Raw genomic sequence first — 44,169 nt, 5'->3', positions numbered from 1 at the left:
CTATCTACTAATTTAAAAAGTTGATCCGCTTCTCGTTCTTCTAATATTTTTAATTTTAAGTGGTCATTAATTTGATATCCAAACATAATTAAAACCTCCTATATTTTCAAAATATTCGATAAATTATAAGTATAATAACATAATTACATACATTAAAAACATAAACTTATTAAATATTTGTAAAATTTTAAACTTATTCATTATTCTTTTAACGATATATGTTAAGCTTTTATACATCTGTTTTATTAAATTTGAAAGGAGTTAAATACATGGAAAACAAATCTAAACAGTTTTCAAATGTATTTATTTTTGCTTCAGTTATTGTAGGGTTACTGGTAATTATTGGAGCCATCTTCCCTAATCAATTTGGTTCAATTTCTGGAGCAATCGGAAGTTTTATTACAGAAACGTTTGGTTGGTACTATATGCTACTTATTAGCATTATTCTGATATTTTGTATCACACTTATTTTTCATCCAATTGGAAAGCTTAAGTTAGGAAAACCTGATGATAAACCAGAATTTAATACCATTTCATGGTTAACAATGCTATTTAGTGCAGGTATGGGTATTGGACTTGTATTCTATGGATCTTCTGAGCCCATTTCACATTATCTATCGCCACCAACAGCGAGTAAAGAAACAGAAGCTGCTCTAGCTGAAGCCATGCGTTCAAGTTTCTTACATTATGGACTACATCCTTGGGCAGTTTACGGTATTGTTGCATTAGCTCTTGCATATACACAGTTTAGAAAAAATGACTTAGGACTCATTTCTCGTACATTACGTCCTATTTTCGGAAATAAAGTAGAAGGTCCATTAGGTACTGTTGTAGATGTTTTAGCCGTTTTTGCTACTATTATTGGGGTTGCAGTGTCACTTGGTGTTGGCGCCATGCAAATTAACGGTGGTTTAAATTATTTATTTGGAGTGCCAAACAATAAACTTATTCAAGGCATTATTATTCTTATTGTTACAGTTTTATTCTTAATTAGTGCTTGGAGTGGTTTAAGCAAAGGTATTCAGTATTTAAGTAATTTAAATATGCTTTTAGCTGCGATGTTACTTATTATTATTCTAATTGTAGGTCCTACAATTTTAATTATGAATATGTTTACATCCTCAATTGGTGAATATTTGAATACACTTATTTTTAATAGCTTTGATGTTGCTCCACTTAACTCACAAAAACATGAATGGTTACAGTCATGGACTATTTATTATTGGGGCTGGTGGATGAGTTGGTCACCATTTGTAGGTATCTTCATTGCCCGTATTTCAAAAGGTCGTTCGATTCGTGAATTCGTTATCGCAGTATTAGGCGTTCCTACAATTATTAGTATGCTATGGTTTACAGCCTTCGGTATTACTGGTATTGAAATTGGTAAGCAATCTAAACATATCTTTAGTATGCCACCTGAAACACAATTATTTGGTATTTTCAATGAGATGCCTATGGGTGCAATTTTATCGTTTATCGCTATTATCTTAGTAGGCTCATTCTTTATTACATCCGCAGACTCAGCTACATTTGTATTAGGTATGCAAACATCATTTGGTCGTTTAAATCCATCCGGTTTTGTTAAGATTGTTTGGGGCGTCATGTTATCAGCGATTGCCTACGTACTTTTACTATCTGGTGGATCGACAGGTCTAGATGCTCTGCAATCAGCTGCTATTATTTCAGCATTACCATTTAGTTTTGTTGTTATTTTAATGATGATTTCATTTTTCAAAGATGCAAATCAAGAAAGAAAACTCTTAGGTTTAACCTTACAACCTGATCATCAACGTAAAAAGGACTATATTAAACATAACACAAACCAACAATCTAAAATGAAATAAGACAGAACCGGAGACATCATTAAATGTCTCCGGTTTTATATATATTAGTAGTCGATGATTGAATTGAAAAATGCATTTGTCACAAGCTTTTTTCAAGCTTAGTCCTCTTTTTGGAGACGACAAATTCAAAATAAATTCTAACTACTCTTGTAGTTTGTATAGGATAAAAACTCTACTATAAAATAAAAGGTCACAGCGAATTGAAGACATTCGTTGTGACTTTATTTTTAAAATGTTCCTGGATTGAAGTTAGTTTTCCATTCATTAAATGGCCAATATCTCCAAACGACTTTACCTACAAGTTGTTTTTTATCTACTAGACCTACAACATCAAATCGGCTATCTATACTATTTTGTCTATTATCTCCTAAAACTAAATATTTATCTTTAGGAAGTTTCATTTCACCATTTGAACCTTTAATTTGACTTGATTTAAATGAGCCTGTTAAATATTGACCTTGTTTATGTTTCTTATTGTAATCTAAATACGGTTCAGACACTTTTTTATTATTTACATATAATTGGTCTCCCTTATATTCTACTGTATCCCCTGGTGTGCCAATCACACGTTTAATAAAATCACGTTTTGAATCTTCATGAAATACAACGACATCACCATTATCAATGTGATTCATAGATTTAGAAATTTTACTTACAATCACTTTATTGCGATCTTGAAACGTTGGATGCATTGAAGATCCAGATACTGTATAAGATTCGCCAATAAACTTTGTTACTACAATAACAACCAGTAGCCCCACTACAATGGATATAACCCACTCCATGATTTCTCGTTTCACATTTCATCCCGCCTATCATCTTTTCTTATTCTCGATTACTTCTACTCTATCATACATACTTTTCAAACACGTTTCATTCTTCTTACGACTGATTTTTATTTAAATCTTTCACATTCGTAAGATACACCTCTTACTTTGTAAGGTTAGATAAAGGCACCGCTTCATTCACCCTTTTAAAATAAGAAGTGTAATAGAGATAAGGAGTGATGAGATTGAAATTATTATTAAGAATCATATTAACTATTCTTGTCATTATTGTAGTCATTATAGGTGGTTTATTTGGATTAAACGCATATTCAGACCAACATCCTAACAATCGTTCTATCAATGATTGGAATAAACTAAATCCCTTAGCACCAACGCATGAGTATTATGTTAAGACTCAAAAACCATCAAAAGTGGAAGTCGTTGATAAGGAAAAAGACTTCTATATCTACCATTACAATCAAACAGGTTACACCAAAGATGGTAAAGCTAAAAACATTGATTATACAGCGTCTAAAAAATTAAAACAACATCATTACTTAGTTGTAAGCGAAAAATCTCACACAATTACATCATATAAAGAAGTAAAACAATCAGACATTCCAACTAAAGCGAAAGAAAAATTATAAAACTTACAAGGAGTATGATAATCATGCCTATTTTAAACGTTAATCATGTATCAAAAATTTATGGAACGAAACAAAAATTTAAAGCACTACACGATATTAACTTTTCAGTCGATAAAGGAGAATTCGTTGCAATTATGGGACCATCTGGTTCAGGTAAGACAACCCTCCTTAATGTTATCAGTTCAATTGATAGCATTTCAGGCGGTACTGTAGAAATCAGTGGCAATGAGATAAACCAGTTATCTAATAAAAAATTAGCACAATTTCGTAAGAAAGAACTTGGTTTTATTTTCCAAGATTATAGCGTTTTACCTACATTAACAGTTAAAGAAAATATTATGTTGCCATTATCTGTCCAAAAAATGAAAAAAGATGAAATGGAAAAAAACTATCAAGACGTCACAGAGGCACTTGGTATTTATGATTTAAGTGATAAATATCCTAGTGAAATTTCTGGAGGTCAACAACAACGTACAGCTGCTGCACGTGCTTTTGTACATCAACCATCCATCATTTTTGCAGACGAACCAACAGGTGCACTTGATTCAAAAAGTGCACAAGATTTACTTCATCGCTTAGAAGATATGAACAAACAATTTAATAGTACGATTATTATGGTTACCCATGATCCTTCAGCAGCAAGTTTTGCACAACGTGTCATTATGTTAAAAGATGGCGATATTCATTCAGACATTCATCAACAAAGTAAAACAAAATCTAAATTTTATAATGAAATCATTCAATTACAATCAGCCCTAGGTGGTGTGGCAAATGACGTTTAATCAAATTACATTAAAGAATTTAAAAGGTAATATCAAACATTATATATTATATCTTTTTTCATTAATCTTAAGTATCATCTTATATTTTAGTTTTGTCACATTACAATACACACATAGCTTAAATAATGGTTCATCAAAAATAATCAATCAAGGTGCAAAAGTTGGTTCAGTTTTTTTATTCATTACGATTATCATTTTCTTAATGTATGCGAACCATCTATTTATTAAACGTCGCACACGCGAATTTGCATTATTCGAACTCATTGGACTAACACGTGGTAACATTCTTAGAATGCTTGCTATCGAACAAATCACTTTATTTATTAGTACAGGCATTATTGGCGTTATTATTGGTATTTTAGGTTCAAAATTATTGCTTTCAATATTAATAAAACTGATGCATTTACACATTCATGCATCTATAGGATTTGAAGTAGCTGCTTTAATTCAAACAATAATCATGCTAATGTTAGCGTTTATTTTAATTATGTTAGAAGATGCTATCTTTTTAAAACGAAGAACCATACTTTCTATGATGAAAGACAGTATGAAAACAGAGGCAGTAAAAGCGAAAATCACCATGCCAGAATGTATTGCTGGTATTCTTGGACTCATAATGATGATGTTAGGTTATTATATGTCTACAGAAATGTTTGGTAAATTTCAAGAATTAACGATGGCCTTATTAACGCCGTTTATTATTTTATTCTTAACTGTAGCAGGCGCATATTTATTTTTCAGAAGTTCAGTTTCAATTATTTTTAAATCTTTAAAAAAATCAAAACAGGGTCGTGTCTCTATCACTGATGTCGTCTTTACATCTTCGATTATGTATAGAATGAAGAAAAATGCGATGTCTTTAACTATTATTACAGTCATTTCAGCAGTTACAGTAACAATCTTGTGTTTCGGAGCAATTAGTAAAGCAAATGCTGACTTTAATATTCAATCATCGTCACCTCAAGATATTAACTTTACTAAAGTAAAGATGGCCCAACAATTTGAACATCAACTTAACCAACACGGTATACCATATACAAAAAAAACGTATGAAAATGCCAATACCCATATTATTGAAAATGATGTAATTAAAAGTAAAACGGGTAACGCAATGCAAAATGAAAGTATATCGATTATGGCTGATCCTCATATCAAAGGTAATCACGCTACAATTACAAATTTACAAGGTCCACTTTCAATGATGTTTAATGTTCAAATCCATAAAGATTTAAAACTAAAAGGGCAACAAGTAAAGACATTTTATGTAGATAAAAAAGATTTAAATGAAATCATTCCAATGGATGCTTCATTGGGTGGACCAGTACTTAAAATCAGCGCAGATAACTATAATGCTTTAAAAACAAAAAATCAACTTACACATCATTATGGTTTTAATATTAAGCATCATAGCGATCTTTCAAAAGCTGAAACATTAGCTAAAAAAGGAAAACAAAATGTAGTTTTAAAAAGTGAAAACAAAAAAGCAATTGATGAAAGTAATGGCATTCTTATATTTGTCACTTCTTTCTTAGGTCTTGCATTTTTAGTGGCAGCTGGTTGCATTATTTATATTAAACAAATGGATGAAACTGAAGATGAAATAAACCATTATCGTATTCTGCGACGTATTGGTTTTACGAATACAGATATGATAAAAGGACTAGCTTTAAAGATTATATTCAATTTCGGTTTACCATTAGTGGTTTCTTTACTCCATGCCTTTTTTGCAGCAAACGCATTTATGATGTTAATAGGTAATTATACATTGACACCTATCTTCATTGTCATGGTTATCTATTCACTTGTATATCTGATATTTGCAGTTATTTCGTTCATTCATTCAGAACGCATCATTAAAGATGCCATTTAAATAATAGATGGAAAGGAAATGTTAAAATGACTATTAAAGAAATGATTCAACACGCATATTACGACTTATTAAGTTTAAAAGTAAATTGGTTTAATGGTATCATGTTAGCTCTGATAGTATTAGTTGCTAGTAGTATTACAACGCCATTTATTGGTGTGCCGGTAGGCTTACTTGGCGGTGGCTATATTTTGAAAAGATACGAAGAAAACAAACATTAGAATTAAAAAAAGAAGCTCAAAATGAATTGAGCTTCTTTTTCATTAATATTTCAAAAATATCTCTGTTAAATATATACTCAAATAACACATACATAAAAATAAACCCACTATAAAAATAAAAGATAATATACTAGTAAATATATTCCTTTTTTCACTAGATTTTACTTCGTTTGGATCTTTACCATTCATAAAAGCTACTATTCTATCGTAGTTATCTAAATTATATTTATATTTAATTTTATCTATTTGAGTACCACTATAAAAGCTAATTAAAAAAAGAATAGCAATTATTATAAATCCCCATGAATTAAAATAATATAAGAGAGGACCTATAAGTATAGAAGACAAAGTAAATCCAATAATCATAACTAACGACCAAATGTTCATTTTTCTTTTTATAGATTCTTGTTTATTTGAATTTAAATCTCCTCTAACTAAATCATCTAGTGAGATATCAAACAACTCACACATTACTAGTAAATTATGAATATCTGGATAACTCTTTTCATTTTCCCAATTTGATATTGTCTGTCTAGAAACATATAATTTTTCCGCTAAGTATTCTTGAGAATATTCATCTCTTTCTCGATATTTTCTTATTTGTTGACCGATATCCATTCATTCACCTCGTTATAAATTAAACTATTTTTATTTAATTTTTAAAATCATAATACTATATTTATAAAAACGTTTTTTCTAATAAAAATCTATCAATTTTCTTTTACATTATCTTAGTTTTAGTGTAAAAAATGTTTTACATTTTAGTGTATTGCAATATTTTAGGATCTTTAGAACAAATATAAGCAAAGTATTGGTAATGAAACTCCTAAAGGGGTAGGACAAATTAAAGATTGAGACCTTAATCATAAATAAACATGAAAAGACTTTGAGTTGACATAAACTGAAACTATCCCCTAGGAAAGCGAAATCGTATAATACTGATTATTAATAAAAAACCCATAGATTAAAATCATCTACGGGTTATATAAGAATAAGAATTATACTCTAATTTCTTATAGTTTCAATATTTTTACTATTCAACATTATATGCATCTAAAATTACTTTTAATAACTTTTTAATATAAGCTTCATTAAGGACGTTAGGTTTAATCAATATATTAAAATAAATCGGTGAAAAAATTAAATCAATAAATAAATCTTGGTCCGCTTCGTCAATATATTTAGAAATAATAGTCTTCAATATTTTACGATTGCTATCAAAATAACCTTTCATAAATATGTCACGTGCTTCAGATTGTTGATAACTAATTAATATTTCAATCACAGCACGACCTAAATGAGTTTGATAAATATTCATAACTCTTATTAGAAAATGATACAATTCATCGTACATCGTTTTATAATCATTTTCAAAAACGTGGATTCGACTGACAAACATATCGACAATAATAGATGATTTATCTTTCCAACGTCTATAAATCGTCGCTTTAGAAACACCTGTATTTTCAGAAATTTGATCTATTGTCATATCTCTAAAATAAGTAGTTTCTAATAACTGATCAATTTCTTTAAATATTTTTTCATTGATTGTTGGATCTTTCGGTCTTCCAGCCATCTTTTCTCCTTCTTAAACGTGAAATAAATTCTACAATTTCAAAGATAATTACTGCACTAATAAACCATACAACAAAACCAACCAAAATACTAAGTAACCACTCATGTGTAGAATATAACATTGCCCATGTTGCTAAGATACTACATAATACACCTGTCATACCAAAAACTGCACCTCTACTAACATGTTTGGCAACGACATCCCCATGTTGCATACCAGTAATAAATAAAGAAACAAGAAATACTGCAGGTAATGTTGCAAAAACGCCACCTAATTCTTTCCAAGGTAGCATAACTGAAATAATATAACTTAACATAACAGCTAAACCACCCACGAGAAATTTGATAAAAGTTAATTTCATTAAAAAATCCTCCAAATATTAAGAAATGTGTCGTACCGCAAAAATAGCAATTGAAATGACTAACCAACAAATAAATGCAAACGCTGTACCTTTTTTATAATCTCGTTTACTTATATAAATCGACGTAATAAATACTGTAATAATGCAAGAAATAATACCTATTATAGCTCCTGAACTAAGATGTATCGACATTTGAATCAGCCGTTCTCCTCGATGATCTATGGCTAAAGCAATAATAGCTGCTAGGTAGACTGCCGGCATAGTCGCAATAATGCCACCCATTTTCCCTCCTACTTTCTCAGCCATAATCGATGCAAAGGCAACAGCGATACCTCCAATCACAAAATGAAGTATCGCACTTGAAATTGATATTCCGAACACATGAAACCCTTCTCACCTTAATTATTAAACGATACGTTTCGTTTAGTAATATTGTAATTCAATTTTTAAACTATGTAAATATGAAATAAAGAATCCATTATTATAAAATAGGTGACAAAAAAAGAACAGGATACTGAATGCAACATTCATTCTACCTGTTCTTTTAGTCATTAACGTTTATATAGTTTTATTTTAATTTCATAATAATCCTCGTGATCTTTATCACGATGCTCAACATGAATACCCGAGTCTTCAATGGCTTGAATACTCTTACCAACTTCATCACGTGCTTGTGTCAAATCTTTAGAAAATTGGAATGTTTTTGCTTTTACTTTTTCAGGGCCTAATTTTTGTTTCACACGAGCTTCTGTCTGTTTGACATTCAATTTCTGAGCAATAACTTGTTCAATCAATTGTTCTTGATCCGCTTCTTTTAAGGATAATACTGCGCGTGCATGGCGTTCTGTAATTTTACCTTCACGTAATCGTACAATTACTTTTGGTGCTAATTTAAGTAAGCGTAATTTATTAGCTATAAAACTTTGGCTTTTTCCAAGACTTTGCGCTAACTCACTTTGAGTGGTTTGTCCAATTTCAAGTAACTTTTTATACGCTTCGGCTTCTTCTATTGCAGATAAATTTTCACGTTGGATATTCTCAATAAGGGCCACTACAGCAGTTTCTTCATCATTCATATGACGAATAATGACGTCTGCTTTAGATTGATGCAAGGATTGTAATGCTCTAAATCGTCGTTCACCTGCAATAATTTCATACATATTCTCTTCTATAGGTCGAACGACAATGGGTTGTAATAACCCATGTTCTTCTATCGACTCAGCAAGTTCTGTAATTTTACTTGAATCAAACACTTGGCGCGGTTGATAACGGTTAGGTACGATACGCTCTATTTGAATGGATTCCACACTTGAATGACGATTTTCTTCAATATAATCAACGATGTCTTCTTTATTTTTTAAACCAAATAGTTTAGAAAAAGGTTTTTTCATTGTCCATTCACTCCTCTTAAAATCAATTTTAACATGAGTAACCGAAAAATTGATTAATTTTCTAATAAAGGAGCTTTATTAGGTGTACCAGGTTTTCTAGGATATTTTTTAGGTGTTTGACGGCGCTTATCAACTATAATCATTTGTCTTTCACCTGCATCTTCTGGTAAATCAAATGTGTAAGAATCACTATACTCTCCACCTAAGATGCTTATACCAAATTGTGCTTCTGCTAATTCTTCTTCACCTTTTGCAGACTTTAATGCAATAAACTGCCCGCCTTTTTTAACTAACGGCAAGCATAACTCACTTAGAACAGTAAGTCTTGCCACTGCACGTGCTGTTACCACATCATATGTTTCTCTATTGACACCTTTACCAAATGTTTCTGCTCGATCATGAACAAAACTTACTTGTGTTAATCCAAGTTCAACTGCTAAATGATTTAAAAACTGAATACGTTTATTTAATGAATCGACAATGGTTACTTTCAATTCTGGAAAAACAATTTTTAAAGGAATACTTGGAAATCCAGCACCAGCCCCTACATCACAAAGTGTTAGTGGTTGATTAAAATCATAGTAAAATCCAGCTGTAATAGAATCATAGAAATGTTTCAAGTAAACTTCATGCTCATCAGTAATACTTGTTAAATTCATTTTTTCATTCCATTCAACAAGCAAACGATAATAGGTTTGAAATTGTTGTTGTTGTTGTTCTGTTAATTCAATCCCTTGCTCACTTAACGCTTTTGTTAACCATTCGATGCCACTCATTAATTTTTCACCCTTTGTAATTTACCTTGTTCTAAATATACAAGTAAGATAGAAATATCTGCAGGATTAACACCTGAAATACGTGATGCTTGCGCAATATTTAATGGTTTAACCTCTGCTAATTTTTCTCGTGCTTCAGTGGCTAAACTATCCACTTTACTATAATCTAAGTCTTCTGGAATTTTCTTTTCTTCCATACGTTTAACTTTTTCAACTTGTTGTAATGATTTATTGATGTAACCTTCATATTTCGTTTGAATTTCAACTTGTTCTTCTACCGCTTTTGGTAACTGATGTGTTTCTTCTAATATCTCTAAAATTGTATCATACGTCATTTCAGGACGACGCAATAAATCAATGGCTAAGATACCATCTTTTAAGCGTGAACCACCATGAGCTTCAATCACAGATTGCGTATGTTCATTTGGTTTAATACGGATATTTGATAAACGGTCAATTTCATCTTGAATTTGTTGACGTTTATCATTAAAACGTGCATAACGTTCTTCAGAAATCATGCCTAAGTCATAACCAATATCAGTTAAACGTAAGTCGGCATTATCATGACGTAATAATAAGCGATATTCAGCACGAGAAGTCAATAAACGATAAGGCTCATTCGTTCCTTTTGTTACTAAATCATCAATTAAGACACCAATATAAGCATCTGAACGACTTAGAATTTTTTCGCCTGTACCTAATACGTTACCTGCAGCATTAATACCTGCCATAATGCCTTGGCCTGCTGCTTCTTCATAACCAGATGTACCATTAATTTGCCCTGCAGTGTATAAGTTTTTAATCATTTTAGTTTCTAATGTTGGCCATAATTGTGTTGGCACAATCGCATCATATTCAATCGCGTAACCTGCACGCATCATATCTGCTTTTTCAAGACCTGGAATAGTAGCCAACATTTGACGTTGAACATGTTCAGGAAGACTGGTTGATAAGCCTTGCACATAAACTTCATTCGTATTACGTCCTTCAGGTTCTAAGAAAAGTTGATGACGTGGTTTGTCGTTGAAACGTACAAATTTATCTTCAATAGATGGACAATAACGTGGACCTGTACCTTTAATCATACCTGAATACATGGCTGATAAATGTAAATTATCATCAATAACTTTATGTGTACGATCATTTGTATACGTGAGCCAACAAGGTAGTTGGTCTAAAATGTATTCGGTAGTTTCAAAACTAAACGCACGACCAACGTCATCGCCAGGTTGAATCTCAGTTTTAGAATAGTCGATGGTTTTAGAATTCACACGTGGCGGTGTACCTGTTTTAAAACGCACAACTTCAAACCCAAGTTCTCTTAAGTTATCAGCTAATGAAATAGATGGAAGTTGATGGTTTGGACCACTTGAATATTTCATTTTACCTAAAATGATTTCTCCACGTAAAAATGTACCTGTCGTGATAACTACAGCTTTCGCATGATACTCTGTACCTATATTCGTACGTACACCTTTAACTTCATCATTTTCAATCAATAATTCGTCTACCATGCCTTGCATGATATCTAAGTTATCTTCATCTTCAATGACACGTTTCATTTCTTGTTGATAAAGCACTTTATCAGCTTGAGCACGTAATGCACGAACTGCTGGACCTTTACCAGTATTAAGCATACGCATTTGAATGTGTGTTTTATCAATGGCTTTAGCCATTTGGCCACCTAATGCGTCGATTTCACGTACTACTATTCCTTTTGCTGGGCCACCGACTGATGGGTTACATGGCATAAAGGCGATATTATCTAAGTTAATGGTTAACATTAACGTTTTAGCACCACGTCTTGCTGAAGCTAATCCCGCTTCAATTCCAGCGTGACCGGCACCAATAACAATTACGTCATATTCTTGAACCATTGAATTGACCTCCCTATTTTTTCCTTAATTATTATTATTCATTTTAGACTACTGACCGTCTTAATTTTTATTATTTACCTAAACAGAATTGACTAAATAGCTGATTAATTAATTCATCACTTGCTGATTCTCCAATAATTTCTCCTAATATTTCCCATGTACGAGTTAAATCAATTTGAACCATATCCATAGGAATACCAGCTTCAGCTGCATCAATGGCATCTTGAATTGTTTGTCTTGCTTGTTTTAAAAGTGAGATATGTCTAGAGTTTGAAACATACGTCATATCTTGATTTTGTACTTCTCCACCAAAGAATAAATCTCTGATTTGTAATTCTAATTCGTCGATACCTTCTTGTTTTAACATTGATGTTTGAATAAGTGATGTGTCCCCTATCATAGTTTTAACTTCTTCAATATCTAATCGACGTTCTAAATCTGTTTTATTAACGATAACAATAGCATCTTCATTTTTTATGACTTCATATAATGTACGATCTTCTTCAGTTAAAGGCTCGTTATTATTTAATACAAAAAGAATTAAATCCGCTTCACTTAATGCTTTACGTGAGCGCTCTACGCCTATTTTTTCTACAATATCTTCAGTATCACGAATACCTGCTGTATCAACAAGTCTTAATGGGACACCACGTACATTAACGTATTCTTCTAATACATCTCGAGTTGTTCCAGCTACTTCAGTGACAATGGCTTTATTATCTTGAATAAGATTATTTAGCATTGAAGATTTACCTACATTCGGTTTACCGACAATCACTGTAGATAATCCTTCTCTCATAATCTTACCTTGAGTTCCCGTTTCTAATAATTGATCAATTTCATTTTTAATTTTTTTAGACTGCGCAAGTAAAAATTCCGTTGTTGCATCTTCAACATCATCATATTCTGGATAATCAATGTTCACTTCAACTTGGGCAAGAATTTCCAATATCGATTGACGTTGTCGTTTAATTAAATCACTCAAACGACCTTCAATTTGATTCATTGCAACTTTAGAGGCTCTATCCGTTTTAGAACGAATGAAGTCCATGACTGCTTCTGCTTGAGATAAGTCAATTCGACCATTTAAAAACGCACGCTTAGTATATTCGCCGGGTTCCGCCATTCTAGCGCCATGTGTCATGGTAAGTTCTAGTATGCGATTAATTGTCAAAATACCCCCATGACAATTAATTTCAATAATATCTTCACGTGTAAAGGTTTTTGGTGCACGTAAAACTGAAATCATCACTTCTTCTACAACTTCATCTGTCTCAGGATCTATAATATGGCCGTAATTAATAGTGTGTGATGGAACATCTTTTAATTTTTTCTTTCCTTTATATAACTTATCGCCTATTTCAACCGCTTCTGGACCAGACAACCGTACAATACCAATTGCACCTTCTCCCATTGGAGTTGAAATACTTGTAATTGTATCAAAATCCATTATCCATTCTCGCCTCCCTAGTTAAGTAAAATTTCAATATAATATTGTAATAAGTTTCTAATTAAATTGCGAATATATTGTTTTATAACCTACTGGTTAGTATTCGGTTTGTCTAACATTAGACTTCCGTTAGTCTAACTTTACTTAATTCTCTTATTAAATACCTTTGCTATTTTCAATACATGTTCTAAACTGCCTTGAATCTCTAAAGTTGACATATTTTTAGCAGGTTGTCTCGCTATTACAATAATATCTTTTGAAATCATATCTTGCTTATGCACTTTAAAATTTTCTCTAATGGCACGCTTAATACGATTTCGAGTTACAGCATTTCCGATTTTCTTAGAAACGCTAATGCCTAAGCGAAAATGTTCATACTCATTGTTTAATGTATACACAACAAATTGTCTATTGGCTACAGATTTTCCCTTTTTATAAATTTTTTGGAACTCACTATTCCTTTTTATACGATAAGCTTTCTCCACGCTTAAATCACTCGCTTACATTGTTCTTTATGTTACATTCATCTATTAAAATGTGTGGGTTTAAAACGAAAAAAAAGACCACTGAGAAGTCAGTGATCTTATGCTGATAAAACTTTACGGCCTTTACGACGACGACGCGCTAAAACTTTACGGCCATTTTTAGTGCTCATACGTTTTCTGAAACCATGAACTTTACTATGTTTACGTTTATTTGGTTGATAAGTACGTTTTACCATGCAAAACACCTCCATCTACATATTATATCTCGTTCACTAAATCTACTTCTAATGAACCTGACTATTTTAATAGATAAATGATAATTGTTAATATCAAATAATTTTGATTTAATTCGATTTTATCTAGTCATAATTCAAGCAACTACTACAATATAACAAATTACCATTTATAAAGCAAGCAGCTTTTGAAACCAATTAATGAATTTCAAGACGCTCTTTTAGTTATATCACTTTTATTTTTTAATATTTATACATTTCATTGATTTAGTAGTTTCTCAATTTTATACATATTTAATACACGTTTATAAATTATTTCCCAAACCTGTTATAGTACATTAAATTATGGTATCATTTTTTATCCACTTATTCACATATAGTATTTAATTTTTTGTGGATAATCAATAGCATATTCACAGATTTATACCAAATTTACAAACATATTCACAGCCATTTGACATCTATTGCAGTTAAAAAGTATAATTGTGTGGATAAGTCGTCTGAATCATTTATCTTATAGGATTTTTTTATAAATTCTATACGTGTTTTTACTGTGTATAAATCATAGCATATATAAAGTTATCCACCGAATGTGATTAACTTGTGGATAATTATTAACATGCTGTGATTATTTTTATCCACGCTTATAAAAACTGTGTATAAGTCTTAAATTTATAGAAAGATGGAGTTTATATATGTCGGAACAAGAAATTTGGAAAAAGGTATTAGAAGTAGCTGAGTCAGAGATTTCGAAAACAACGTTTAATACGTTTTTAAAAGACACTGAACTTAAAGAAATTCGCGACAATGTTGCTTACATCTTTGTTATTCATGAGTTTTATGCTGATTGGTTAAACTCAAATTATAAAGATGTAATTCAAACAATTATGAAAGACATCATTGGTTATGAAGTTGATCCAAAATTTTACACTGCTGAACAACTCGCTGAACTTGATGAAACGAGTCGTAAACAATCAAATACTGTAAACAAAACGTCTGCCATTGATGATAGCCATGATGATATCGATCAATTTAATACGCATAATACGTTTGATACATTTGTGATTGGTCCTGGCAACCGCTTCCCACATGCAGCAAGCTTAGCTGTAGCTGAAGCACCTGCACAAGCTTATAATCCATTATTTATCTATGGAGGCGTAGGATTAGGGAAAACGCATTTAATGCATGCCATTGGTCATCACGTACTAAGTAATAAACCGAATGCCAAAGTGCTTTATACTTCAAGCGAAAAGTTTACAAATGATTTTATTAAATCCATTCGTAACAATGAACCTGAAGCATTTAGAGAAAAATATAGAAATATCGATGTATTATTAATTGATGATATTCAATTCATTCAAAATAAAGAACAAACACAAGAAGAATTTTTCCACACATTTAATGAATTACATCAAAATAAAAAACAAATTGTTATTTCAAGTGATCGTCCACCTAAAGAAATAGCAAAACTTGAAGATCGCTTACGTTCTCGATTTGAATGGGGTCTCATTGTTGATATCACGCCACCAGATTATGAAACACGTATGGCCATCTTGCAGAAAAAAATCGAAGAAGAGAACTTAGAAATTCCAGCAGAAGCATTGAATTATATTGCAAATCAAATTCAATCAAATATTCGTGAACTTGAAGGAGCTTTAACGCGTTTACTTGCCTATTCAAAATTACAAGGTAAACCGATTACAACAGAACTTGCTGCTGAAGCATTAAAAGATATTATTCAAGTTCCCAAATCTAAAAAAATCTCGATTCAAGATATTCAAAAAGTAGTTGGGCATTATTACAATGTACGCATCGAAGATTTTAGTGCTAAGAAAAGAACAAAGTCGATTGCATATCCACGACAAATCGCAATGTATCTATCTAGAGAATTAACTGATTTTTCATTACCAAAAATTGGTGAGGAATTTGGAGGACGCGATCATACTACAGTTATTCACGCACACGAAAAAATTTCGAATGATATTAAGGCGGATCCAATTTTCAAACAAGAAGTCGAAGATTTAGAAAAAGAAATACGTAAACAGTAATAGGAAATATGAATCTGTTATATAACAGCATTGCTAAAATATGACATTCAATATCAAAGATGATTGTGCTTCTAAATAATTTTATAAATATAGCAAGAATCTAGAAAAGGTTAAATTGTGGATAATGTGAAGAAGTAATACACATCATTAACAACTTATCCACATGTGTATAACTTTGATATAAAAGGCGTTTCATGAGATATCCACTAATCCACAAGCCCTACTACTATTACTATGATTTTAAAACCTATATAATTTAAGTATAAACGACTGGAAGGAGTTTAAATTAATAATGGAATTTACAATAAAAAGAGATTACTTTATCACACAATTGAATGATACATTAAAGGCAATCTCACCAAGAACAACTTTACCAATTTTAACAGGTATCAAAATTGATGCTAAAGATAATAACGTTATCTTAACTGGTTCTGACTCAGAAATTTCAATTGAAATCACGATTCCTAAACAAGTAGATGGAGAAGATATTGTTGATATTACTGAAACTGGATCAGTGGTTCTTCCTGGTCGTTTCTTTGTTGACATCATTAAAAAATTACCAGGCAAAGATGTTAAATTATCAACAAATGAACAGTTTCAAACCCTTATCACATCAGGACATTCAGAATTTAATTTAAGTGGTTTAGATCCTGAACAATATCCATTATTACCGCAAGTATCACGTGATGATGCAATTCAATTATCTGTAAAAGTACTTAAAAACATTATTGCGCAAACAAACTTTGCAGTGTCCACCTCAGAAACACGCCCAGTTTTAACTGGTGTGAACTGGCTTATACAAGATAATGAATTAATATGCACTGCTACGGATTCACACCGCTTGGCTGTAAGAAAATTAAAGCTTGAAGATGAATCGGAAAATAAAAATGTTATTATTCCAGGTAAAGCATTATCTGAATTAAATAAAATTATGAGTGATAATGATGAAGACATCGATATCTTCTTTGCATCTAATCAAGTATTGTTCAAGGTCGGTAACGTAAACTTTATTTCACGTTTATTAGAAGGTCATTATCCTGATACAACACGTCTTTTCCCTGAAAACTATGAAATCAAATTAGGATTAGATAACGGAGAATTCTATCATGCGATAGATCGTGCGTCATTACTTGCACGTGAAGGCGGAAATAACGTAATTAAATTAAGTACTGGAAATGAGGTTGTAGAATTATCATCTACATCACCAGAAATCGGTACAGTAAAAGAAGAAGTTACAGCAACTGATGTTGAAGGTGGCAATTTGAAAATTTCATTCAACTCAAAATATATGATGGACGCATTAAAAGCAATTGATAATGATGAAGTTGAAGTAGAATTCTTTGGTACGATGAAACCATTTATCTTAAAACCAAAAGCAGATGATTCAGTCACTCAACTCATTTTACCAATCAGAACATACTAGTCATTAAAGATTAATTAAAAAGTTAAAGTAGAACAGAGTTCTTATTGAATTACTGTTCTACTTTTTTATTGATTAAAACAGTAATTTTAAACTATCTCAGAGGTTCATAGTGAAGCTAAATTTAGTAAAACGTGGTTTTTATCTACAACTCATTATATTCGCTGAAATAGGCCTTAAAATTAAAAATTGAGATATTGTCTCTGATTATTTTTGTCATAATTTCAAAAAATCATCTATTTTTTACATAACAATTTAAAATAACAAAAACTTATTTAAAAGTAAACGGTTTCACACTTCATTTTAAATGAAATTTATTCCTAAAAAAGGTATAATATAGTAATGATATATAAAGAAATGGAGTGATTATTTTGGTTCAAGAAGTAATAGTTGAAGGCGAGATTACGTTAGGTCAATTTCTTAAAACAGAAGGTATCATCGAATCAGGTGGACAAGCAAAATGGTTCTTACAAGATTACGATGTTTTATTAAATGGCGAACGTGAAACACGTCGTGGAAAAAAGCTAGCTGACCAAGATCGTATCGACTTCCCTGATATTCCAGATATCGATTCATTTATTATTATTCATCAAGGTGAGCAATGAAGCTTAAAACACTCCAATTAGAAAACTATCGTAACTATGAAGCGGTTACGTTAAATTGTCATCCTGAAGTGAATATTCTTATTGGAGAAAATGCACAGGGAAAGACAAATTTACTTGAATCAATTTACGTCCTTGCTTTAGCTAAAAGTCACCGAACCTCCAATGACAAGGAACTTATACGGTTTAACTCTGAGTATGCTAAAATAGAGGGTGAGCTAAGTTATAGACACGGAACCATGCCATTAACGATGTATATAACTAAAAAAGGTAAACAAGTTAAAGTGAACCACTTGGAACAAAGTCGACTAACACAGTATGTTGGACATCTAAATGTGGTTCTTTTTGCACCTGAAGACTTAAATATTGTTAAAGGTTCTCCTCAAATTAGAAGACGATTTATAGATATGGAATTAGGGCAAATTTCTGCAGTATATCTCAACGATTTAGCTCAATATCAACGTATTCTCAAACAAAAAAATAATTATCTGAAGCAGTTACAACTTGGTCAAAAAACAGATAAAACGATGCTAGAGGTTTTAAATCAACAATTTGCACAATATGCGCTTAATGTCACTTTAAGACGTGAGCAATTTATTGAAGAATTAGAGGCTTTAGCACAGCCTATCCACGCTGGTATTACGAACCAACGTGAAACATTATCTCTAAAATATTTACCAAGTATTAAACTTAGCGATACAAGTAAAAATAAGAGTGAATTATTAGATGAAGTCATCACGTTATTGAATGAATATCAACAACGTGAAATGGATAGAGCAGTATGTTTATACGGTCCACATAGAGATGACTTAGGATTTAATGTGAATGACATGGATGCTCAAACCTATGGATCTCAAGGTCAACAAAGAACAACCGCTTTATCAATTAAACTAGCAGAAATAGAATTAATGAACATTGAAGTCGGAGAATATCCGATTTTATTATTAGACGATGTCTTAAGTGAACTTGATGATTCTCGTCAGACGCATTTACTCAGTACAATTCAACATAAAGTACAAACCTTCGTAACAACTACATCGGTAGACGGTATTGATCATGAAATCATGAATAATGCGAAACTTTACCGAATTAATCAAGGTGAAATTATTAAGTAATAGAAAGTGATGGTGAATACATTGTCAGATGTAAACAACACAGATAATTATGGTGCTGGACAAATACAGGTATTAGAAGGACTTGAAGCGGTACGTAAACGCCCTGGTATGTATATTGGCTCAACTTCAGAAAGAGGTTTGCATCATTTGGTATGGGAAATCGTTGATAACAGTATTGACGAAGCGCTAGCTGGATATGCTAATCAAATTGAAGTAGTGATTGAGAATGACAACTGGATTAAAGTGACTGACAATGGTCGTGGTATTCCTGTCGATATTCAAGAAAAAATGGGACGTCCCGCAGTAGAAGTTATTCTTACTGTACTTCATGCCGGAGGTAAATTCGGTGGTGGCGGATACAAAGTATCTGGTGGACTACATGGTGTAGGTTCATCTGTAGTAAATGCGTTATCACAAGATTTAGAAGTGTATGTACACCGTAATGAAACAATTTATCATCAAGCATACAAAAAAGGCGTGCCTCAATTTGATCTTAAAGAAATAGGTAGTACGGATAAAACAGGTACAGTGATTCGCTTTAAAGCAGATAGTGAAATCTTTTCAGAAACAACCGTTTATAATTATGAAACACTTCAAAAACGTATTAGAGAATTAGCATTCTTAAATAAAGGTATTTCAATTACACTAAGAGACGAACGTGAAGATGAAGAACAACGTGAAGACACGTATCATTATGAAGGTGGTATTAAATCTTACGTTGAATTACTGAACGAAAATAAAGAATCTATTCATGACGAACCTATTTATATTCATCAGTCAAAAGATGATATCGAAGTAGAAATTGCAATACAATACAATAGCGGTTATGCTACAAACTTATTATCCTATGCGAATAATATCCACACATATGAAGGTGGTACACATGAAGATGGCTTTAAACGTGCACTTACACGTGTCTTAAACAGTTATGGGACTCAAAGTAAGATTATTAAAGATGATAAAGAACGTCTTTCAGGTGAAGATACACGTGAAGGTTTAACAGCAGTCGTCTCTATAAAACATGGTAATCCACAATTCGAAGGTCAAACGAAGACGAAATTAGGTAACTCTGAAGTACGTCAAATCGTTGATCGATTATTTTCAGAACACTTTGAACGCTTTTTATATGAGAATCCAAATGTTGCAAGAATCATTGTTGAAAAGGAATCATGGCGTCAAGAGCACGTGTAGCAGCTAAAAAAGCGCGTGAAGTGACACGTCGTAAATCAGCATTAGAAATTTCAAGTTTACCTGGTAAACTGGCAGACTGTTCAAGTAAAAATCCTGATGAAAGTGAAATTTTCTTAGTTGAGGGTGACTCTGCCGGGGGGTCTACAAAAGAAGGTCGTGACTCAAAAACACAAGCGATTTTACCGTTGAGAGGTAAAATATTAAATGTGGAAAAAGCACGTTTAGATCGTATTTTAAATAACAATGAAATCCGTCAAATGATTACAGCATTTGGTACAGGCATAGGTGGCGAATTTGATATTTCTAAAGCCCGTTATCATAAGATTGTTATCATGACAGATGCTGATGTAGATGGTGCGCATATTCGTACATTATTACTTACATTCTTCTACAGATTTATGCGTCCATTAATTGAGGCTGGGTATGTATACATCGCTCAACCACCATTGTATAAGCTAACACAAGGTAAACAAAAATATTACGTCTTTAACGATCGTGAATTGGATAAATTAAAAGCTGAACTAAATCCTACTCCAAAATGGCAAATTTCTCGTTACAAAGGTTTAGGTGAAATGAATGCCGATCAATTATGGGAAACAACAATGAATCCTGAAAATCGTATGATGTTACAAGTAAAACTTGAAGATGCAGTAGAAGCGGATCAAACATTTGAAATGTTAATGGGTGACGTTGTTGAAAATCGTAGACAATTTATCGAAGATAATGCAGTTTATGCTAATTTAGATTTCTAATTTAACTTAATGTGAACTGACTATAAAAGGAGGATATCTTGATGGCTGATTCTCTACCACAATCAAGAATTAATGAAAGAAATATAACCAACGAAATGCGCGAATCATTTTTAGACTATGCGATGAGCGTTATCGTTTCACGTGCATTACCAGATGTACGTGATGGTTTAAAACCTGTACATCGTCGTATTTTATATGGTCTAAATGAACAAGGAATGACTCCAGACAAACCTTATAAAAAATCAGCACGTATTGTTGGGGACGTTATGGGGAAATATCATCCACACGGCGACTTTTCAATTTATGATGCTATGGTAAGAATGGCACAAACCTTTAGCTATCGTTATCCTCTTGTTGATGGTCAAGGTAACTTTGGTTCAATGGATGGTGACGGTGCTGCGGCAATGCGTTATACCGAAGCAAAAATGACCAAAATCACATTAGAACTGTTACGTGATATCAATAAAGATACTATTGATTTCTTAGATAACTATGATGGTACAGAAAGAGAGCCCGAAGTCTTACCTTCTCGTTTCCCTAACCTTTTAGTGAATGGTGCTTCAGGTATTGCGGTTGGTATGGCTACAAATATTCCACCACACAATTTAACAGAAGTCATTGACGGAGTCTTACGTTTAAGTCAAAATCCTGATATCACAATCTCAGAATTGATGGAAGATATTCAAGGTCCTGATTTTCCAACTTCTGGCTTAATTTTAGGTAAAAGTGGCATTAGACGTGCCTATGAAACTGGTCGTGGATCAATTCAAATGCGTGCACGTGCATCAATAGAAGAACGTGGCGGTGGTCGTCAGCGTATTGTTGTGACTGAAATTCCATATCAAGTGAATAAAGCAAGAATGATTGAGAAAATTGCAGAATTAGCGCGTGAGAAAAGAATTGAAGGTATCACAGATCTTCGTGACGAAACAAGTTTACGTACAGGGGTAAGAGTTGTTATTGATGTACGTAAAGATGCCAATGCAAATGTTATTTTAAATAATTTATATAAACATACACCATTACAAACATCATTTGGTGTAAATATGATTGCCCTTGTGAATGGTCGACCTAAATTAATTAACTTAAAAGAAGCGCTTGTTGAATATTTAGAACATCAAAAAACAGTTGTACGTCGTCGTACAGAATACAATTTGAAAAAAGCGAAAGATCGTGCACATATCTTAGAAGGTTTAAGAATTGCGCTGGATCATATTGATGAAATTATTTCTATTATTCGTGAGTCTGACACAGATAAAGTGGCGATGGAAACATTGCAAGAACGTTTTAAATTGTCTGAACGTCAAGCTCAAGCCATTTTAGATATGCGTTTACGTCGTTTAACTGGGTTAGAGCGCGATAAAATTGAAAATGAGTATAATGAATTATTAAGTTATATTGCAGAATTAGAAGAGATTTTAGCAAATGAAGATGTATTACTTCAACTTGTTCGTGATGAGCTTACAGAAATTAAAGAACGTTTCGGTGACGAACGTCGTACTGAAATTCAATTGGGTGGTTTAGATCACTTAGAAGATGAAGACTTAATCCCTGAAGAACAAATTGTCATCACTTTAAGTCATAACAACTATATTAAACGTTTACCTGTATCTACATATCGTTCACAAAACAGAGGTGGACGAGGTGTACAAGGTATGAATACCTTAGAAGAAGACTTTGTCAGTCAACTTGTAACATTAAGTACACATGATAATGTTTTATTCTTTACGAATAAAGGCCGTGTTTATAAGTTGAAAGGATACGAAGTACCTGAATTATCTCGTCAATCTAAAGGTATTCCAGTCATTAATGCGATTGAGCTTGAAAATGATGAAGTGATTAGTACGATGATTGCCGTAAGAGATTTAGAAGATGAGAACAGTTTCTTAGTCTTTGCTACTAAAAAAGGTATTGTTAAACGTTCTGCATTAAGTAACTTCTCTCATATTAATAAGAATGGTAAAATTGCGATTGGCTTTAAAGAAGATGATGAATTAATCGCAGTTCGTCTTACTGATGGTAAACAAGATATTTTACTTGGTACAGCACATGCCTCATTAATTCGATTCCCTGAAAATAGTTTACGCCCACTAGGTCGTACAGCTTCAGGTGTGAGAGGTATTTCTCTAAGAGAAAATGACGTAGTCGTAGGTTTAGACGTAGCCTATGCTGAAAGTGAAGATGAAGTTCTAGTCGTTACTGAAAAAGGTTATGGTAAACGAACACCTGTAAGTGAATATCGTTTATCTAATCGTGGCGGTAAAGGTATAAAAACAGCTAAAATTACAGAACGTAATGGTAATGTTGTATGTATTACAACGGTAAGCGGTCAAGAAGATTTAATGATTGTAACAGATGGTGGTATTATTATTCGTCTACAAGTTGAAGATATTTCTCAAAATGGCCGTGCCACACAAGGTGTGCGATTAATGAAATTAGGCGATAATCAAGCCGTATCAACCGTTGCGAAAGTCATTGATAAAACTGAAGATGAAGCTGCAACTGAAGCGGCACAACAAACAGAAAATGTGAGTGCCCAAACTACAGAAAGCGCAAATGAACAAGTGATAGATGATACGACACCTGGTAACGCTTTGCATACTGAATCTGATGAAGATGATGAACGCATCGAAGTAAGACAAGATTTCATGGATCGTGTAAATGAAGATATTGAGAATGATTCAGATCAGAATTAAATATAAAAATAAGACTTCCCACATATAGGGAAGTCTTATTTTTATTATTTATCGTTCTAATTCTTTCATTACATAAGGAATTTGATTAATTAATTTTGAAGGGGGCACAACGTACATTTTTTCAGAAAGTTTTTCACCAATATAACTGTGAATATAAGTTGCGCTCGTAACGGCATCTTGTAAGCTATCAAATTGACCTACAAAACTTGTAATCATACCAGCTAATGTATCACCCATACCACCTGTAGCCATTGCAGGTGTGCCAATTGGTAATTTGTATTCTTTATCTTTAAAGAAGATTTCTGTACCGTGTTTTTTTAGTACTACAGTAGCACCTAATTTATCCACAGCTTCTCTATTTCTTTCATACGTTTGTTCTTCAATAGGAATACCACTTAGACGTTCCCATTCTTTTTGATGTGGTGTAAAGATAACACGACATGTAGGAATATCAGGTTTAAGTTTACAAAATATTGTAATTGCATCACCATCTACAATTAAGTTTTGGTGGGGTTGAATATTTTGTAGTAAGAAAGTAATCGCATTATTTCCTTTAAAATCAACGCCAAGACCTGGTCCAATTAAAATACTATCTGTATTCTCAATCATTTTTGTTAACATTTTAGTATCATTAATATCTATTACCATTGCTTCAGGACAACGTGAATGAATGGCTGCATGATTAGTAGGATGTGTGGCTACAGTAATTAAACCACTTCCACTAAAAAGACATGCACGGGCAGCTAACATGATTGCTCCGCCTAAATTTGCACTACCACCAATTAAAAGAATTTTTCCATAATCACCTTTATGCGTTTCGTCATTACGTTTAGGAATTGTCACATTAGTTAATGTTTCCATATGATGAATCCTCCCTATTTAGATTCGAAAGTCATAACTTCTATATATTAAATCAATGAAATGATGAGTTATTAAGACAAGCGAAAATATCATGTGCATTTTAAATACAATAGAAAATATTATACCTGCTTAAGCGTTTCGTCAACACTATTTTAAATAAATTTATAAATGCTAAAATTGACAGAATTTTAACGTATGTAGTTTGTTATATTTGGTTGAGGTAACTGCTTGAAAATTATATATGACTTTGCTATATTAAAATTAACTTAATAAAGTATTGTTCGTAGGCTAAGTAACATAAGGGTATTAATTTCAGAGAGCTTGTGGTTAGTGTAAACAAGTAATTAATTTTTATGCGAATCTACCTACTTATATTGAACAATCGGTTTTAACCGTTATCGATAGTGGAGTGCAATTTAGTTTATTTAATTAAATTGTTAAATAGGGTGGCAACGCGTAGACCACGTCCCTTGTATGGGGACGTGGTCTTTTTTTATTTTAAATCGCTATGGTCACTCAATATAAATTTTTTGGAAGGATGAATATTATATGTTAGACATCAAGCAATTCAGAGACGAAACGGACAAAGTTAAGAGCAAAATTGAATTACGAGGAGATGATTCAAAGGTTGTTGATGAAGTATTAGAATTAGATAATCAACGTCGTGATTTAATTGGTAAAACAGAAGAAATGAAAGCACGTCGTAACAAAGTAAGTGATCAAATCGCTGAAAAAAAACGTAATAAAGAAGATGCAGATGACGTCATTAAAGAAATGCGTGAATTAGGCGATGAAATTAAAGAAAATGATGCAAAATTAAATGAAGTAGATAACAAAATTCGTGATATCTTAATTCGTATTCCAAACTTAATTGCAGATGACGTACCACAAGGTGCTGACGACACTGAAAATGTTGAATTAAAAAAATGGGGTACGCCTCGTGAATTTGATTTTGAACCAAAAGCGCACTGGGATTTAGTAGAAGAATTAAAAATGGCTGATTTCGAACGTGCTGCAAAAGTATCAGGTGCGCGCTTCGTTTATTTAACTAAAGATGGTGCTTTATTAGAACGTGCATTAATGAACTATATGTTAACAAAACATACAACACAACATGGTTATACAGAAATGATGACACCTCAATTGGTAAATGCAGATACAATGTTTGGTACAGGCCAATTACCTAAATTTGAAGAAGATTTATTCAAAGTTGAAAAAGAAGGCTTATATACAATTCCAACTGCAGAAGTGCCATTAACAAACTTCTATAGAAATGAAATTATCCAACCTGGTGTGTTACCAGAAAAATTCACTGGTCAAACTGCATGTTTCCGTAGTGAAGCGGGATCAGCTGGTAGAGATACAAGAGGTTTAATTCGTTTACATCAATTCGATAAAGTTGAAATGGTACGTTTTGAAAAACCTGAAGATTCTTGGGATGCATTAGAAGATATGACTCAAAATGCCGAAGCAATTTTAGAAGAATTAAAATTACCATATCGTCGCGTGATCTTATGTACTGGAGATATTGGTTTCAGCGCAAGTAAAACATATGACTTAGAAGTATGGTTACCAAGTTACAATGACTACAAAGAAATTAGTTCTTGCTCAAACTGTACTGATTTCCAAGCTCGTCGTGCTAACATTCGTTTCAAACGTGATGCTTCTTCTAAACCAGAATTAGTACACACATTAAATGGTAGTGGACTTGCAGTAGGTCGTACATTTGCAGCTATCGTAGAAAACTACCAAAACGAAGATGGTTCAATTACAATTCCAGAAGCACTTGTACCATTTATGGGCGGCAAAACAGAAATTCGTCCAGTCAACTAATCATTCAATAGAATTCAACTCATAAAGTGATAGAGTGACGTAGTCCTCTATCGCTTTATTTATTTTTATATTAAAATAAGACTGCCCTGAGAAAGGTAAATTCAAAAATATCGAAAATTTCTGATATTTTTAAAACGTTGAAGTATCAATATTTCTAAACGCCCTTCTCTCTAACCTCACTCAAACGGACGTCTAAAGATATTGAAGCGTCTATTAGATTATATTAGACTGAATTTAATTAAAATATATAGTCAATTTGAAAATACATATATAATGGGGGAGCTAACATGACGTCACATGTAACATTTCAACAAGGAGTCAAAGAATGTATTCCAACACTACTAGGATACATCGGTATAGGACTATCATTTGGCATTGTGGCAGCTTCTCAGGATTTTAGTGTTCTAGAAATTCTTCTGTTATGTTTATTGGTTTATGCAGGCGCAGCACAATTTATTATTTGTGCTTTAGTTATTACTGGTACACCTATATCAGCAATCGTGTTAACAACGTTAATTGTGAATTCCCGCTTCTTTTTATTGTCTATGACATTATCACCTAATTATAAAGATTATGGTATATGGAATCGTTTAGCTTTGTCTTCTCTTCTTACTGACGAGACCTTTGGGGTTGCTATAACGCCACACTTAAAAGGGGAAACAATTAATGACCGATGGTTACATGGATTAAATATTACTGCTTATTCATTTTGGGCAATCGCTTGTGTGTTAGGAGCAGTCTTTGGGAAATACATCTCTCATCCTGAAATGTTAGGATTAGACTTTGCGATTACAGCTATGTTTATTTTCTTGGCTATGGCTCAATTTGAAACGATTACACGTTCCAAAATAAGTATATATATCGTATTAATTGCGTTCGTTATTGTAATGATGTTCATTTTAAGTTGGTTGATGCCCTCTTATGTGGCCATTCTTGTTACATCAATTTGTGCTGCAACACTTGGGGTGGTGATGGATCGATGACGATAACTGGACATATGCTTTTACTCATCGTTTTATGTGGATTAGTGACATTAATTGTACGTGTCGTACCCTTTTTAATGATTTCACGTATTCAACTGTCAGAAACAGTCATCAAATGGCTGTCATTTATTCCGATTTCATTATTCACTGCGCTAGTTATTGATAGTTTTATCGTTCAACATAAAGGCATGCAGGGCTTTGAATTAAATATTCCATTCATTGTAGCAACCATTCCTACAGTCATTATCGCAGTTGTGACGCGTAGTCTAACCATTACTATTATTGTAGGTATTATATTCATTGCAGGTATACGATGGTTCTTTTAATCCATTTATTTACTGCGCATTGAAGTTAACCAGACAATTGTATTAAAATAAATTTAAATTAAACAATGCAATCAATATATAGATACTCTTATTTTGAGAAGTAGAGGGAATTGGCCCTATGAAGCTTCAGCAACCGACAAATCATTGTACGGTGCTACAACCAACGAGATACTCGAATGATAAGTACTAAAGTATTATCGCTTCACACTTTTAAAATTAAGAGTAGAAGCGATTTTTTTATTCTAAGGAGGCATAGCATGACAAATTATACAGTAGATACATTACATTTAGGTGCTTTTACAACAGAATCAGGTGAAACAATTGAGAATCTAAAATTGCGTTATGAGCACGTAGGTTATTCGGGACAACCGCTTGTTGTGGTTTGTCATGCTCTGACTGGTAATCATTTAACTTATGGTACAGATGAACATCCTGGATGGTGGCGTGAAATCATTGATGGTGGTTATATGCCAATCTATGATTATCAGTTTCTTACTTTTAATGTTATTGGAAGTCCTTTTGGTTCAAGCTCCCCATTAAACGATGCTCATTTTCCTAAAACAATAACATTAAGAGATATAGTTAAGGCAATTGAATTGGGAATAAAGGCCCTTGGATTTACTAAAATCGATATTTTAATTGGTGGCAGTTTAGGTGGCATGCAAGTGATGGAATTATTATATAATCATCAATTCGAAGTAGATAAGGCAGTCATCTTAGCAGCTACAGATAAAACCTCTTCATACAGTCGTGCTTTCAATGAAATTGCACGTGAAGCGATTCATATTGGAGGTAAAGAGGGACTTAGTATTGCAAGACAACTTGGATTCTTAACATATCGTTCTTCAAAAAGTTATGACGCGCGTTTCACACCAGATGAAGTAGTCAATTATCAACGTTATCAAGGCAATAAGTTTAAAGAATCCTACGATTTATCGTGTTACTTAACGATGTTGAATGTCTTAGATAGTCATCATCTTGATCGTCAGCGCGATGATGTGGATGAGGTCTTCCAATCTTTAAATACAAAAGTACTAACTATGGGCTTTACAGATGACTTGTTATATCCAGATGATCAAGTTAGAGCAGTAGGAGAACGTTTTAAATATCATCGTCACTTTTTTGTTCCAGACAACGTAGGCCATGATGGTTTTTTACTTAATTTTAATGACTGGGCACCTAACTTGTATCACTTTTTAAAAGTTTCGAAATTCAAACGAAAATAATAGATAAGAGAACAGTTAACACATTTGTTTAATTTGAATATAGAGGTTAAAATAGACGTTATAGTCAAAAAAGTATAGGAGTGGCGAATGTGTTTTCAAAAGTACATCCTAAAGCAATAATTATAGGAACTATCGTGCTTGTAGCAGTTGCTTTAGTTACGTATGTATTGCCAATAATTGGTCTGATTCTATGTTTATTCGCTACCATTCCAGGGATTATCATGTGGCATAAATCAATTGCTACATTTGGAATTGGAGCTTTACTCACTGTAGTCATCACGACCTTATTAGGGAATACCTTTGTATTAAGTGCCATGATTCTAGTTTTATTACTAAGTTTTGTAATTGGCCAATTATTAAAAGAACGTACATCTAAAGAACGCATCTTATATATTACAACAATGTATATAAGTATTGTGACGTTAATTGCATTTATGTTATTACAAGCGTTCAAAAAGATTCCAAATACCGAAGTATTGATTAAACCAGCAAAAGACGCAATGAACAATGCGATTGTAAATTCAGGCGTTGAATCAGATTATAAGATCATCTTAGAAGAAGGATTTCGTCAAATGGCTGTTCAACTTCCAAGTTACATCATTATTATGGTCTTTCTTTTAGTTTTAATTAATATCATCATTACATTTCCAATTTTACGCAAATTCAAAGTAGCAACACCTATTTTTAGACCTTTATTTGCTTGGCAGATGAATCGCACATTATTATGGATTTACATGATTGTGCTAGTATGTGTGATGTTTGCGATGAAACCAAGTATATTCCAAAGTATCGTATTGAATTTCGAAGTTGTGTTATCATTATTAATGTATATCCAAGGATTGAGTTTGATTCATTTCTTTGGAAAGGCCAAACGATTACCTGATGCGGTATCTATATTATTAATGGTCGTGGGGACAGTGATTTCACCCTTTACGCATATCGTATCATTACTTGGCGTACTTGATTTAGGAATTAACTTAAAACGAATGATTAAAAAATGACTTTAAAAAGTGAATAGAGGTGGAAGAATGAACCGTCAATCCACTAAAAAAGCATTGCTTATTCCTTACATTTTGATGGTGCTTACGGCAATTGCAATTGTTATTGTAGGGTTTATATTTAAACCTTTAATTGCAACGTTTACGGCGATTGCTTTAATCATTATGATCGTCATTAGTGCGGTATTGATTAAACAAGCATTATCAAAAATGGATCATTATGTGGATAATCTGAGTGGTCATATTTCAGCAGGAAGTAATAAAGCAATTAAACGCATGCCAATTGGTTTAGTTGTGATTGATGCTGACGATCACATCGAATGGATCAACCAATATATGTCTGAACATCTAGAAACGAATGTCATCTCAGAACCAGTCAATGAAGTTTTTCCGAATATTCTTAAGCAACTTGAAAGAATACAAGAAATAGAAATCGAACATGGTCAGTACCATTATCATGTGCGTTATTCTGAAGAAGAACGTTGTTTATATTTCTTCGATATTACAGAAGAAGTACATACAAATGAATTATATGAAGAATCAAAGCCTATCATTGCAACGTTGTTTTTAGATAACTACGATGAAATTACACAAAATATGAATGACACACAACGTTCTGAAATCAACTCAATGGTGACACGTATTATTAGTCGATGGGCAACTGAATATAACATTTATTTTAAACGTTATAGTTCAGATCAATTCGTAGCGTATTTAAACCAAAAAATCTTAGCAGAAATAGAAGATTCTAATTTTGATATTCTAAGTCAGTTACGTGAAAAAAGTGTAGGCTATCGTGCACAATTGACATTAAGTATTGGTGTTGGTGAAGGTACCGAAGATTTAATTGAACTTGGTGAATTATCTCAATCAGGACTTGATTTAGCCTTAGGTCGTGGAGGAGACCAAGTTGCAATTAAAAACATGAATGGTAATGTCCGCTTTTACGGAGGTAAGACTGACCCGATGGAAAAACGAACACGTGTTAGAGCACGTGTTATCTCTCACGCATTGAAAGATATCTTAACTGAAGGCGACAAAGTGATTATTATGGGACATAAACGTCCCGACTTAGATGCGGTTGGCGCAGCTATTGGAGTATCTCGATTTGCGTCAATGAATAATTTAGAAGCATATGTGGTACTTAATGAAGAAGATATCGATCCAACATTAAGTCGTGTGATGGAAGAAATTGATAAAAAACCTGAATTGAAAGAACGATTTGTGACATCTGATGAGGCTTGGGATATGATGACGTCAAAAACAACGGTTGTTGTGGTAGACACACATAAACCTGAAATGGTATTAGATGAAAATATTTTAAATAAAGCGAATCGTAAAGTAGTCATTGATCATCATAGACGTGGAGAAAGCTTTATTTCAAATCCATTACTCGTTTATATGGAACCTTATGCAAGTTCAACTGCAGAACTTGTCACAGAGTTATTAGAATATCAGCCAACAGAACAACGTTTATCACGTTTAGAATCTACAATTATGTATGCAGGTATTATTGTTGATACACGTAATTTTACATTACGAACAGGTTCAAGAACGTTTGATGCGGCAAGTTATTTACGTGCGCATGGTGCCGATACAATCTTAACGCAACAATTCCTTAAAGATGATGTTGATACGTATATTAATCGTTCTGAATTGATACGTACAGTTGAAGTTCAAGATCACGGTGTCGCGATTGCTCACGGTTCTAATGATAAAATCTATCATCCTGTAACAGTTGCACAAGCTGCGGATGAATTGTTAAGTTTAGAAGGCATTGAAGCTTCTTACGTTGTAGCGAAACGTGAAGATAATCTTATTGGTATTTCAGCACGTTCATTAGGCGGTATTAATGTTCAATTAACAATGGAAGCCTTAGGTGGCGGAGGTCACTTAACAAATGCTGCAACGCAAATAAAAGGTGTCACTATAGAAGAAGCAATCGAGCAATTACAACAAGCAATTACTGAACAAATGAGTAGGAGTGAAGATACATGAAAGTAATATTTACACAAGATGTTAAAGGTAAAGGTAAAAAAGGTGAAGTTAAAGACGTGCCAGTAGGTTACGCAAATAACTTTTTATTAAAAAATAAATATGCTGTTGAAGCAACACCAGGTAATTTAAAACAATTAGAACAACAAAATAGACGTGCTGAAGCGGATAGACAACAAGAAATCGATGATGCTAAAGCATTAAAAGCAAAATTAGAAGATATCGAAGTTGAAGTAAGTGCTAAAACTGGTGAAGGCGGTAAATTGTTTGGTTCTATTAGTACAAAACAAATTGCTGACGCATTAAAAAATCAACACGATATTAAAATTGATAAACGTAAAATGGATTTACCACACGGTATTCACGCGTTAGGTTATACTAATGTACCTGTTAAATTAGACAAAGAAGTTGAAGGTACAATTCGCGTACACACTGTAGAAAAATAAAAAGATTTAGGACAAATAGGTAGTCCATTCTTTTAAAAGCAATTCATAGAAAGATATAATGTTGCACTAGCATGTCGAAAATTTTAAGATAGATGGGTGTAATGATTGATGGATAATATGTATGATCAAAGACAAATGCCCCATAACAATGAAGCTGAACAGTCTGTCTTAGGTGCAATTATTTTAGATCCAGAATTAATAGGTTCGACTCAGGAGGTATTACTTCCTGAGTCGTTTTATAGAGGTGCACACCAACATATCTTTAGAGCAATGATGAACTTAAACGAAGATGCTCATGAGATTGATGTAGTCACGTTAATGGAACAATTAACGAAAGAAGGTACATTAAGTGAGGCTGGTGGCCCTCAATATTTAGCTGAATTATCGAATAATGTACCGACGACACGTAATATTGAATACTATAGAAATATAGTTGCTAATCTTGCGCTTAAACGTCGATTAATTCAAACAGCTGATAGCATTGCGAATGATGGGTATAATAATGAGCTTGAATTAGATGCTATTTTAAGTGATGCTGAAAAACGTATTCTTGAACTCTCAGCAAACCGTCAAAGTGATGGATTTAAAGATATTAGAGATGTCTTAGGTCAAGTATATGAGACTGCAGAGGAACTTGATCAAAATAGTGGGCAAACGCCGGGTATTCCTACTGGATACCGCGATTTAGACCAGATGACTGCGGGCTTTAATAGAAATGATTTAATTATTTTAGCAGCCCGTCCTTCTGTAGGTAAGACTGCCTTCGCACTTAATATCGCTCAAAAAGTAGCCACTCATGAAGATAACTATACAGTAGGTATTTTTTCACTTGAAATGGGTGCCGATCAACTTGCGACACGTATGATTTGTAGTTCAGGAAATGTAGATTCTAACCGTTTAAGAACAGGGACAATGACAGAAGAAGACTGGAATCGATTTACGATTGCAGTAGGTAAATTATCGAGAACAAAGATTTTTATTGATGATACACCAGGAATTCGTATTACAGATTTACGATCAAAGTGTCGTCGTCTTAAACAAGAACATGGTCTTGATATGATTGTCATTGACTATCTACAACTTATTCAAGGGAGTGGCTCACGCTTTTCAGATAATAGACAACAAGAAGTCTCTGAAATCTCACGTACGTTAAAAGCCATCGCTCGTGAATTAGAATGTCCCGTTATCGCACTGAGTCAGTTATCTCGTGGCGTAGAACAACGTCAAGATAAACGACCAATGATGAGTGATATTCGTGAATCAGGATCAATTGAGCAAGACGCAGATATTGTTGCGTTCTTGTATCGTGATGATTATTATAATCGAGGCGATGGTGAAGAAGATGACGATAGTACGCAGTTCGAACCTCAATCCAATGACGATAATGGTGAGATTGAAATTATTATTGCCAAACAACGTAACGGCCCGACAGGCACAGTGAAGTTACACTTTATGAAACAATATAATAAATTTACAGACATTGATTATGCACATGCAGACATGTCATAAAAATATTTTTTACCGTACATTATTATTATTTTTAATATAAATGTACGGTTTTTATTTTGTTTTTAAAAAGTAAAGTTAAGTGAAGTATGTGTATTAAACATTTGTAAAACTGACTTGAGATACTGGTAAATTAGCAATTTTAAAGGTTTTTTAATAAAAAATACGTATTTATTTGACTGATGTGAATGCTATTTTTAATGTTCGATTTTTATTTGCATTATATGAAACGTATTGATAGAATACTTAGTGGTTAATTGAGAAAACTTTGGAGGTGCTCACATGTCATCAATCGTAGTAGTTGGGACACAATGGGGAGACGAAGGTAAAGGTAAAATTACAGATTTCTTAGCAGAACAAGCAGATGTGATTGCGCGTTTTTCAGGTGGTAATAACGCAGGTCATACCATTCAGTTTGGTGGAGAAACATACAAATTACATTTAGTACCATCAGGTATTTTTTATAAAGATAAATTAGCAGTGATTGGTAATGGAGTGGTTGTAGATCCTGTTGCATTATTAAAAGAATTAGACGGTTTAAATGAACGTGGTATTTCTACAGATAATCTACGTATTTCAAACCGTGCGCAAGTCATCTTACCGTATCACTTAGCACAAGATGAATATGAAGAACGTCGTCGCGGCGATAATAAAATCGGTACAACGAAAAAAGGTATTGGACCAGCTTATGTAGATAAAGCACAACGTATTGGTATTCGTATGGCTGATCTATTAGAAAAAGATACATTTGAAAGACGTTTAAAAGAAAATATTGAGATTAAAAATGCATATTTCAAAGGGATGTTTAATGAAACTTGTCCACACTTTGATGAAATGTTCGATGAATACTATGCCGCTGGTCAACGTTTAAAAGAATTCGTTACAGATACAGCTAAAATTTTGGATGACGCTTTCGTAGCTGATGAAAAGGTTTTATTTGAAGGTGCACAAGGTGTTATGTTAGATATCGACCATGGTACATATCCTTTCGTAACGTCAAGTAATCCTGTTGCAGGTAACGTGACAGTAGGAACTGGCGTGGGTCCAACCTTCGTATCTAAAGTGATTGGTGTATGTAAATCCTATACATCTCGTGTAGGTGATGGCCCATTCCCTACTGAATTATTCGATGAAGATGGTCATCATATTAGAGAAGTAGGTCGTGAATATGGAACGACAACAGGACGTCCTCGTCGTGTAGGTTGGTTCGACTCAGTTGTATTACGTCACTCTCGTCGTGTAAGTGGTATTACAGACTTATCTATTAACTCAATTGACGTTTTAACAGGTTTAGATACAGTTAAAATCTGTACAGCATATGAGTTAGATGGTGAAACAATCACAGAATATCCAGCAAACTTAGATCAATTACGTCGTTGTAAACCCATCTTCGAAGAATTACCTGGTTGGACGGAAGACATTACAGGTTGTCGTACATTAGAAGAATTACCTGAAAACGCACGTAAATACTTAGAACGTATTTCTGAATTATGTGGCGTTCATATTTCAATCTTCTCTGTAGGCCCTGACCGTGAGCAAACAAACCTATTAGAAAAATTATGGTAAGAAAAGCGTATAAACCTAGAGCAATAACGTGCTAAGAGCGAAAATCGGTTTTTGATTTTAGAGATTAGCATATGATGGATGAGAGAATTACGTTTCGAAGCCCGTTAATAATAAAACATTTAATTGTATACATCTAACGTTGTTAAAGTGACTCACTTTAGCAACGTTTTTTATATATAAAATATGATAATGATAAACGTATCATTTAAATTTGAATATGAATTAATAATGTAAAAGTAAAGAAAAAAAGTATATTGTTATGTAATATACCTTCAAAACAACTCTTTTTTTCTAAAAATTAAGGAATTATAAAAAAATATTAAAATTATGTAAAAAAGTTCTTGTCTTTAAAATAAAAGCTATGCTATAATCTATCTTGTGCTTAAGAACGGCTCCTTGGTCAAGCGGTTAAGACACCGCCCTTTCACGGCGGTAACACGGGTTCGAGTCCCGTAGGAGTCACCATTTTAGGTCTCGTAGTGTAGCGGTTAACACGCCTGCCTGTCACGCAGGAGATCGCGGGTTCGATTCCCGTCGAGACCGTATTGCTTATCCAAAAGGGTAGGCATTTTTTTTATACTTTTTTAATATTGCTTCTTTATTTTTATAAATATATAGACGTTATCATGAGTAAAGCGATGTGTGTATTACAAATAGATGACGTCGCAATATATTTTTAATATTTCTCTCTTTTTTTATACATCTTTTATATATCACTCTTAATTTTCAACGACTATTCACTATCATCATTTTGTAACATTGTACTGTTTCAGTCTTCCTACGACTTTTGTCCAATATTCAAGGCGCTCAACTTATTTGTAATATAAAACGAGCGTGGTAAACTTTAAATTAATGTTATTCTATAATTTTAAATATGAAAATAGAATTAAGTGAATATTAATGTTAAATTATATAGTAGATAAACGTGCGTTAAGACGTAAGATAGCGCCATATAATACAGTTAATGTTTTACTCAAAATATAATAAACATTAAGGTTTGAACTACAATTTGAGAAATGAGGTTTATAGATATGGCTAGAAAAGTTGTTGTAGTTGATGATGAAAAGCCAATTGCGGATATTTTAGAATTTAATTTAAAAAAAGAAGGCTATGAAGTGCATTGCGCTTATGATGGTAATGATGCCGTCGATTTAATTTATGAAGAAGAGCCAGACATCGTATTGTTAGACATTATGTTACCTGGTCGCGATGGTATGGAAGTATGTCGTGAAGTACGTAAAAAATACGACATGCCAATTATTATGTTAACAGCGAAAGACTCAGAAATTGATAAAGTATTGGGCCTTGAATTAGGCGCTGATGATTATGTGACGAAACCATTTAGCACACGTGAATTAATTGCACGTGTGAAAGCAAATTTAAGACGTCACTATGCTCAACCTGCGCAAGAATCAGAAGATACAACGAATGAAATTGCGATTAAAGATATCGTAATTTATCCTGAGGCTTATTCAATTAAAAAACGTGGTGAGGATATTGAATTAACACATCGTGAATTTGAATTATTCCACTATTTGTCAAAACATATGGGTCAAGTTATGACACGTGAACACTTATTACAAACGGTTTGGGGCTACGATTATTTTGGAGACGTGCGTACAGTGGATGTAACCATTCGTCGTTTAAGAGAAAAAATTGAAGACGATCCATCTCATCCAGAATATATAGTGACACGTCGAGGCGTTGGATACTTCCTCCAACAACATGATTAGGGGTTGCAAACGATGAAGTGGCTGAAACAACTCCAATCCCTTCACACAAAACTCGTTATTGTTTATGTCTTACTGATTATTATTGGAATGCAGATTATTGGTCTGTATTTCACTAATAGTTTAGAAAAAGAATTAACCAATAATTTCATGAAGAATATTAAACAATATGCGACACAACTCGAAGTCAATATTGAGCGTATTTATAAAGATAATCCTTCAAATGCACAAAAGGAAGTTCAATCGCTACTGAATGAATACGCTAACCGACAAGAGATTGAAGAAATCCGCTTTATTGATAAAGATCAAATTATAATGGCTACAGCGAAGTTATCATCACATAGCTTAATTAATCAAAAAGTGAATGATAATTCTGTTCAAAAAGCAATCTCTCTTGGCGAAGCAAATAGTCATAACGTCTTAAAAGACTATGGTAATGGTAAAGAACGAATTTGGATTTACAACTTACCAGTTAAGAATGGCAATGATGTGATCGGTAATATTTACATAGAGTCAAATATTAATGATGTATATAACCAGCTTAACAATATTAACCAAATCTTTATTATTGGTACGGCTATTTCCTTATTTATCACAGTCATACTCGGTTTCTTTATTGCGCGAACGATTACGCGACCGATTACAGATATGCGTAACCAAACAGTTGAAATGTCGAAAGGGAACTATACACAGCGTGTTAAGATTTATGGCAATGACGAAATTGGTGAACTTGCGCTTGCGTTTAATAATCTTTCTAAACGTGTACAAGAAGCCCAAGCGAATACAGAAAGTGAAAAACGTCGACTCGATTCTGTCATCACACATATGAGTGATGGTATTATTGCGACGGATCGACGTGGTCGTATTCGTATTGTGAATGATATGGCGATTAAAATGTTAGGTATGGCGAAAGAAGACCTCATTGGGTATTACATGCTAAATGTTTTAAAAATAGAAGGCGATTTTTCATTAGAAGAAATTCAAGAGAATAATGATAGTATCTTAATTGATATGAACGAAGAAGAAGGTATTATTGCACGTGTCAACTTTAGTACGATTGTACAAGATACAGGATTTGTTAATGGTTATATCGCCGTATTACACGATGTTACAGAGCAACAACAAGTGGAACGTGAACGTCGCGAATTCGTTGCCAATGTATCACACGAATTACGTACGCCATTAACATCAATGAACAGTTATATTGAGGCACTTGAAGAAGGCGCTTGGAAAGATGAAAATCTTGCGCCATCGTTCCTTTCAGTCACACGTGAAGAAACAGAACGTATGATTCGACTGGTCAATGATTTACTTCAATTATCTAAAATGGATAATGAAACAGAACAAATTACAAAAGAAATTGTCGACTTTAATATGTTTATTAATAAAATTATTAATCGACATGAAATGGCAGCGAAAGATACAACGTTTGTACGTGAAATTCCAAATGAAACGATTTTCACAGAAATAGATCCAGATAAGATGACACAAGTATTTGATAACGTTATTACGAATGCGATGAAATATTCTCGTGGAGATAAACGTGTCGAGTTCCACGTGAAACAAAATGCACTTTATAATCGAATGACCATTCGTATTAAAGATAATGGAATTGGTATTCCAATTAATAAAGTGGATAAAATCTTTGATCGCTTCTACCGCGTAGATAAAGCACGTACACGTAAAATGGGTGGTACGGGGCTTGGACTGGCCATTTCAAAAGAGATTGTCGAAGCACATAATGGTCGTATCTGGGCAAACAGTGTTGAAGGACAAGGCACATCGATATTTATTACACTTCCATGTGAAGTGATAGACGACGGTGATTGGGATGAACAGTAAGGAACATATTAAATCAGTTATCCTTTTTCTTTTAGTCATGATGAGTATTGTCCTTACGTATATGATTTGGAATTTTACTCCAGATTTAAATAATTTAGACAGCGCGGATAGTAAAAAAAATAATACTAAAACCATTGGTAAACCTTTAGCTGCAAAGATGGACACAGTAATTTCACCTTATCAAGTTGTGTCAGTTAAAGGGGATGAAGTAAAAGGATTGACACCATCAAGACCTCAACTCGCTCAAGTTATTGATCCACTCAAAGATCATGAAGTGAGTAAAGTAGAATTGATGCAAAAAGGGTATAACTTGCAAACTCCGATATTAGACCATGATTTTGTCGTGTTGGATTTTACGTATGATATGCCATTAACAACCTATTTAGGTCAAGTACTTAATAACTCAGCTAAAATTCCTAAACATTTTAGTTTTAATCGAATTTTAATTGATAAAAATCCTAAGGGTGATTTAGAATTATATGCGTTGAGTAAACATCATCAACAAGTCATGAAAGTGACGATAGACGCTAAGGTAACGCCATTTACTAAAACCATTCATCATTTAGAAAAAGATATGGAAACCTATTCGGAAGTGATTACGAATAAGACGACGATTGATAAATCAACGCATATTTTTGCGCCGAAACATCCAAAAGACCTACGCTCATATCGTATGGTATATGATACGATTTCAGTCGAAACGATGAACTCAATTTTATTTGATGATTCTGTCATTATTCGAAGCGGAAAAAGTGGTTCAACCACATATAATAATAATACCGGCGTCGCAAACTATAATGATGACAGTAAAAAGTACCATTATAAAAACTTATCTGAAGATGAATCAGGTTCGAAAGATATGGATACCTCCATTCCAAGTACATTCGAATATATTAATAATCATGGTGGTTTCTTTAACGATGATTTCCGTCTGTTCAATACGGATAATATGTCAGGAGAATTAACCTATCAATTATTCCTCAATGGACATCCTACATTTAATGATCAGCAGTTAAATGAAATTAACGTGACTTGGGGAGAAAAAGGAATTTATGACTATAAACGTGCTCTTCTACGTTCAAGCGTGCCTTTAGAAGGTGCAACGACATCATTAGATAGTTTGGAAACTGTGCGTGCGTCACTTGCGAACAATCATAATATTGATTTTGAAAAAATATCGAATATGATCGTTGGCTATAAAGAAGATGATCAGCCAGATAAAGATGACATCGAAGTACAACGTAATAGTGAATTTATTCCAACGTGGTATGTTGAGTATGATGGTGAATGGTATGTATATCAGGATGGGAGGCTTGAATAAATGAACTGGAAACTAACCAAAACATTGTTTATTTTCGTGTTTGTTCTAGTCAATATTTTTCTCATTCTGATTTATATTAATAAGGTGACTAAATCGCAAATTAATGAAACTGAAAGCGATAATGAAGTCAACTTCCAGCAAGAAGAGATTAAAGTATCGACAGATGTATTAAATAAAGATGTAAGTGGTACGAAGATGCAAATGATTACTGCTACTTCTAAAAACTTTAAATCATACGCTGAAAATAAATCTTCATTAGAAACAAGTGATTCTGGTTTCACAGTAAGTGGTGACGTAGATAATACTGTAAATGTAAGTGATCGTAATCTTAGTGATTTAAAAGATTACATTATCAATCATATTTATAATGGTAAGGTCTATCAACTTGGCGATATTAATTCAAATGCTGTTACCTATGAACAAACATATGATGGGTACCCATTGCTTAATAACAATAAAGCACGCCTTCGCTTTAATATAGACGATGGTAAAGCGACAATGTATAAACAAACATTAATGAGTAAAATTGAACCTGCAAAAGGTGACAATAATCCTAAGAAGCAAGTCATTACACCGCGTAAAGCAATTGAAAGCTTGTATTTCAATCGTTACTTAAAAGCTGGCGATGAAGTATTAGATGCAAGATTAGGATATTACTCAGTAGTAAGAGAAACCAACGTTCAATTACTACAAGCAAACTGGGAAATCAAAGTGAAACATAAAGGTAAAGAAGAAACGAAAAATATTATGTTGAAGCCACTTCAGTCAATCCAAAAGTGATTGATAACTAAAAAGTGAATCATTTTAAATAGAGCAAAATGGCGGTCAAATTTGCCCGTTGTTTTGCTCTTACATATTTAATATAAACAGAGAATTGGAATTTTTAGTTACAGGTTGGTATAGTATACTATAAAAGTACTTTTAGAGCGGAAAGTTTCGAACAGAGATACAAGTTCGAAACTATATTTTTTTAGAAAAAAGAGTAAATATAAAATAATTAGACTGAAGGCACTCTAAATAATTAAAACTTAAGATAATGAGAAAGGATGAACCATCTTGATTCGAATGAGCGTATTAGCAAGCGGTAGTACAGGAAACGCGACTTATGTAGAAAGTGAGAAAGGCAGTCTTTTAGTAGATGTCGGTCTTACGGGTAAAAAGATGGAAGATTTATTTAGTCAGATTGATAGGGATATGAAGAATCTGAATGGCATCCTAGTGACACATGAACATAGCGACCATATTAAAGGACTTGGCGTCATTGCACGTCGATATGGTTTACCAGTGTATGCGAATGAAAAAACTTGGAAAGCGATTGAAAAAAAAGATGATAAAATTCCGATGGATCAAAAATTTATTTTCAATCCCTATGAAACAAAATCTATTGCAGGTTTTGATATAGAATCGTTTAATGTCTCTCATGATGCGATTGATCCACAATTTTACATTTTCCATAATAACTATAAGAAATTTACGATGATTACAGATACCGGCTATGTGTCAGACCGAATGAAAGGTATGATTCAAGGTAGTGACGCATTTATGTTTGAAAGTAATCATGATGTGGATATGTTACGCATGTGTCGTTATCCTTGGAAGACGAAACAGCGTATTTTAAGTGATATGGGACATGTGTCAAATGAAGATGCAGGACATGCGATGGCGGATGTGATTACAGGTAATACGAAACGTATCTATCTTTCACATTTATCTCGTGATAATAATATGAAAGATTTAGCACGAATGAGCGTCGGACAAGTATTAAATGAACATGATATCGATACTGAAAAAGAAGTATTGTTATGTGACACAGATAAAGCACAAGCGACACCGATTTACACGTTATAAAATTGAAAAGAAGTATGAAGCTTAATGAAAATCTTAAGGGAATATGAGGTTTTTATTAAGCTCTTTTTTTGGAAAAATTAAAGATATGATCTAACAATTTGGACTATACATGAATATTCATTAAAAAGTGGATAATTAAAGTGATTTACTTAGAATCTGTGAATAAATATAAAAGACGGTCGTGAAGTTATCCCCAAATCTGAAGAAAGTTATCCACTATTGTGAATAATACACACAGAAATACTCACATTATACACAGACTTATCCACAAAAGTGATGGATGAATGAGATTTTTTGTAGATAAATCTTGAATTTTCCACAGAATTTATATACATTACTGTTATAATTAGAGGGAATTCTGTTAACAAGTTGATAACTTGTGGATAAGTCGAATAACTATTATCAACATGGAGGACTATAATGAAGATTACTATTTTAGCTGTCGGAAAATTAAAAGAAAAGTACTGGAAACAAGCGATTGCTGAATATGAAAAAAGACTCGGGGCATACTCTAAAATTGAGATGATTGAAGTGCCGGATGAAAAAGCACCTGAAAATATGAGTGATAAAGAGATTGAACAAGTCAAAGAAAAAGAAGGACAACGATTATTAGCCAAAATTAAACCACAAGCCACCGTTATTACATTAGAAATACAAGGTAAAATGTTATCATCGGAAGGTTTAGCTAAAGAACTACAACAACGTATGACACAAGGACAAAGTGACTTCGTCTTCGTCATTGGGGGATCAAACGGACTCCATCAAGACGTCTTAAATCGCAGCAACTACGCACTCTCATTTAGCAAAATGACCTTCCCACACCAAATGATGCGCGTCGTCTTAATCGAACAAGTGTATCGAGCATTTAAAATTATGAGAGGCGAAGCGTACCACAAATAAAACTAAAAAAATGAATATTATAATGATATATTAACAATTAAAAGTTTGAACTTTTTTGGCAATGATGTTAAGGCAAAAATGTATTGAAGAAAGTTAAGAGTTTGGGACATAAAGTTCTAGGATAAGTGAAAAAAGACAATTTCTATTGAAGTAATATAAAAATTGTCTTTTTTATAATTTTTTTGATTATTTTCAGATCGTTGAGCTGTTACATTTCTTATATTAAGTGCCATCAGCACAAATTCTAGTTCTCTTTTGTCTTTTTTATTCCTCGAACGGACATTCGAGTGAAATCCAAAATGGCCTTAATAAATCCAAAAAACAGGCTCCACATCAACTTTTTTTGACTGTAGATGGTTTTTGTTTTTGATTTGAAGTTTATACTTTATACATTGGTGTTTCAGAGGACATTCTGAACAATCATCACATTCATATAATTTAAAGTCTCGTTTAAAAACTATATTTATCATGGCTATAGGCATATCTTTTAAATCCTAGTCTTTTATTATTCGGACAAGTGAATTCATCGTTAATTTCGTCATAATCCCCATTTTGAGTATTAAGAAATGTCACTTTTATATTTTTTAGTTTTATCTTTTATAAACATTTCATAAGTTATGAGTGGCATTCGATTAAAATGATAGAATGCTTTAGAGGGTTCTGTTGCAAAGTTGAATTTATAGTATA

The 44,169-nt window shown here is 33.0% G+C and carries 36 protein-coding genes, 2 tRNA genes, 4 pseudogenes, 1 riboswitch and 1 other annotated feature; of the genes and pseudogenes, 28 read left to right on the top strand and 14 right to left on the bottom strand.

Annotation, left to right across the window (positions count from 1 at the left end; translation table 11 throughout):
- A pseudogene (locus HMPREF2930_RS11525) lies at positions 1 to 86 on the bottom strand (RimJ/RimL family protein N-acetyltransferase); the annotation flags it as partial.
- Between the two features lie 183 nt (positions 87 to 269).
- Between HMPREF2930_RS11525 and HMPREF2930_RS04300 the strand changes: the two are divergent.
- Complete coding sequence (locus HMPREF2930_RS04300) at positions 270 to 1,844, top strand: BCCT family transporter (RefSeq protein WP_017175637.1); 1,575 nt, start codon at positions 270 to 272, stop codon at positions 1,842 to 1,844.
- 227 nt (positions 1,845 to 2,071) lie between these two features.
- Here HMPREF2930_RS04300 and lepB read toward each other — a convergent pair whose 3' ends face one another.
- The gene (lepB, locus tag HMPREF2930_RS04295; RefSeq protein ID WP_017175636.1) at positions 2,072 to 2,644 is read right to left on the bottom strand and encodes a signal peptidase I; all 573 of its coding nucleotides are present in this window, start codon (positions 2,642 to 2,644) and stop codon (positions 2,072 to 2,074) included.
- Between the two features lie 206 nt (positions 2,645 to 2,850).
- Between lepB and HMPREF2930_RS04290 the strand changes: the two genes are divergently transcribed.
- Genes HMPREF2930_RS04290 through HMPREF2930_RS04275 form a run of 4 tightly spaced genes read left to right on the top strand, consistent with a single transcriptional unit; the run spans position 2,851 to position 6,128 of the window.
- Positions 2,851 to 3,258: a YxeA family protein gene (locus HMPREF2930_RS04290; protein ID WP_037541632.1), complete on the top strand. Its 408-nt coding sequence runs from the start codon at positions 2,851 to 2,853 to the stop codon at positions 3,256 to 3,258.
- Positions 3,259 to 3,281: 23 nt separating this feature from the next.
- Complete coding sequence (locus HMPREF2930_RS04285) at positions 3,282 to 4,040, top strand: ABC transporter ATP-binding protein (protein ID WP_017175634.1); 759 nt, start codon at positions 3,282 to 3,284, stop codon at positions 4,038 to 4,040.
- The gene (locus HMPREF2930_RS04280) at positions 4,030 to 5,910 is read left to right on the top strand and encodes an FtsX-like permease family protein (protein ID WP_017175633.1); all 1,881 of its coding nucleotides are present in this window, start codon (positions 4,030 to 4,032) and stop codon (positions 5,908 to 5,910) included. Before HMPREF2930_RS04285 ends, HMPREF2930_RS04280 begins: the two co-directional genes overlap by 11 nt.
- A 26-nt stretch (positions 5,911 to 5,936) precedes the next feature.
- On the top strand, positions 5,937 to 6,128 hold the full coding sequence (locus HMPREF2930_RS04275; RefSeq protein ID WP_017175632.1) for a VraH family peptide resistance protein: 192 nt from the start codon (positions 5,937 to 5,939) through the stop codon (positions 6,126 to 6,128).
- 42 nt (positions 6,129 to 6,170) lie between these two features.
- On the opposite strand, the gene HMPREF2930_RS04270 is transcribed toward HMPREF2930_RS04275, so the two are convergent.
- The 10 genes from HMPREF2930_RS04270 to rpmH all read right to left on the bottom strand — a co-directional run bounded on the left by HMPREF2930_RS04270 (position 6,171) and on the right by rpmH (position 14,280).
- Complete coding sequence (locus tag HMPREF2930_RS04270; RefSeq protein ID WP_017175631.1) at positions 6,171 to 6,746, bottom strand: helix-turn-helix transcriptional regulator; 576 nt, start codon at positions 6,744 to 6,746, stop codon at positions 6,171 to 6,173.
- A gap of 415 nt (positions 6,747 to 7,161) precedes the next feature.
- Positions 7,162 to 7,704 carry a TetR/AcrR family transcriptional regulator gene (locus tag HMPREF2930_RS04265; RefSeq protein WP_017175630.1) on the bottom strand — a complete coding sequence of 181 codons (543 nt, stop codon included), beginning with the start codon at positions 7,702 to 7,704 and terminating at the stop codon, positions 7,162 to 7,164.
- Positions 7,670 to 8,065 carry a DUF3147 family protein gene (locus HMPREF2930_RS04260; RefSeq protein ID WP_017175629.1) on the bottom strand — a complete coding sequence of 132 codons (396 nt, stop codon included), beginning with the start codon at positions 8,063 to 8,065 and terminating at the stop codon, positions 7,670 to 7,672. The genes HMPREF2930_RS04265 and HMPREF2930_RS04260 overlap by 35 nt, the downstream gene beginning before the upstream one ends.
- A gap of 18 nt (positions 8,066 to 8,083) precedes the next feature.
- A complete protein-coding gene (locus HMPREF2930_RS04255) occupies positions 8,084 to 8,446 on the bottom strand; it encodes a DUF3147 family protein (RefSeq protein WP_017175628.1) in 363 nt (120 codons plus the stop codon).
- Positions 8,447 to 8,616: 170 nt separating this feature from the next.
- Positions 8,617 to 9,456 carry a nucleoid occlusion protein gene (gene noc / locus HMPREF2930_RS04250; RefSeq protein ID WP_017175627.1) on the bottom strand — a complete coding sequence of 280 codons (840 nt, stop codon included), beginning with the start codon at positions 9,454 to 9,456 and terminating at the stop codon, positions 8,617 to 8,619.
- A gap of 53 nt (positions 9,457 to 9,509) precedes the next feature.
- Entirely contained in the window at positions 9,510 to 10,232 is a 723-nt protein-coding gene (rsmG, locus tag HMPREF2930_RS04245) for a 16S rRNA (guanine(527)-N(7))-methyltransferase RsmG (protein ID WP_017175626.1), read from the bottom strand.
- Positions 10,232 to 12,109: a tRNA uridine-5-carboxymethylaminomethyl(34) synthesis enzyme MnmG gene (gene mnmG, locus HMPREF2930_RS04240; protein ID WP_017175625.1), complete on the bottom strand. Its 1,878-nt coding sequence runs from the start codon at positions 12,107 to 12,109 to the stop codon at positions 10,232 to 10,234. The genes rsmG and mnmG overlap by 1 nt, the downstream gene beginning before the upstream one ends.
- 70 nt (positions 12,110 to 12,179) lie before the next feature.
- Positions 12,180 to 13,559 (bottom strand): tRNA uridine-5-carboxymethylaminomethyl(34) synthesis GTPase MnmE, encoded by a 1,380-nt coding sequence (gene mnmE / locus HMPREF2930_RS04235; RefSeq protein ID WP_017175624.1) that lies wholly within the window; start codon positions 13,557 to 13,559, stop codon positions 12,180 to 12,182.
- 140 nt (positions 13,560 to 13,699) lie between these two features.
- Positions 13,700 to 14,044, bottom strand: coding sequence for a ribonuclease P protein component (rnpA, locus tag HMPREF2930_RS04230; protein WP_017175623.1), 345 nt, complete (start codon positions 14,042 to 14,044; stop codon positions 13,700 to 13,702).
- A 98-nt stretch (positions 14,045 to 14,142) separates the two neighbouring features.
- Positions 14,143 to 14,280 carry a 50S ribosomal protein L34 gene (rpmH, locus tag HMPREF2930_RS04225; RefSeq protein ID WP_000240855.1) on the bottom strand — a complete coding sequence of 46 codons (138 nt, stop codon included), beginning with the start codon at positions 14,278 to 14,280 and terminating at the stop codon, positions 14,143 to 14,145.
- A 692-nt stretch (positions 14,281 to 14,972) separates the two neighbouring features.
- Here rpmH and dnaA point away from each other — a divergent pair.
- The 6 genes and pseudogenes from dnaA (at position 14,973) to gyrA (ending at position 24,101) form a co-directional block, all read left to right on the top strand.
- Complete coding sequence (gene dnaA / locus HMPREF2930_RS04220; protein ID WP_002488122.1) at positions 14,973 to 16,325, top strand: chromosomal replication initiator protein DnaA; 1,353 nt, start codon at positions 14,973 to 14,975, stop codon at positions 16,323 to 16,325.
- 289 nt (positions 16,326 to 16,614) lie between these two features.
- Positions 16,615 to 17,748 (top strand): DNA polymerase III subunit beta, encoded by a 1,134-nt coding sequence (gene dnaN / locus HMPREF2930_RS04215; RefSeq protein WP_025987126.1) that lies wholly within the window; start codon positions 16,615 to 16,617, stop codon positions 17,746 to 17,748.
- 359 nt (positions 17,749 to 18,107) lie between these two features.
- Complete coding sequence (gene yaaA / locus HMPREF2930_RS04210; protein ID WP_170999996.1) at positions 18,108 to 18,350, top strand: S4 domain-containing protein YaaA; 243 nt, start codon at positions 18,108 to 18,110, stop codon at positions 18,348 to 18,350.
- Positions 18,347 to 19,462: a DNA replication/repair protein RecF gene (gene recF / locus HMPREF2930_RS04205; RefSeq protein ID WP_017175622.1), complete on the top strand. Its 1,116-nt coding sequence runs from the start codon at positions 18,347 to 18,349 to the stop codon at positions 19,460 to 19,462. Before yaaA ends, recF begins: the two co-directional genes overlap by 4 nt.
- Before the next feature lie 9 nt (positions 19,463 to 19,471).
- Positions 19,472 to 21,405 (top strand): annotated as a pseudogene (gene gyrB / locus HMPREF2930_RS04200) (DNA topoisomerase (ATP-hydrolyzing) subunit B).
- A 41-nt stretch (positions 21,406 to 21,446) separates the two neighbouring features.
- The gene (gene gyrA / locus HMPREF2930_RS04195; protein ID WP_049436187.1) at positions 21,447 to 24,101 is read left to right on the top strand and encodes a DNA gyrase subunit A; all 2,655 of its coding nucleotides are present in this window, start codon (positions 21,447 to 21,449) and stop codon (positions 24,099 to 24,101) included.
- Positions 24,102 to 24,149: 48 nt separating this feature from the next.
- On the opposite strand, the gene HMPREF2930_RS04190 is transcribed toward gyrA, so the two are convergent.
- Positions 24,150 to 24,962, bottom strand: a complete 813-nt coding sequence (locus HMPREF2930_RS04190) for an NAD(P)H-hydrate dehydratase (protein WP_002488487.1) — start codon at positions 24,960 to 24,962, stop codon at positions 24,150 to 24,152.
- A gap of 270 nt (positions 24,963 to 25,232) precedes the next feature.
- Positions 25,233 to 25,436, top strand: a binding site (T-box leader).
- Positions 25,437 to 25,511: 75 nt separating this feature from the next.
- Here HMPREF2930_RS04190 and serS point away from each other — a divergent pair.
- The 17 genes and pseudogenes from serS to rlmH all read left to right on the top strand — a co-directional run bounded on the left by serS (position 25,512) and on the right by rlmH (position 43,482).
- A complete protein-coding gene (gene serS / locus HMPREF2930_RS04185) occupies positions 25,512 to 26,795 on the top strand; it encodes a serine--tRNA ligase (RefSeq protein WP_002488451.1) in 1,284 nt (427 codons plus the stop codon).
- A gap of 287 nt (positions 26,796 to 27,082) precedes the next feature.
- The gene (locus HMPREF2930_RS04180) at positions 27,083 to 27,778 is read left to right on the top strand and encodes an AzlC family ABC transporter permease (RefSeq protein ID WP_017175619.1); all 696 of its coding nucleotides are present in this window, start codon (positions 27,083 to 27,085) and stop codon (positions 27,776 to 27,778) included.
- Complete coding sequence (locus HMPREF2930_RS04175; RefSeq protein WP_017175618.1) at positions 27,775 to 28,104, top strand: AzlD domain-containing protein; 330 nt, start codon at positions 27,775 to 27,777, stop codon at positions 28,102 to 28,104. Before HMPREF2930_RS04180 ends, HMPREF2930_RS04175 begins: the two co-directional genes overlap by 4 nt.
- Before the next feature lie 85 nt (positions 28,105 to 28,189).
- Positions 28,190 to 28,290, top strand: a riboswitch (SAM riboswitch).
- A 71-nt stretch (positions 28,291 to 28,361) separates the two neighbouring features.
- The gene (locus HMPREF2930_RS04170) at positions 28,362 to 29,330 is read left to right on the top strand and encodes a homoserine O-acetyltransferase MetX (protein WP_017175617.1); all 969 of its coding nucleotides are present in this window, start codon (positions 28,362 to 28,364) and stop codon (positions 29,328 to 29,330) included.
- Positions 29,331 to 29,419: 89 nt separating this feature from the next.
- The gene (locus tag HMPREF2930_RS04165) at positions 29,420 to 30,331 is read left to right on the top strand and encodes a YybS family protein (RefSeq protein ID WP_017175616.1); all 912 of its coding nucleotides are present in this window, start codon (positions 29,420 to 29,422) and stop codon (positions 30,329 to 30,331) included.
- A 27-nt stretch (positions 30,332 to 30,358) separates the two neighbouring features.
- On the top strand, positions 30,359 to 32,326 hold the full coding sequence (locus tag HMPREF2930_RS04160) for a DHH family phosphoesterase (protein WP_017175615.1): 1,968 nt from the start codon (positions 30,359 to 30,361) through the stop codon (positions 32,324 to 32,326).
- Positions 32,323 to 32,769, top strand: a complete 447-nt coding sequence (rplI, locus tag HMPREF2930_RS04155) for a 50S ribosomal protein L9 (RefSeq protein ID WP_002488452.1) — start codon at positions 32,323 to 32,325, stop codon at positions 32,767 to 32,769. The genes HMPREF2930_RS04160 and rplI overlap by 4 nt, the downstream gene beginning before the upstream one ends.
- A gap of 108 nt (positions 32,770 to 32,877) precedes the next feature.
- A complete protein-coding gene (gene dnaB, locus HMPREF2930_RS04150) occupies positions 32,878 to 34,278 on the top strand; it encodes a replicative DNA helicase (RefSeq protein ID WP_002449507.1) in 1,401 nt (466 codons plus the stop codon).
- 279 nt (positions 34,279 to 34,557) lie between these two features.
- Positions 34,558 to 35,841, top strand: coding sequence for an adenylosuccinate synthase (locus HMPREF2930_RS04145; RefSeq protein WP_017175614.1), 1,284 nt, complete (start codon positions 34,558 to 34,560; stop codon positions 35,839 to 35,841).
- A 390-nt stretch (positions 35,842 to 36,231) separates the two neighbouring features.
- Positions 36,232 to 36,306 (top strand) — tRNA-Glu (locus HMPREF2930_RS04140).
- Positions 36,307 to 36,311: 5 nt separating this feature from the next.
- Positions 36,312 to 36,384: transfer RNA gene (locus HMPREF2930_RS04135), tRNA-Asp, on the top strand.
- 488 nt (positions 36,385 to 36,872) lie between these two features.
- Positions 36,873 to 37,574, top strand: coding sequence for a response regulator YycF (gene yycF / locus HMPREF2930_RS04130; RefSeq protein ID WP_017175613.1), 702 nt, complete (start codon positions 36,873 to 36,875; stop codon positions 37,572 to 37,574).
- Positions 37,575 to 37,586: 12 nt separating this feature from the next.
- Positions 37,587 to 39,413: a cell wall metabolism sensor histidine kinase WalK gene (gene walK / locus HMPREF2930_RS04125; protein WP_002454565.1), complete on the top strand. Its 1,827-nt coding sequence runs from the start codon at positions 37,587 to 37,589 to the stop codon at positions 39,411 to 39,413.
- Positions 39,403 to 40,734 carry a YycH family regulatory protein gene (locus HMPREF2930_RS04120; protein WP_017175612.1) on the top strand — a complete coding sequence of 444 codons (1,332 nt, stop codon included), beginning with the start codon at positions 39,403 to 39,405 and terminating at the stop codon, positions 40,732 to 40,734. The genes walK and HMPREF2930_RS04120 overlap by 11 nt, the downstream gene beginning before the upstream one ends.
- Positions 40,735 to 41,525, top strand: a pseudogene (locus tag HMPREF2930_RS04115) (two-component system regulatory protein YycI).
- A gap of 274 nt (positions 41,526 to 41,799) precedes the next feature.
- Positions 41,800 to 42,582: an MBL fold metallo-hydrolase gene (locus HMPREF2930_RS04110; RefSeq protein ID WP_029376799.1), complete on the top strand. Its 783-nt coding sequence runs from the start codon at positions 41,800 to 41,802 to the stop codon at positions 42,580 to 42,582.
- Positions 42,583 to 43,002: 420 nt separating this feature from the next.
- Positions 43,003 to 43,482, top strand: coding sequence for a 23S rRNA (pseudouridine(1915)-N(3))-methyltransferase RlmH (gene rlmH / locus HMPREF2930_RS04105; protein ID WP_017175609.1), 480 nt, complete (start codon positions 43,003 to 43,005; stop codon positions 43,480 to 43,482).
- 116 nt (positions 43,483 to 43,598) lie between these two features.
- Here the strand turns inward: rlmH and HMPREF2930_RS11400 are convergent.
- Positions 43,599 to 44,169, bottom strand: a pseudogene (locus HMPREF2930_RS11400) (transposase); the annotation flags it as partial.

It is taken from the genome of Staphylococcus sp. HMSC068C09 (assembly GCF_001813735.1).
Classification (GTDB): domain Bacteria; phylum Bacillota; class Bacilli; order Staphylococcales; family Staphylococcaceae; genus Staphylococcus; species Staphylococcus hominis.
This window is presented reverse-complemented; position numbering and strand designations above follow the sequence as displayed.

Bases quoted from the DNA above. Each gene is read 5' to 3' on its own strand.
- HMPREF2930_RS04300 (WP_017175637.1), top strand. From the start codon at position 270: ATGGAAAACAAATCTAAACAGTTTTCAAATGTATTTATTTTTGCTTCA.
- HMPREF2930_RS04290 (WP_037541632.1), top strand. From the start codon at position 2,851: ATGAGATTGAAATTATTATTAAGAATCATATTAACTATTCTTGTCATT.
- HMPREF2930_RS04285 (WP_017175634.1), top strand. From the start codon at position 3,282: ATGCCTATTTTAAACGTTAATCATGTATCAAAAATTTATGGAACGAAA.
- HMPREF2930_RS04280 (WP_017175633.1), top strand. From the start codon at position 4,030: ATGACGTTTAATCAAATTACATTAAAGAATTTAAAAGGTAATATCAAA.
- HMPREF2930_RS04275 (WP_017175632.1), top strand. From the start codon at position 5,937: ATGACTATTAAAGAAATGATTCAACACGCATATTACGACTTATTAAGT.
- HMPREF2930_RS04270 (WP_017175631.1), bottom strand. From the start codon at position 6,746: ATGGATATCGGTCAACAAATAAGAAAATATCGAGAAAGAGATGAATAT.
- HMPREF2930_RS04265 (WP_017175630.1), bottom strand. From the start codon at position 7,704: ATGGCTGGAAGACCGAAAGATCCAACAATCAATGAAAAAATATTTAAA.
- HMPREF2930_RS04260 (WP_017175629.1), bottom strand. From the start codon at position 8,065: ATGAAATTAACTTTTATCAAATTTCTCGTGGGTGGTTTAGCTGTTATG.
- noc (WP_017175627.1), bottom strand. From the start codon at position 9,456: ATGAAAAAACCTTTTTCTAAACTATTTGGTTTAAAAAATAAAGAAGAC.
- rsmG (WP_017175626.1), bottom strand. From the start codon at position 10,232: ATGAGTGGCATCGAATGGTTAACAAAAGCGTTAAGTGAGCAAGGGATT.
- mnmG (WP_017175625.1), bottom strand. From the start codon at position 12,109: ATGGTTCAAGAATATGACGTAATTGTTATTGGTGCCGGTCACGCTGGA.
- mnmE (WP_017175624.1), bottom strand. From the start codon at position 13,559: ATGGATTTTGATACAATTACAAGTATTTCAACTCCAATGGGAGAAGGT.
- rpmH (WP_000240855.1), bottom strand. From the start codon at position 14,280: ATGGTAAAACGTACTTATCAACCAAATAAACGTAAACATAGTAAAGTT.
- dnaA (WP_002488122.1), top strand. From the start codon at position 14,973: ATGTCGGAACAAGAAATTTGGAAAAAGGTATTAGAAGTAGCTGAGTCA.
- recF (WP_017175622.1), top strand. From the start codon at position 18,347: ATGAAGCTTAAAACACTCCAATTAGAAAACTATCGTAACTATGAAGCG.
- gyrA (WP_049436187.1), top strand. From the start codon at position 21,447: ATGGCTGATTCTCTACCACAATCAAGAATTAATGAAAGAAATATAACC.
- HMPREF2930_RS04190 (WP_002488487.1), bottom strand. From the start codon at position 24,962: ATGGAAACATTAACTAATGTGACAATTCCTAAACGTAATGACGAAACG.
- serS (WP_002488451.1), top strand. From the start codon at position 25,512: ATGTTAGACATCAAGCAATTCAGAGACGAAACGGACAAAGTTAAGAGC.
- HMPREF2930_RS04180 (WP_017175619.1), top strand. From the start codon at position 27,083: ATGACGTCACATGTAACATTTCAACAAGGAGTCAAAGAATGTATTCCA.
- HMPREF2930_RS04175 (WP_017175618.1), top strand. From the start codon at position 27,775: ATGACGATAACTGGACATATGCTTTTACTCATCGTTTTATGTGGATTA.
- HMPREF2930_RS04170 (WP_017175617.1), top strand. From the start codon at position 28,362: ATGACAAATTATACAGTAGATACATTACATTTAGGTGCTTTTACAACA.
- HMPREF2930_RS04160 (WP_017175615.1), top strand. From the start codon at position 30,359: ATGAACCGTCAATCCACTAAAAAAGCATTGCTTATTCCTTACATTTTG.
- rplI (WP_002488452.1), top strand. From the start codon at position 32,323: ATGAAAGTAATATTTACACAAGATGTTAAAGGTAAAGGTAAAAAAGGT.
- dnaB (WP_002449507.1), top strand. From the start codon at position 32,878: ATGGATAATATGTATGATCAAAGACAAATGCCCCATAACAATGAAGCT.
- HMPREF2930_RS04145 (WP_017175614.1), top strand. From the start codon at position 34,558: ATGTCATCAATCGTAGTAGTTGGGACACAATGGGGAGACGAAGGTAAA.
- yycF (WP_017175613.1), top strand. From the start codon at position 36,873: ATGGCTAGAAAAGTTGTTGTAGTTGATGATGAAAAGCCAATTGCGGAT.
- walK (WP_002454565.1), top strand. From the start codon at position 37,587: ATGAAGTGGCTGAAACAACTCCAATCCCTTCACACAAAACTCGTTATT.
- HMPREF2930_RS04120 (WP_017175612.1), top strand. From the start codon at position 39,403: ATGAACAGTAAGGAACATATTAAATCAGTTATCCTTTTTCTTTTAGTC.
- HMPREF2930_RS04110 (WP_029376799.1), top strand. From the start codon at position 41,800: ATGAGCGTATTAGCAAGCGGTAGTACAGGAAACGCGACTTATGTAGAA.
- rlmH (WP_017175609.1), top strand. From the start codon at position 43,003: ATGAAGATTACTATTTTAGCTGTCGGAAAATTAAAAGAAAAGTACTGG.